Genomic DNA, 47,122 nt, shown 5'->3' with positions numbered 1-47,122 from the left:
GAAACAGTCCGCCCAGCCGAGTCTCGCGCTCCCGCCCGCTCCGGCCGCCGGGCCCGGCGGCCCGCCGGCCCGACCAACCGTTCGCGCGAGGCGACAGTTCACGGGGCTCCGGCCGCGTGAACTGTCGCCCAGCGCGTGAACACGCGACCACGGGCGGACGGGAGGCGCGGGGCGGCCCCGCTCCGCGCCTCCCGTCCGCCCCGACGACCCTCCAGGGCGCGCCGTAGCGCGCCCGCGACGCCCCGCGTGCAACGCCCCGCGCGCAGCGCGCCCGCGACGCCTACGCGTCGATGCGGTCGCGGTCGAGCCCCTCGCCGGCGAGGATGAACTCCTTGCGCGGCGCCACGTCGTTGCCCATGAGCAGCTCGAAGACCTTCGCAGCGCTCTCGGCATCGGGCACGTTCACCCGCCGGAGCGTCCGGTGCGTCCGGTCCATCGTGGTCTCCGCCAGCTGGTCGGCATCCATCTCGCCGAGGCCCTTGTACCGCTGGATCGGCTCCTGGTACTTCTTGCCCTGCTTCTCGAGCTTCTTCAGGACCGCCTGCAGCTCGGCCTCAGAGTACGTGTACAGCGTGTCGTTCGCCTTGCCGCGGTTCACCACGACGACCCGGTGCAGCGGCGGCACCGCGGCGTACACCCGACCCTGCTCGATCATCGGCCGCATGTACCGGAAGAAGAGCGTCAACAGGAGCGTCCGGATGTGTGCGCCGTCGACGTCGGCGTCGGACATGATGATGATCTTGCCGTAGCGGGCCTGGTCGATCTCGAACGTCCGACCGGAGCCGGCGCCGATGACCTGGATGATCGACGCGCACTCGGCGTTCGAGAGCATGTCGGACACCGAGGCCTTCTGGACGTTGAGGATCTTGCCCCGGATCGGCAGCAGCGCCTGGTACTCGCTGTTGCGGGCGAGCTTGGCGGTGCCGAGCGCCGAGTCACCCTCGACGATGAAGAGCTCGGTGCCTTCGGCGTCCTGCTTGCGGCAGTCGGCGAGCTTCGTCGGCAGCGAGGAGTTCTCGAGCGCGTTCTTCCGGCGCTGGGTCTCCTTGTGCGCCCGGGCCGAGATGCGGGTCTTCATCTCGGCGACGACCTTCTCGAGCAGGGTCGCCGCCTGGGTCTTCTCGGTGCGCTGGGTCGACGTGAGGATCTCGGTCAGCCGCTTCGACACGACCTGGTCGACGATCTTGCGCACCGCGGGGGTGCCCAGGACCTCCTTCGTCTGCCCCTCGAACTGCGGTTCCGGCAGCCGGACGGTCAGCACGGCGGTGAGACCGGCGAGCACGTCGTCCTTCTCGAGCTTGTCCTGGCCGACCTTGAGCTTGCGGGCGTTCGCCTCGACCTGGGTGCGCACGGCCTTGACGACACCGGACTCGAACCCGGCCTGGTGCGTCCCGCCCTTGGGCGTCGCGATGATGTTGACGAAGCTGCGGAACACCGTCTCGTAGCCGCTGCCCCAGCGCAAGGCGAGGTCGACCTCGCATTCACGCGACACGGACGTCGACACCATGTGTCCCTTGTCGTCGAGCATGGGGACGGTCTCGGTGAAGGTCCCGGTGCCCTGGATCCGCCAGACGTCGGTCACCGCGGAGTCGACAGCGAGGTGCTCGACGAACTCGCCGATCCCGCCCTCGTACCGGAAGCGCTCGATGACCGGACCCGCTTCGACCTCGGCGCCGGTCGCGACGGCGCGGGCTGCCGCGGCCTCGATCGAGGCGGGCCGTGCGTCGGTGATGGTGATGCCGAGCCCCGGCACGAGGAACGCGGTCTGGCGGGCCCGGCTGACCAGGTCGCTCGTGCTGAACTTGGCGTCCGGGGTGAAGATCTGCCGGTCGGCCCAGTACCGGATGCGCGACCCGGTGACGCCCTTCTTGACCTTCCCGACGACCCGGAGCTCGCTGCCCGAGGTGAACGGGGAGAACGGTGCGTCCGGACCGATGCCCGCCGCGTCGTCGAACGTGCCGGGCTCGCCGCGGTGGAACGACATCGCGTAGGTCTTGCCGCCGCGGTCGACCTCGACGTCGAGCCGCTCCGACAGCGCGTTCACGACCGAGGCACCGACACCGTGCAGCCCACCCGACGCGGCGTACGAGCCGGAGCCGAACTTGCCGCCGGCGTGGAGCTTCGTGAACACGACCTCGACCCCGGTCAGCCCGGTCTTCGGTTCGACGTCGACCGGGATGCCACGAGCGGTGTCGCGGACCTCGACCGAGCCGTCGGGGTGCAGCAGCACGCCGATCTCGTCACCGTGGCCGGCGAGGGCCTCGTCGACCGAGTTGTCGATGATCTCCCAGAGGCAGTGCATGAGGCCGCGGGAGTCGGTCGACCCGATGTACATGCCCGGACGCTTGCGGACCGCCTCGAGCCCTTCGAGGACGGAGAGATGGCGGGCAGAGTAGTCGGAGCTCACCGTCCGATGCTAGCGATCCGCACCGACACCACCGTGCGGACACTCGGACTGGGGACAAGCGATCCGCGCTGAGCGAAATGGGCCCGCGACAATGCACGACTCTCAGGCATCACGTGTTGAAATGGGTGGACCAACCCGCACCCCCTGCGATCCGTGAGGAGCACAGCAATGACCCAGACCGTGCAGGACCTCTCCATCGACGAACTCGGCAGCAACCAGCTCACTGCTGCTGACCGCTGCGACAGCTGCGGCGCGCAGGCGTACATCCGGGCCACCATGGCCAGCGGTGAGCTGTACTTCTGCGCCCACCACGGCGCCGAGTTCAAGGACAAGCTCGCTGCCACCGCCATCGAGTGGCACGACGAGAGCAGCCGACTCTACGAGTCGAAGTAGCGCACGCTGACGCGAGCGCTGAACGGACAGGAGGCGCGGTGCCAGCTGGCACCGCGCCTCCTGTCTGTCTGCGGGTCGCGTCAGGCGATCCGCTTGAACGCCTTGTCGACGTACCGGTCGACCGTCGCTCGCGCTTCGCGCGCGTAGCGGTCGATCGTCGCGGTGCGCTCCGGGTCCGGTGCGTACTCGCGGCCGAGCCGCGCGGTGGCCGCGGCGAGGACGCCGTCGGTCAGCTGCGGGTTCAGCGGCAGGATCGGTCCCTGGGTGTGCGTGCCGAACGAGGTCCCGGCGATGGCACCCTCGACGGGCGAGCCCGCCTGGTTGCCACCCCCGGACACGACCTCGGCGAAGGGCCGGACGCCGGTGCCGAGCTCGATCCGCGTCGCGTGGTCCTCGAAGCCGGCGAGCCGGGTCGAGGCGCCCGACAGCAGCGGGTAGGCCGTGTCGAGCACGAAGTAGTTCACCCGGCGCTCGGCACCGCGGACGGCCCGGGCGTCGAACACGCCGAAGCCGGTCACGCCGGCACCGTCGGTCGGCACGACCTCGTTCGTGGCGAGGTCGAAGCCACCACCGACCGCCACGACGGGCACACCGGCGGTGGCGAACGCACGGAGCGGGGCACCGATCCGGGCGACGTCGTCGCCGAGGGAGCGCATCGCGCTGAGGGGGCCGTTGCCGATCACGACGACGTCCGCCTCGGTCGGGAGGGCGTCGCCGGGGGCGTACTCGAGCACCTCGGTGGCGATGTCGGCGGTCTCGGCACGACGGACGAGGGCCGCGACGTTGCCGCGGTCGCCCGACACACCCATCTGGCGCGGGTAGACGTGCAGGATGGTCAACCGGTCGGCCGTCATGCGGTCTTCTCCATGTCCGGGTGGCCGAGGGCCTTGCGGGCGATCATCATGATCTCGTAGTTGACGATGAAGTTCTTCGTCCCCGAGGTGGTCGCGCCGAGCTGCTCCATGTGGCGGATCGCAGCCTCGACGTCGGGCTCGACGCGACCGATGCGGACACCGGCGTGCTCGAGCGCGATCGCGATCTGCCACGCCTTGTCACCGGACACGACGTCGACGTGGTCGAGCTTCGAGAAGTCGATGTCGTAGATCCACGAGATGTCCGGCGTGCCCTCGTCGATCGCCATGAGCACCTGTTCCGGGTGGTTCGGCAGGGCGTCGAGGTTCAGCTGGAGGCTCGCCGCGTTCTTGAACATCGTGAACTCGGCGGACTCGCCCGCGATCGGGAGTCGCTCGCCACGGCCGTACGCGGGCTTCATCGTGCCGAAGGCCTTCGTGACGGCGTCGGCGCGGAACTGCGTGCCGAGCGCGGCACTCGCCGTCGCGGTGGCCGCAGCGGCGTCGACCGCGTAGTGCAGGCCACGTGCTGGCAGGCGCACCGGGATGTCGGCGCCGTCGAAGCGGATCGTCGCACCGTCACCGGTGTTCACGACGACCTCGGACTCGGCCGGGTTCGGCTCGGCGTCCTGCCGGTCGAAGTCGTCCGCGTTCTGCAGGCCGTTCGGCGCCGCGGCCACGACCTCGGAGCTCGCGCCGAAGCGCAGCACCCGCTGGCCGGTCCGTGCGACGTAGGCGTCGAGGAACTGGTCGTCGCGGTTGGTGATGACGTTCGCGGTGGACAGCGCCGCGGTGTCGAGCATCATGTCGGCGACCCGCTCGGTCTCGAAGAACCGGTAGAGCTGGTCGACCTGGACGTTCAGCATCGTCACGGTGGACGGCGACAGGATCCCGGCGAGCTCGACCGCGAAGGCCTCGTCCACCTCGAGGATGCCGATGTCCGCCTTGAGCTTGCCGGTCAGCGACACCTCGGAGAGGAGCGCCGAGGCGATGCCCTGCGGCAGGTTCGCACCGGACGGGTTCGTGAAGACCCGCAGCCCGTGCGCCCGCACGATGTCGGAGATCATGTGCGTCGTCGTCGACTTGCCGTTCGACCCGAGCACGAAGACGACGCCGTTCGGGAACTGCTTCGTGACGTGCTGGAGGAAGTCCGGCACCAGCTTGAGCACGATGAACCCGGGGTAGGCGGACCCTCCGCCCCGCGCACGGGCGAGGGCGCGGAGGATCCGCCCGACGAGGATCGGGATGACGAAGCGCATCGGCCTACTCGAGGTAGTCGCGCAGCGACTGCGACCGCGACGGGTGGCGGAGCTTCGCCATCGTCTTGGACTCGATCTGGCGGATGCGCTCACGCGTCACGCCGAACGTGTCACCGATCTGGTCGAGGGTCTTCGGCTGCCCGTCACCGAGGCCGAAGCGCATGCGGATGACACCGGCCTCGCGCTCGGACAGGGAGTCGAGCAAGCTCTCGAGCTGCTTCTGCAGCATCGTGAAGCCCACTGCATCGGCCGGCACGACCGCTTCGGTGTCCTCGATCAGGTCGCCGAACTCCGAGTCGCCGTCCTCACCCAGCGGGGTGTGGAGCGAGATCGGCTCGCGGCCGTACTTCTGCACCTCGACGACCTTCTCCGGGGTCATGTCGAGCTCGCGGGCGAGCTCTTCCGGAGTGGGTTCGCGACCGAGGTCCTGCAGCATCTGCCGCTGGACGCGAGCCAGCTTGTTGATGACCTCGACCATGTGGACCGGGATGCGGATCGTGCGGGCCTGGTCCGCCATGGCGCGGGTGATCGCCTGACGGATCCACCAGGTGGCGTACGTCGAGAACTTGAAGCCCTTGGTGTAGTCGAACTTCTCGACCGCACGGATCAGGCCCAGGTTGCCTTCCTGGATGAGGTCGAGGAACTGCATGCCGCGACCGGTGTAGCGCTTGGCGAGCGAGACGACCAGACGGAGGTTCGCGCCGAGCAGGTGCGACTTCGCACGCTGACCGTCACGGGCCACCCAGCGCAGCTCGCGCTCTTCCGGCTTCGACAGCCCGGTCGAGTGCTGCAGCTTGTCCTCGGCGAACAGGCCGGCCTCGATGCGCATCGCGAGCTCGACCTCCTGCTCGGCGTTGAGCAGCGCGACCTTGCCGATCTGCTTGAGGTAGTCCTTCACCGGGTCCGCGGTGGCACCGGTGATGGTCGTGGAGTAGACCGGTGCCTCGTCGTCGTCGGACTGCGAGATCACCAGGGCTCCGGCGGCGACCGCTGCTGCGGCGTCCGGCTTGGTGTCCTTGTCGTCCGTCTCGGTGTCGGCCTCGTCCGTCGCTTCGGCATCGGCCTCGGCGACCGGGGTCTCCTCGTCGATGTCCTCGTCGTCGTCGGACTTCTTCTTCGCCTTGGTGGCGGCCTTCTTCGGTGCGGCCTTCTTGGCGGTGGTCTTGGTGGCGCGCTTCTTCGGCGCGGCCGTCCCCTCGGTCTCGGCGGCGTCCGCCGTCGCACCCTCGGGCGCAGTGTCTTCCGAAGGGGTGTCCTTCGTGGGATCGATCGTCGTGCTCCGGGCAGCCATGCGATCACCTCTCTCGTCGTGCCACGTTCGTGGGGTCGTGGCCTCCCTCGCCGCCCAGGGCTCGCGCCGCGCTCTCACGCGTCATCGGGTCCTACCGTTCCGGGCAGCACTAGGACCCATGTCAAGTCCCCCGGTCTCTGCGGCGCACTTGAGTGCTCCGAGACACAGGAGGCCCGAACGGGTCCGACCTCATTATTGCACGCTCCGCTTCCGCAGGCGTGCAACCAGTGCAACCCAGAGCGGCCCCACCCGTATTCCGTCCTGGGCGTGCAGGACCCGACGCGTGCGACGACGGGCGTGCAGGAGCATCACGACGCCGATCCCGACCACGACGTACTGCACGGTGAGCGCGAGCCGGAAGTTCGTCCAGGCGAAGACGGTCTGCCCCGACGCGGACGACGCCAGGTCGAGGACGGTGCCGATGAGGAACATCATCACGAACGCGGCGAGGAAGCCGCCGACGTTCACCACGCCGTTCGCCGACCCGAGCGACCCGACCGGGTTGAAGGACCGAGCGAAGTCGAACCCGATGAGCGACCCCGGGCCGCCGATCCCCATCACGACGACGAGCACGACCAGCAACCACGTCGGCGGTTGGCCGGGCCACACCAGCACGGCGGTCCACACCACCGCGAGGGACACGACGATGCCGAGCACCAGGTTCGACCGCCGGAGCGGGAACCGGGCGCACAGCACGCCGAGGACCGGACCGACGACGAAGCCGGTGACGACGATGACGGTGAGGAAGCCGGCCGCCTCGGACGGCGAGTACCCGAGCCCGCGCAGCATCGGGACACCCCAGAGCAGCGAGAACACCGTGCCGGAGGACTGGGTCACGTAGTGCGACCAGAACCCGAGCTGCGTGCCCGGGCGACGGAGCGCGTGCCCGAAGGTGTGGAACGCGCCCCGCCAGGTGTGCGGCAGCGGGATCGTGTCCGTGCGGACCGGGACCGGACCGTTCCGCACGAAGACGAAGGCGAGGACGAGCCCGACGGCGCTCGCGGCCGCGGCGACGCCGAACGCCGGGGACCACCCCGCGGTGTGCAGGAGCACGGCGAACGGGAACGCCGACAGGACCTGCCCGACCTGCCCGAGGTTGCCCGTCCACTGCGAGATCTGCGGCAGGATCCGCCCGCTGAACCACATCGGGACCAGGCGGATCACCGAGATGAAGGTCATCGCGTCGCCGGCGCCGACGAGCACCCGCCCCGCGATGGCCGGTCCGATCGTCGGCGACACCGCCACGACGGCCTGGCCGACGACGAGGAGTGCGGCACCCAGCAGCACGAGTCGACGGGGGCCGACCCGGTCGAGGGCGATACCGACCGGGATCTGGAGCCCGGCGTAGACGGCGATCTGCACGACCGCGAGGGTCGACAGCACGGCCGCCGACACCGCGAAGCGGTCCTGCGCGTCGACACCGGACACGCCGAGCGAGGACCGCTGCACGACCGCGAGGACGTACGCGAGCACCGCGACGCCCCACACGAGGAAGGCGCGGCGGGAGTTCACCCGACCAGGCTACCGGGGGCGGCACCGCCGCCAGGACGGGCTGTGGAGAACGTGCCGAGCGGGGCGGACGCGGGTCGCGCCTCCCGTCAGGACGGCCTGGAGGCGCGGGTCGTCCCCGTCGGGCCGGTGCGGCTCAGTCGGTCCCCGCGTCGCCCTCCGGGCGGCGGTCGGCCAGGAAACGCTCGAGTTCCGCGGCGATCGCGTCGGCCGTCGGGACCTGTCCGTCGACGCCGGTGAGCGGCGAGGCGATCGGGTTGCCCTCCATGTACGTGTCGTGCCGTTCCTCGAGCACGCCGACCAGGCGCTGGAGCTCCTCGTTGCCGGCGACCTGCTCGTCGACCCGGGTGCGGAACTCGCGGCCCTCCTCGCGGAGCTCGTCGGACGGGAAGATGAGGCCGGTCGCGGCCGAGATGCCGGAGAACGCCGCGACGGCGGCGTCCGGGAACTCGGTGTCCGACAGGTAGTGCGGCACGAGCAGGACGAGCCCCGTGACCTGCTCCCCGAGCTCGGACAGCCGGTGCTCGACGAGGTGCAGGACGTTCGCCGGCGCCTGGGTCTCGGGCTTCCACACGCTCATCTGCTCGACGAGGTCGGCGCGCGTGCCGGAGACGGTGAGGCTGATCGGGCGGGTGTGCGGGACGGGCATCGGGATCGACTGCACCCACGTCGTGTCCGCGACCTGCAGCCGGGCGGCGAGGTCGGTGACCGCGCGGACGAACCGGTTCCACTGGAAGTCCGGCTCGTAGCCGGAGAGGAACAGGAAGGGCTGGCCGATCTCGTCGCGGACCAGGTGCAGCCGGAGCCGCGGCGGCTCGACGGCGGCGATGTGGTCGTGCTCGAACGTGATCACCGGGCGACGAGCGCGCCAGTCGAGCAGGACGTCCGGGTCGAACTCGGCGACGAGCTCCGTCTCGAGGTCGTCCAGGACCGCGGACGTCACCTGCGCCACGGCCGAACCGGCGTCGGCGAACCCGGTGAGTCCGGCGACCAGGTGCAGCCCCTCGGGGACGGTCGGTGCGTCCTCGGCGAAGGTGTAGAGCTCCTCGGGGTGGTTCACCGTCCCCATGCTAGGCGGGGCGCGGCACTCCCCCGGTGCGGCTCGACCACGCCGACAGCGAACACCTGCTGGATAGGGTTGTCGCATGGTCCGACCGACGCTCTCCACCGACTCCTCCGCTCCCGCCTCGATCTCCGCCGACGTCCTCGTGGTCGGTGTCCGACCGGGCACCGACGGCGCACCCGCGACCATCGCGCCGCCCGCCACGACGCCGTTCTCGGCGCTCGACGACATCGACCTCGCGGCCATCGGCGCCACCGGCGCGAAGGACCAGCTCGTCCGCATCCCGGCCGTCGGCGTCGACGCGCAGGGCATCGCGCTCATCGGCCTCGGCGCTGCGACCGACGCCGCCGCCGTCCGTGCGGCGGCCGGCAGCGCCGTCCGCCAGCTCCCGCTCGTCTCCTCGATCGCCCTCGCGCTGCCGACCGACACGGCCGAGCTCGTCGACGCCGCGCTCGAGGGCGCCGCGCTCGGCGCCTACTCCTTCACGCGCCACAAGGGCACCGGGACGACCGGCCCGACCCGCGGCGACCAGCAGGTGACCGTGCTCGCGCCGTCCGCCGCGGCCGACGCGACCGTCCGCCCGGCGATCGTCGCCGACGCCGCCACCCTGGTGCGCGACCTCGTGAACACCGCCGCCGGCGACCTCGGCCCCGCCGACGTCGCCGACGTCGCCCGCGCCCAGGCGGACGGTCTCCCGCTCACCGTCGAGGTGCTCGACGAGAGCGCGCTCGAGGAGCAGGGCTTCGGCGGCATCCTCGGCGTCGGACGCGGCTCGGAGCGCCCGCCGCGCCTCGTCGTCGTCCGCTACGCGCCGGAGTCCGCCACCAAGCACCTCGCCCTCGTGGGCAAGGGCATCACGTTCGACTCGGGCGGCCTCTCGCTGAAGCCCGCCGCCTCGATGCTCGGCATGAAGACCGACATGACCGGCGCCGCCACCGTCCTGGCCGCGACCGTCGCGGCCGCGCGGCTCGGACTCGACGTCCGCGTGACCGCGTGGCTGTGCCTCGCCGAGAACATGCCCTCGGGCTCCGCGACCCGGCCGGGCGACGTCCTCACGCTGAAGAACGGCAAGACCGTCGAGGTCACGAACACCGACGCCGAGGGCCGCCTGGTCCTCGGTGACGGCATGGCCGCGGCGTCGCTCGAGCACCCGGACGCCATCGTCGACGTCGCGACGCTGACCGGCGCGCAGGTCGTCGCGCTCGGCGACCGCACGACCGGGCTCATGGGCAGCGACGACCTCGTCGCGCAGGTCCGCGCCGTCGCCGGAGCCGTGGGCGAGCCGATCTGGCCGATGCCGCTGCCCGAGGAGCTCGACGCCCGACTCGCCAGCGACGTCGCCGACATGGTGAACGCCACGGTCGGCAACCCGGCGGGCGGCATGCTGCTCGCGGGCAAGTTCCTCGAGCGCTTCGTCGGCGAGGGCATCCCGTGGGCGCACCTCGACATCGCCGGTCCGTCCGAGCACAAGGGCGGCGGCTACGGGTGGCTCGGCAAGGGTGCGACGGGGGTCATGGTCCGGACGCTCATCTCGCTCGCAGAAGAGCTCCAGGCCAAGTAGTAGGTTTGACTCCGGCGGGGCAGTGCGCTCGGCGTGCCCCCGCCGGAACCAACGGGACGGGACCGGAACCATGCGGTCCGACCGTCGGACGCCGCCGCCGCGGTGTCCAGTGGGGTCCGATCGGCCCCGACACGCACGAGGGAGTTGCACCAGGTGACGGAACAGACTTACGACGTCGTGGTCCTCGGTGGCGGCAGTGGTGGGTACGCCGCTGCGCTCCGGGCCGCCGAGCTCGGGATGAGCGTCGCGCTCATCGAGGGAGACAAGCTCGGAGGGACGTGTCTGCACCGCGGCTGCATCCCGACGAAGGCGCTGCTGCACGCGGCCGAGGTCGCCGACGCGACGCGTGACGCCGAGAAGTACGGCGTCGTCGCCGAGTTCGCCGGCGTCGAGGTCCCGAAGGTCATCGAGTACCAGCAGGGCATCATCACCTCCAAGTACAAGGGTCTGCAGGGCCTCATCAAGGCGCGCGGGATCACCGTCGTCGAGGGTTGGGGCCGCCTCACCTCGCAGAACACCGTGCAGGTCGGCGACCAGACGGTCACCGGCAAGAACGTCGTGCTCGCGACCGGGTCGTACTCGAAGTCGCTTCCCGGCCTCGAGATCGGTGGTCGCGTGATCACCTCCGAGACCGCCCTGCGCATGGACTACGTGCCGAACAAGGTCGTCATCCTCGGTGGTGGCGTCATCGGCGTCGAGTTCGCCAGCGTCTGGAAGTCCTTCGGTGCCGAGGTGACCATCGTCGAGGGTCTCCCCCACCTCGTCCCCGCCGAGGACGAGTCGATGTCGAAGCAGCTCGAGCGCGCGTTCCGCAAGCGCGGCATCGAGTTCTCGCTGGGTGTCCGGTTCCAGGGCGTCGAGCAGCACGAGAACGGCGTCGTCGTGACGCTCGAGGACGGCAAGACGTTCGACGGCGACATCCTGCTCGTCGCGGTCGGCCGTGGCCCCGTCACGCAGAACGTCGGCTACGACGAGGTCGGCGTCGCGATGGACCGCGGGTTCGTCACCACGAACGAGCGCCTCGCCACGAACCTCCCGAACGTGTACGCCGTCGGCGACATCGTGCCGGGCCTGCAGCTGGCCCACCGTGGCTTCCAGCAGGGCATCTTCGTCGCCGAGGAGATCGCCGGGCTCAACCCGGTCGTCATCGAGGACAAGAACATCCCGAAGATCACCTACTCCGACCCCGAGGTCGCGTCGGTCGGTCTCTCGCAGGCCAAGGCCGAGGAACAGTACGGTTCCGACAAGGTCGACTCCTACGAGTACAACCTCGCCGGCAACGGCAAGAGCCACATCATCGGCACGTCCGGTTCGGTCAAGGTCGTCCGCGTGGTCGACGGTCCGGTCGTCGGCGTCAGCATGATCGGTGCGCGGGTCGGCGAGCTCATCGGCGAGGCACAGCTCGCCGTCAACTGGGAGGCCTACCCGGAGGACGTCGCGCCGCTCGTCCACGCGCACCCGACCCAGAACGAAGCGCTCGGCGAGGCGTTCCTGCACCTCGCGGGCAAGCCGCTGCACGCCCTGTGAACACCATGACCACCACCACGAACCACCCCTGCGAAGAGGAGTCCACCCGATGAGCGAATCCGTCAACCTCCCGGCGCTCGGCGAGAGCGTCACCGAGGGCACGGTGACCCGATGGCTGAAGAACGTCGGTGACCGGGTCGAGGTCGACGAGCCGCTGCTCGAGGTCTCGACCGACAAGGTCGACACCGAGATCCCGTCGCCGATCGCCGGCGTCGTGGAGGAGATCCTCGTGCAGGAGGACGAGACCGTCGAGGTCGGCACCGCGCTCGTGAAGATCGGTGACGGCTCCTCCGACGGTGGTTCCTCCGACGGTGGCTCCACGGAGTCGGACGAGTCCTCGAACGAGGCCGCCGCCGCCGAGGAGCCCGAGGTCGCGCCGAGCACCGAGCAGGAGTCCGAGACCCCCGCCCCGGAGCCGACCGAGCCCGAGCCCACCCCCGCCGGCCAGACGCAGCCCGCCGCGCCCCAGGCGCCGTCGGCTCCGCCCGCCGCCGCCCCGGTCCCCCAGGCCGCTCCGGTGCCGCCGCCCGCCGCCGCCCCGCCGGCAGCGGTCCCGGCTCCGGCTGCCGCCCCCGCACCGGCCGCTGCGCCGGCCGCGTCCGGTGGCTCGACCGCCAGCGCCTCGGTGCCGAACCCGAGCCAGGACGCCTCGGCCTCCGGCTACGTCACGCCGCTCGTGCGCAAGCTCGCGAACGAGCAGGGCGTCGACCTCTCGACGGTGACCGGCTCCGGTGTCGGTGGCCGCATCCGCAAGGAAGACGTGCTCGCCGCCGCTGAGGCCGCCACCAAGGCCCCGGCCGCCGGTGGTTCCGCCGCTGCTGCCCCCGCCGGTCCCTTCGTCGCCGAGGTGTCGCCGCTGCGCGGCACCCGCGAGAAGATGACCCGCCTCCGCAAGGTCGTCGCCGAGCGTGCCGTGCAGTCGATGACCTCGACCGCGCAGCTCACCAGCGTCGTCGAGGTGGACGTCACGAAGGTCGCGCAGTTCCGTGACGCGCACAAGGCCGAGTTCCTCGAGAAGACCGGTTCGAAGCTCTCCTTCATGCCGTTCTTCGCCCTCGCTGCGTCCGAGGCGCTGAAGGCCCACCCGAAGATCAACTCGACGGTGGAGGGCGAGGAGATCGTCTACCCCGAGACCGAGAACGTCTCCATCGCCGTCGACACCGAGCGCGGCCTGCTCACGCCGGTGATCAAGGACGCTGCGTCGCTGAACCTGGCGCAGTTCTCCCAGTCGATCGCCGACCTCGCCGAGCGCACCCGCAACAACCAGCTCAAGCCGGACGAGCTCGCGGGTGGCACGTTCACGCTGACCAACACCGGTTCGCGTGGCGCGCTGTTCGACACCCCCGTGGTGTTCCTGCCGCAGTCGGCGATCCTCGGCACGGGCATCGTGACGAAGCGTCCGGCGGTCGTGAAGGTCGACGGCCAGGAGGCGATCGCGATCCGTTCGTTCGTCTACCTCGCGCTGTCGTACGACCACCGGATCATCGACGGTGCGGACGCCTCGCGCTACCTCGTCGCGGTGAAGAACCGCCTCGAGGAGGGCAACTTCGGCCCGAACCTCGGGTACTGAGCCCGGCGCTCGTCGAAGCCAGGACGGCCCCGATCCCTCGTGGATCGGGGCCGTTCCCCGTTCCGGGCACGGCGTGCTCGTGGTGGTGTATCTGGGTGACGGTGCCCCGCTGGGGGTGCCGGTCGGTCGGACGCACGGTCGGTCGGACGCCCGGGTCAGCCGATGGTGAACACCGCCGCGGCCGTCAGGCCCGCCGCGACCACGACCCCCACGAGCGCGCGGCGGAGCGGGAGTCGTCGCCCACGTCCGATCGGCACCCCGCGTTCGACGAGCTCACCGAGCACCGCCCAGGGCGACGCCTCGGTTCTGGACACCGCGCGTTCGGGCAGGCCCACGAGCAGGTCGTGGACCGGCGGGTCCCAGCGGACCGGCCGCGGCGCCGCTGCGGCACGGACCACGGCCAGTGCCTCGATCACCGCCGCCGAGTCGCCGTCGAGCGCCGCGGCCAGGGCCTCGTCGATGCGAGGACGCTCGTCCGAACGTGCGTCGGTCCGTTCCCACACCAGCCGAGCCGCGAGCACCAGGAGCCGCGCACCGTGCTCGTCGGATCGCCGGACTCCGTCCGACCCAGGAGGTCGATCGCACAGCACGACGGCGCCGGCATCGTCGACGAGGACGTCGTCGAGTCCCGCCGAACCGATGCGCACCGCGCCGGTCCGCTCGGCCACCGCGAGTTCGAGGAGCGGCACCGTCAGCGTGACGGCGACGCCGGTCGTCGGGGTACCGACGATGTCGAGCGCAGCGGCGAGGACCGTCCCTGGCGGCCGGAGCACATCCACCGCGAGGCGTCCGTCCGGCAGCCGCCCGACTTCGACGACCGGCGCAAGGTGGCGGGCCGCGCGGTCCCGGGAGACAGCCGCACGGTCCGCGAGCCACGCCAGGAACGCTCGCTCGTCGGCCACGGCGCACCACCGGTCGTGATCGGTCTTCGTCTGCATGTCGAACAGCCTCGTCGGGACCGGTCGCCCGCGGTCGGGCGGGACACCGTTCTGTGGAGAACCCCGTTCGCCCACAGCCGGACCGACGACGGTCCTCGGAACTCGACGCAGGCCGTATCCTGGTCGCATGGCACGCAGCAGTTCACAAGGTACGGCGGCGAAGGAGCCGGGTCGTCTCAAGCAGATGTACCAGGTCTTCACGATGACCCGTCGGGCGGACCCGAGCTCCGTCTGGTGGTTCGCACTGGCATTCGTCGTCCCGGTGGTCCTGGGCGTCCTGCTCGCACTGCTCCTGCCCGGACAGAACTGGCTCGCGATCACCCTCTGGATCGTCGCGGGCGTCCTGCTCGGCGTGCTGCTCTTCCTGATCGTCCTCGGCCGGCTCGCCGAGCGCGCTGCCTACTCGCAGATCGAGGGGCAGCCCGGCGCCGTCGGTGCCGTCCTGTCGAACTCGCTCCGTCGCCAGTGGCGCTCGAGCGAGATGCCCGTCGCGGTGCACGGTCGTTCGCAGGCCGCGGTCTACCGGGCGGTGGGCACCCCGGGGGTCGTCCTCATCACCGAGGGCCAGCGCGGCAACCTCAACCGCCAGGTCGACGAGGAGCGCCGCAAGGTCCAGCGCATCGTCCCGAACGTGCCCGTGCACGTCGTGCACGTGGCGAGTGGCGCGGACGACAAGGCTGACGACGCCGTCACGCTGCACAAGCTCCCCCGTGCGATGAACAAGTTCAAGAAGGCACTCAACCGCAACGAGGTCCTGGCGGTCGCGAACCGGCTCGACTCGCTCACGCAGAGCCCCGCCGCGTCGATCCCGAAGGGCATGGACCCGATGCGTGCCCGCGCCGGCCGTCCGCGCTGAGCGACTCCCCCGTCCACCGAGAACGCCCCCGACCGTGCCAGGTCGGGGGCGTTCCGCGTGCGGGCTGCGTGGTGGAGTCGGCTCTGGACGCGGCGAGGCCCGGCTCGGCTCGGCTCGGCTCGGCTCGGTCCGACTGACGGCGCACGGTGCCGGCCTCGCCAGCCCGTGCGAGGTTGGCGGCACCGTGCGAGCCTGCAGCGCCGCACCGAGCGGGCAACCTCGTACCGGCCGAACAACCACGCACCGTGCGGCACCGGCCGACGGGCCCCGTCGGACGCGGCGCACGGTGCCGGTCACACCAATCCGTGCGAGGTTGGCGGCACCGTGCGAGCCTGCAGCGCCGCACGGAGCGGGCAACCTCGCACCAGCCGAACTACCACGCACCGTGCGGCACCGGCCGACGGGCTTCGTCGCACGCGGCGCACGGTGCCGGTCACGCCAATCCGTGCGAGGTTGGCGGCACCGTGCGAGCCTGCAGCGCCGCACGCAGCGGGCAGCCTCGCACCGGCCGAACAACCACGCACCGTGCGGCACCGGCCGGACAACCTCTCACCGTGCGGACAGACCGCCCCGCGCCCCCGCGCGTCAGCGCCGGACGAGCACCGTGCCCGCGATCCGGTCGTGCGCCCCGCGACTGTCGCGGTCGATGATCAACGCCGGCACGACCAGGCAGAGCAGCAGCGTCCGCACCACGGGCCGCCAGACCCCGACGTACCCGCCGCGCAACGGCACCACCCGGAGCCCGACGCAAATGTGCCCGAACGACCCGGACAGCAGGCAGATGAACAGGATCTGCAGCGCCGCGAAGATCGCGATCTGGATCCACGAGTGCGCGATGTCGCCGGAGCCGTTCACCGGCGACCACACCCCGGTCACGTACGCCACGAGGTCCGCGAGTGCGCCGTCGATGAGCAGGGCCACGACGCGACGGCCGATCCGCCCCACGCTGCGCGGCCCCTCCTCGGGCAGACCGAGGTCCTTCCCCGGCCAGCCGTCCGGGTGCCCCGATCCCCCGGAAGACGACGCGGACGACGAACTGGTGCTGCGGGCCATGCCCCAAGCGTAGGCGAACCGGTCGACGTAACACGCACGAAACAATCCAGTCATGTCCGGGAAACCCTGTGTCAATAGCCTCGTCGGAGGGTGCACCCGCGGCACCTCCACATCACCCAAACCCCCAGGAGATCGACACACATGTTCAGCGATTCCTCCGAGGTCCTGGCCTTCATCAAGGACACGGACGTCAAGTTCCTCGACATCCGCTTCACCGACCTGCCCGGCGTGCAGCAGCACTTCAACATCCCGGCATCCACGGTCGACGAGGACTTCTTCTCGGTCGGTCAGCTCTTCGACGGCTCCTCGATCCGCGGCTTCGCGTCGATCCACGAGTCGGACATGCAGCTCATCCCTGACGTGACCACGGCGTACATCGACCAGTTCCGTGCCGAGCGCACGCTGATCATGATCTTCGACATCTACAACCCGCGGAACGGCGAGATCTACGGTCGCGACCCGCGCCAGGTCGCCAAGAAGGCGGAGAAGTACCTCGCGTCGACGGGCATCGCGGACACCGCGTTCTTCGCCCCCGAGGCCGAGTTCTACATCTTCGACGACGTCCGCTACTCGGTCACCCAGAACAAGTCGTTCTACTCGGTCGACTCCGAAGAGGGCGCGTGGAACACCGGCCGCGAGGAAGAGGGCGGCAACCTCGCCAACAAGACCCCGTACAAGGGCGGCTACTTCCCCGTCTCGCCGGTCGACAAGACGGCGGACCTGCGCGACGACATCACCCTCAAGCTGATCGAGGCGGGCTTCGAGCTCGAGCGCTCGCACCACGAGGTGGGCACCGGCGGCCAGCAGGAGATCAACTACAAGTTCGACACGATGGTCCACGCCGCGGACGACATCCTGAAGTTCAAGTACATCGTCAAGAACACGGCCGACCAGTGGGGCAAGGTCGCCACGTTCATGCCGAAGCCGCTCTTCGGTGACAACGGCTCGGGCATGCACACCCACCAGTCGCTCTGGAGCGACGGCAAGCCGCTGTTCTACGACGAGAACGGCTACGGCGGCCTCTCGGACGTCGCCCGCTGGTACATCGGCGGCATCCTCAAGCACGCTCCGGCACTGCTCGCCTTCACCAACCCGTCGATCAACTCCTACCACCGTCTGGTGAAGGGCTTCGAGGCCCCGGTCAACCTGGTCTACTCGGCCGGCAACCGCTCCGCCGCGATCCGCATCCCGATCACGGGCACGAACCCCAAGGCCAAGCGCATCGAGTTCCGCGCGCCGGACGCCTCGGGCAACCCGTACCTCGCGTTCGCCGCGCAGCTCATGGCGGGCCTCGACGGCATCCAGAACCGCATCGAGCCGCACGAGCCGGTCGACAAGGACCTCTACGAGCTCCCCCCGGAGGAGGCCAAGGGCATCCCCCAGGTCCCGGGCTCGCTCGACGAGGCGCTCGACGCGCTCGAGGCCGACCACGAGTTCCTCGTGAAGGGCAACGTCTTCACCGAGGACCTCATCCAGACCTGGATCGACTACAAGCGTGAGAACGAGATCCTCCCGCTCGCCCAGCGCCCGCACCCGTTCGAGTACGAGCTCTACTTCGGCGTCTGACACGCACCGCACCACGAACGCCCCCGCACCGGTCTCCGGCGCGGGGGCGTTCCGCTGTGCCGAGACTCGACAGGGCGGACGTCACACGGGGCGCAGCACCGCGCAGGTGTCCGCATGGCCGAGTCTCGTCCGCGGGCCCGGCCGTGCGGATGGAGACGTGACCGCCTGGAGGCGCGGTGCCGGCCCGCCGGACCGGCACCGCGCCTCCAGGCGGCTCGCCCGGTACGTTCCTTCCCACAGCACCCGCGATGCCGGACGGGATCGGGCGTACCTGGTCGGAAAGAACCGCCAGGTACGCCCGATTCCACCAGGTGTGCCCGATCCGACCGGGTACGCCCGACCCCGCCAGGTACGCCAGGGCACGTCGGCCCCCGGGACACCGGCGCCGGGCGCACGGGAGCGGGGCCCGTGCCGCCCCGGCACGGACCCCGCTTCGCGTCCGACGACTACCGCGCGGTGGCCACCGCGTCGTTCGTCCCCGCGGCGACGCTCACGGGTGCACCCGTGACCGGAGTGGGCCGTCCCAGGGAACGGACGGTCCAACCCGCCTTGACCCAGTCGGCGACCGGGAGGCAGTTGCGGGCGTCGATCACCGTGCGACGCCCGACGATCGAGCCGAGCTCGGCCGGGTCGGCGGCGATGACCTCGTCCCACTCGGTGAGGACGAGCACGACGTCCGCGTCCTCGATCGCACCGGTCATCGACGACGAGTACGTGAGCGTCGGGAAGGAGCGGCGGGCGGTCTCCATCGCCTCCGGGTCCCAGAGCGTCACCTGGGCGCCGCGGAGGTGCAGCGCGGCGGCGACGTTGAGCGCCGGCGAGTCCCGGACGTCGTCGGTGAGGGGCTTGAAGGCGGCCCCGACGACGGCGACCCGGCGGTTCAGCACGGAGCCGCCGAGGGCGTCGATCGTCATGTCGATGACCCGTTCGCGCTGGCCCATGTTGATCTCGTCGACCTGCTGCATGAGGCCCACGACACGGCCGGCACCGAGCTCGTTCGCGCGGTGCATGAGCGCGCGGATGTCCTTCGGCAGGCAGCCGCCACCGAAGCCGAGGCCGGCGTTCAGGAACTTCCGGCCGATGCGGGCGTCGTGCCCGAGGGCGTCCGCCAGGGTCGACACGTCCGCGCCGGTGATCGCGCACATCTCCGAGATCGCGTTGATGAACGAGATCTTCGTGGCGAGGAAGGCGTTGGCGCTGACCTTGACGAGCTCCGCCGTGGCGAGGTCGGTCGTGATGACCGGGGTGCCCTCGGCGATGGGTGCCGCGTAGACCTCGCGGATGACCGCGTCGGCCGCGGCCGAGGCGCCACCCCAGACCAGCCGGTCCGGGTGCAGGGTGTCGTCGACGGCCTTGCCCTCGCGGAGGAACTCGGGGTTCCAGATGAGCTCGGCGTCGATCCCGGACGGCGTGAACTCGCGGACGATCCCGCGGAGCCGCTCGGCGGTGCCGACGGGGACCGTGGACTTGCCGACGATCAGGCCGGGGTGCGTCAGGTGCTCGGCGACGCCGCGCGTTGCGTTCTCGACGTAGGTCAGGTTGGCGGCGTGCGACCCGGCGCGCTGCGGGGTCCCGACGCAGACGAAGTGGACGTCGGCCGCGGCCACCGCCTCGGGCAGGGAGGCCGTGAAGCGGAGCTTGCCGCTGGCGACGTGCTTCGTGATGAGCTCCGGCAGGCCGGGCTCGTAGAAGGGGACCTCGCCGGCCGACAGGGCCGCGAGCTTCGCCGGGTCGACGTCCACGCCGATGGTCTCGAAGCCCATCTCGGCCATGGCGGCCGCGTGGGTGGCGCCGAGGTAGCCGGTGCCGATGACGCTGATGACGGGGGCGGGACGGGAGTCCGCGGTCTTCTTCTGAGCGGTCATTGCTTGACCTCCTGCAGGTCGTAGTCGATGTCGGTGCGCTTGATGCCGTCGGCGAAGGCCTGGAGGCTGTCCGATCGGGAGTCGAGGCGCCAGTCGTTGGTCGTGCGGGTGCCGTCGACGATGGTCGTCGCGGTCTCGCTGAAGTACGCGAAGCCGATGACGTCGTCGTTCGCGGGGTCCGCGAGGGCGTCGAAGAGCGAGGTGATCCAGCGCGACTTCTGCGAGTCGGACACGCTGCCACCGGTCTCGGTCGCGCCGATCTCGTTGAGCACGATGTTCTTGTCGGGTGCGACCTGCCGGATCTGGGCGAGCGTGGCCCCGAACGTGTTCTCGAACGTCGGCTGCTCGGAGGCGTCACGGTAGTAGCCGCTCATGCCGACCCAGTCCACGTACTCGGCACCCGGGTAGTAGTTCTGCAGGTACTCGAGCGTCTGGTACTTCGTGTTGCCGAGCTTGTCGATGCGGGACGGCGACCAGTCCCAGATCGCGTACTGGTTCGCGCCGTTGTCCTGGAACACCTGCCAGACGTGCTTCCACATCGCGGTGTACGAGCCGGCGGCGTTCTGCTGCTTCGACGATTCGGACCAGTTGTACCACTGACCGTTCATCTCGTGGTCGAAGCGGATGACGAGCGGCATGCCGTTCGCCTTGAGCGCCTGCGCGTACTGCGTGAGGTAGGCGTCGAACTTGCCCGAGATGATGTCCTCGTTCGTGTACCCGGGGACGTACGGCTGGTCGTTGCCCGTCTTGGCCGGCACGGACTCCCACGTCATCATCGGCAGGCGTCCGTTCGCCCACGAGCGCTGGACCGCGTTGGCGTTGAAGTTCTGGTCGAAGCCCTGGAAGAAGCCGACCATGTTCGTGGCCTTGCCGACCTCCTTCGAGACCTGGTCGTACTCGGACCAGTTGAAGGGTGACTGCGCCGTGTAGAGGCCGTACCAGCGGGACTGCTGGCCGAGGATCTCCGCCTTGGTGGGCGTGCTGATCGGCGTCGTCGTCGGGTCGGTCGAGGGGCCGGGGTTCGGGTTCGTCACCCCGCCCGAGCCGGAGCCGGAGCCGGAGCCCGACCCGCCGGATCCGGAGCCGCCGGACCCGGACCCACCCGAGCCGCCGGACCCGGACCCGCCGGAACCGGAGCCCGACCCGGAGCCACCGGAACCGGTGGACCCCGAACCGGACCCGCCGGAGGCGGAGTCCGACCCGGACCCGGAGCCCGCGGCCTTCGCCGAACCGAGGTCGGACTGGAGCGACGCGATCTGCGCCTTGAGCGAGGCGATCTGGTCGGCACGCGACCCGGCCTGCGCCGTCGAGGAGTCGAGCTTGCCCTCGAGCGCCCAGATCTTCTCCTGCGCTGCCGTGAGCTGCTGCTGGAGCTCCGCGGCCGAGATCTTCTTCTTCGGCGGCGTCACCCCGAGCGCCTGGTGGACCGCGGTCGACACCGAGCCGGCCGGGGAGACCCAGACGTTCCAGGTGATGAGGCCGAGGACGAGGACGATGGCGGTGGTGCCGACCGCGGTGAGCCGTGCGTGCTTGCTGGACTGGGCCCACCAGGCACCTGAGGAGCGGATGAGGTCAGACAATGAGGAAGGCCTCCAGGGCGAAGATCGCGAAGCCGATCAGGTACGGGATCGCGGCGTACGGGTTGTACCGGCGGACCTTCGTCGGCCGGGCGGCGCGCGCGGCAGCCGGTGCGGCGACACCCTCGCGGTCCCGGCGGGTGGCGAGGACCGTCGCGGTGGAGTTGGTCGTCGCGTCGGCACCCGGGTCGAACCCGGTCCGACGGGCGCTGGCCCCGGCGCCGAAGATCTCGTCGAACGCCCGGTCGGCCGCTGCCTGGTCGTCGGGGTACCGCGCCGCGTCGACCGGGCTGACCGGCGTCTGCGTGGCGACGGCCTGCGGCTGCACGGCGTCAGCCGGGTCCTCCTCCATCGGGCCACCGGCGTAGGCGCCGGCGCGGGTCCCCCAGCCGGACGCGTGCGCCAGGCGGAAGAAGCCGATGAGCCGGATCGGCATGAGGAAGAACGTCGAGACGATGATGAACATCGGCAGCCGGAAGAAGTCGCTCGGCTTCTCGGCGAGGTGCCGCATCTGCCGGATCGCCATGCTGAGCACCGACGAGACGACCATGAGCGCGGCCACGTAGACGAAGCCGGTCGAGAAGCCGTACTGCTGCAGGATCCCCTGGTACAGGTTCTCGCCCTGCCCGGTGAACGCGCGGTAGATCCAGCCGGCGATCACGCCGAAGAGCATGAACGGCAGGATGATGTCGGTCAGGAAGAACACCGCGAGGATCGGCGCGTGGCCGAGCATCCACGGGAGCATCCGGAGCGTGTTGTACTGCGATCCACGGGCCCAGCGGAGCTGCTGCTTGAAGAGCTTCTTCACCTGGAGCGGGGCGTCCGTGTAGACCAGCGACGTGTACTGGTAGACGGTCCGGTACCCCTCCTTGAGCGTGAGGTTCGTCAGGGTCCGGTCGTCCGACACCTCGAGGAAGACGCCCATGAACTTCTCGTGCATGAAGCGGTCCATGACCCGCACGAGGATGTCCCGGCGGAAGGCGATCGTGCGCCCGGGCAGGCAGCCGATCTGGCCGAGCACGCTCTGCGCGGGCATCGAGTAGAGCGCGCGGGAGTTCTCCAGCCAGTCCGCCCAGCGGGTGATCCAGCTGCGGGTCGGCTCGAGGATGCGCTGCCGGGTCGTGACGCCGCCGACGGACGCGTCCGCGAACGGCTTGAGCAGCTCGGGGAGCGTGCCCGGCGTCCAGACGGTGTCGGAGTCGACGAGGATCGTGATGTCGCCGTTCGACATCTCGGTCCCGACCTTGACGGCGTTGCGCTTGCCCGGGATGGGCGTGTGGGTCCAGCGGACGAGCGGGGCGAACTCGTCGCAGACCATCTCGAGGGCCTCGTTCTTCGCGCCGTTGATGACGACGATGATCTCGCCGGGACCCTGCTCGACCATGCGGCCGATGACGTCCCGGAAGAGGTCGAGCGGTTCGTCCACGACGGGGACGACGACGCTGGTGGTACCGGTGTAGGTGCCGGTGAAGGGGCGGTAGCGGGCGGACAGGACGACCTTGAGCAACCAGAGCAACCAGATCACCGCGGAGTACACGGCGAACAGGTAGAACTCGGGATGCCCTTCGACCATCTGCCTGATCTGCAGAATGAAGGTGAACATCGATCCCTGCTTCAACGTTCGAGGTGGAGATTCCGCTTCATCGGGGAATCAGGGTCGGTTCGGGTGACCCCATTGATGCAGAACTGTGACCGCACGCGCAACGCGGCCCCCGTCCGGGGGCGTTACGAGCGTGTTACGGGGTACACGTCGGTCCCCCTCGCGGTGGGAAGATCCTGTCCGCACTGGTGCTGACAGCACTCCGGTGGACCGGAAGCGGTGCCGGATGGCCAACACGAGCACGAGCAGGTTCCGGGAGGCGCGGCGTACCACCGCAGGAAAGCCCCGTTCAGAGCATGGTGGCCGGGCGCGTCGCCGCGTGGCTCCGGCACGCCTCCCCGACACCCGACGGCGAACGATCACGACGAGGTAACGACGGGCGGCCACCTGTGCCCCGGGGTACACGGAGATGTCGAACGGGGGACGCTGCTCGTTACGGGGAATTCACTTCCGAGGACGTGTCAACTCGCTGCGAAACGCGTCACCTCGGGCGTGTCGCGACCGGGGTCAGGCGCCGTAGAACTCGCGCTCGAAGACCTGACGGGCCCGGCGGGTGATCCCGAGGTAGTCGTCCTCGAGCTCCGACGCCGACCCCGGCGGGTACTCCATGAGCCGGGCAATGCCCTCGAGCTGCACACGGTCGACGGGCAGCACGTCGGTCGTCTTGCCCGACCAGAGGACGAGCGCGCTCCGGGTCCGCGACGCGAACCGCCACGCTGCCCCGAGCCGCTCGGCGTCCTCGGGTGCCACGAGCCCGGCGTCGCGTGCGGCGTCGAGGGCCTCGAGCGTCGAGGTCGTCCGGAGGCCGGGGATCGTCAGCGCGTGCTGGAGCTGCAGGAGCTGGACGAACCACTCCACGTCGCTCAGTGAACCGCGTCCGAGCTTGAGGTGGCGTGCCGGGTCCGCACCGCGCGGGAGCCGCTCGGACTCGACGCGGGCCTTGATGCGCCGGACCTCGCGGACCTGCTGGTCGTCGATGCGGTCCGGGTACCGCGTCCGGTCGGCCAGGTGCTCGAAGTCACGGAGGAGCTGCGCGTCCCCCACCGCACCCCGGGCTCTGAGCAGCGCCTGCGCCTCCCACGTGAGCGACCAGCGGGCGTAGTAGGCGCCGTAGGAGTCGAGCGTGCGGACCACGGGACCGTTCTTGCCCTCTGGACGCAGGTCGATGTCGAGGTCGAGCGGGTGGATGGCGTCGTCGGTGAGCCGCCCGAGTTCCCGCACGATGGTCTGCGCCGCCCGCGAGGCCTGCTCCGAGGGGACGTCCTCGGGCGCGCGGTAGACGTAGAGCACGTCGGCGTCGGAACCGAACCCGAGCTCGCGCCCGCCGTACCGTCCCATCGCGATGACGCCGAACTCGAGCCCGGCCGGGGCGTCCCGCCGTGCCAGCACGAGGGCACCGGCGAGGGTGGACTCGGTGACGTCGCTGAGCGCGGGCCCGAGGGCGTCCACGTCGAGGTGCCCGAGCACCGCCGCCATGCCGAGGCGGAGGGTCTCACGACGGCGGGCGGACCGCACCAGTGCCGCGGCGCCGTCGACGTCGTCGCCGTGCCGGGCGGTCGTCGCGCTGACCTCGGCGAGCAGCGACTCGACCGGGCGGGGCCGCAGCAGCGTCTCGGGTTCGTCGAGCCAGGCGACGGCCTCGGGGAAGCGCTCGAGCAGACCGGACAGGAAGGCCGACTCGGACAGCACCGTCGTGAGCGAGTGCGCCGCACCGGACGAGTCGCGGAGCATGCGGAGGAACCAGCTGGACTCCCCCAGGGTGTCGCTCAGCCGGCGGAAGGCCAGGAGCGCCCGGTCGGGTGCCGGCCCCTCGGCCATCCACCGCAGGAGCACGGGCAGGAGGTTGCGCTGGATCGCGGCGCGACGGCTCGTCCCCTGGGTCAGCGCGCGGATGTGGCTGAGCGCGCCCGCCGGGTCCGCGAAGCCGATCGCGCCGAGGCGGTCGACGGCCTGGTCGCTCGTCAGCACGATGTCGCCGTCGCTCGCCGCCACCGCCGACAGCAGCGGTCGGTAGAACAGGCGCTCGTGGAGTCCGCGGACCTCGAGCTTCACGGCCCGCCACCGGGTCTCCAGCGCCGATGCCGACCGGGCGAGGCCGCTCGAGCGTGCCAGGACGCGGAGCTCCTCCTCGTCGGAGGGCATCAGGTGGGTGCGCTGCAGGCGGCGCAGCTGGATCCGGTGCTCCAGCAGGCGGAGCAGGGCGTAGTCCGGGCCGAACCGCGCGGCCTCGGGGCGACCGACGTAGCCCGCGGCGGTGAGGGCGTCCATCGCCTCGAGCGTGGACCGGACCCGCACGGTCTCGTCGTCGCGGCCGTGCACGAGCTGGAGGAGCTGCACGGTGAACTCGACGTCGCGGAGCCCGCCGGGGCCGAGCTTGAGCTGCCGGTCGACCTCGTCGTCGGGGATGTTGTCCGTCACCCGCTGTCGCATGCGCTGCACGGACTCGACGAACCCCGGGCGCTGCGCGGACGTCCACACGAACCCGGCGACCGCCTGGGCGTAGCGCTCCCCCAGGTCGACGGAGCCGGCGATCGGCCGCGCCTTCAACAGCGCCTGGAACTCCCACTCCTTCGCCCACCGCTCGTAGTACGCCACGTGCGAGTCGAGGGTCCGGACGAGCGCGCCGTCCTTGCCCTCCGGACGGAGGTTCGCGTCGACCTCCCAGAGCGCCGGCTCGGCCGCGAGGTCGGTGATCGCATGGGTCGCCGCGATGGCCAGCCGGGTCGCGATGAGCACGGCCCGGTCGGTGCCGACGCCGGTGTCTGCCTCGTCGTCACGGGTCGGCTCGGTCACGAAGATGACGTCGACGTCGCTGACGTAGTTGAGCTCGCGCGCCCCGGCCTTGCCCATCGCGATGACGGCGAGCGGCGTCGCGGCGACGTCGGCCGCCGGGAACGGGACCTCGCGCCGGGCGACGTCCACCGCGGCCTCGAGCGCGGCACCCGCGAGGTCGGCGAGCCCGGCCGCTACGGCGGGGAACGCCTCGGTCGGCGCGGCGTTCAGGACGTCGAAGAGGGCGATCTGGGCGAGGTGCCGGCGGTAGCGCACGCGCAGCCGGAGCCGCGCGTCCTCACCGGTGGCGCCGTCGATCGCCGCGAGCAGCGACGCGGTGTAGGCCTCCTGCGACCACGGCGCCGTCACCGGGGCGAGCAGCAGGTCGATCTCGGCCGGACGCCGGTGCAGGAACTCGCCGAGCCCGACCGACGCGCCGAGCAGCCTGACGAGGCGCTCGGCCGCGGCCTCGTCCGCGAGGACGGGGCGCAGTTCGTCCGGCGCGCGCTCGAGCAGCCGCTCGAGCGCGCGGAGCGCGCCGTCGGGATCGGCGGTGGACTCCCAGAGGGCCGGGGCGGCGCTCACCGGCACCGGCAGGTCGGGGCCGAACCGCGCCTCCAGGTCGGCGATGCGTTCGAGGCTCTCCGACAGCTCCGCGAAGCCCAACCGGGCCAACTCGGAACGCGACGTCGTCGTCCGACCGGTCATCTGGTGCGCGCTCCCGGTGCCGTCAGAGCGCGCCGAGGTTGGTGTCGAGCTCGAACGGCGTGACCTGGTCGCGGTAGGCCTTCCACTCCTGCCGCTTGTTCAGCAGCACGAAGTTGAAGACCTGCTCGCCGAGCGTCTCGGCCACGAGCTCCGAGTCCTCCATGAGGCTGAGGGCGTGGTCGAGGCTCGCCGGGAGCTGGCTGTACCCGAGGGCGCGCCGCTCGGAGTCGGACAGGCTCCAGACGTTGTCCTCGGCCTCGGGCGGGAGCTCGTAGCCCTCGTCGATGCCCTTGAGCCCGGCGGCGAGCAGCAGCGAGTACGCCAGGTACGGGTTCGCCGCCGAGTCGATGCCGCGGTACTCGATGCGGGCGGACTGGCCCTTGTTCGGCTTGTACAGCGGGACGCGCACGAGCGCCGAGCGGTTGTTGTGGCCCCAGGTCACGAACGACGGGGCCTCGTCACCACCCCAGAGGCGCTTGTACGAGTTCACGAACTGGTTCGTGACCGCGGTGATCTCGGGAGCGTGCTTGAGGACACCGGCGATGAAGTGCTTCGCCGTGTCGGACAGCTGGTACTGGCCGCCCGCCTCGTAGAACGCGTTCTGGTCGCCCTCGAACAGTGACACGTGCGTGTGCATGCCCGAGCCCGGCTGCCCGGAGAGCGGCTTCGGCATGAAGGTGGCGTAGACGCCCTGCTCGATCGCGACCTCCTTCACGACCGTGCGGAAGGTCATGATGTTGTCGGCCATCGTCAGCGCGTCGGCGTAGCGGAGGTCGATCTCGTTCTGCCCGGGGCCGGCCTCGTGGTGGGAGAACTCCACCGAGATGCCGAGGTCCTCGAGCATCCGGACCGACCGGCGACGGAAGTCGTGCGCGCTGCCCCCGGGGACGTTGTCGAAGTAGCCGGCGCGGTCGACGGGCTGGGGGCCGCCGTCCTTCCAGTCACGGCTCTTCAGCAGGTAGAACTCGATCTCGGGGTGCGTGTAGAACGTGAAGCCACGCTCGCTCGCCTTCGCCAGTGTGCGCTTCAGCACGTTGCGCGGGTCGGCGACGGCGGGCTGCCCGTCCGGCGTCGTGATGTCGCAGAACATCCGCGCGGTCGGGTCGATCTCGCCGCGCCACGGGAGGATCTGGAACGTCGACGGGTCCGGGTGCGCCAGGACGTCCGCCTCGTAGGAGCGGGTGAGGCCCTCGATCGCGGACCCGTCGAACCCGATGCCCTCGGCGAAGGCGCCCTCGACCTCGGCCGGGGCGATCGCGACCGACTTGAGGGTCCCGATGACGTCCGTGAACCAGAGTCGGATGAACTTGATGCCCCGCTCCTCGATGGTGCGGAGCACGAAGTCCGTCTGCTTGTCCATTGACGCCCTTTCCGTGGTGCAGCTGGTCCAGCTGGGAGTCTCAGCCTATTGGTCTTCGTCGTCCCAACGCTCGTTGTTCGCCTTGATGCGGTCCAGGGCGTGTTGCGCCTCCTCACGCGTGTCGAACGGGCCGATGCGGTCGCGCTGCGGCGACTGCGGGCCCTGCTCGACGGCGTGCGTCTTCTCGTTGAACCACCACTGGGACTCGATGCGTTCGTCACTCATGCCGCCACCGTACCCACGGGGCGCGTGCGTGGCCCGGGCGCGCCGGGCGCGCCGCGCGCGCCGGGTGCGCCGCCCGCCGCAGGCGGGGTGCCGAGTCTCGGCTCGGCGGACAGTTTCGCGGCGCCGGAGCGCGAGTTCTGTCCGCAGGCCCGAGTCTCGGGGCGCGCCCCGCGCGCAGGGTGAGGGCCTGGAGGCGCGGTGCCGGTTCGTCGGGCCGGCACCGCGCCTCCAGGCCGTCACGTCGGCACCCCGCCTCACGCGTCCGCGCGGTGCGCGGCCCCGACTAGAGTGGTCGGCATGCCCCGGGACGAACACGGACACCTGGCCGCCGGCCGCATCTCCCCGCAGCGGTCCGTCCCGAAGGACATCGAGCGCCCGGAGTACGTCGGGAAGGCCGAGCCGCACGAGCACGGCCTCGGCGACACGTACACCCCCGACGAGGTGGAGCGGATCCGGGTCGCCGGACGCATCGCTTCGCAGGCCATCGACGCCGTCGGCCGAGCGATCCGTCCCGGTGTCACGACCGACGAGCTCGACCGGATCGGCCACGAGTTCGTCGTCGCACACGGCGCCTACCCGTCGACGCTCGGCTACCGCGGCTACCCGAAGTCGCTCTGCTCCAGCCTCAACGAGGTCATCTGCCACGGCATCCCCGACGACACCGTCCTGCAGGAGGGCGATCTCGTCAACATCGACATCACCGCCTACAAGGACGGGATGCACGGGGACACGAACCGCACCTTCATCGTCGGTCAGGCATCACAGGAGGTCGAGGACCTCGTCACCCGCACGCGGCTCGCGCTCGAGCGCGGCATCAAGGCCGTCGCCCCGGGGCGGCAGGTGAACGTGATCGGCCGCGCGATCGAGGCGTACGCGAAGCGCTTCGGCTACGGCGTCGTCCGCGACTACACCGGCCACGGCGTCGGCCGCGCGTTCCACTCCGGGCTGATCATCCCCCACTACGACGCCCCGCGCTTCGACGACGTCATGGAGCCCGGCATGGTGTTCACGATCGAGCCCATGCTCACGCTCGGCGGCATCGACGCGGACATCTGGGCCGATGACTGGACCGTCTCCACCCGCGACAAGTCGTGGACCGCACAGTTCGAACACACCCTCGTCGTCACCGAGCGCGGCGCGGAACTCCTCACCGTCTCCTGACATCCACACCGAAAGGCTCCTCATGACCTCCCTCGCAGTCGGCGTCGACATCGGCGGTACGGGCATCAAGGGCGCGATCGTCGACGTCTCCACCGGCGAACTCACCACCGACCGGATCAAGAAGGCCACGCCGGAGGGCGGCAAGCCGCACGACATCGTCGCCGTCGCCGCGTCCATCCTCGAGGAGCTCGCCCCGGCCTCGGACGTCCCCGTCGGGGTCTGCTTCCCCGCGATCGTCCGCGACGGCAAGACCATGTCGGCCGCGAATGTGTCGAAGAAGTGGATCGGCTTCGAGGCCGAGGCGCTCTTCGAGAAGGAACTCGGCCGCTCCATCCACTTCGTCAACGACGCCGACGCCGCCGGGTTCGCCGAGCAGCAGTTCGGTGCGGCGAAGGGCAAGGACGGCCTCGTCGTCGTCACCACCCTCGGCACGGGCATCGGCACCGCGCTCATCAACGATGGTGTGCTCATCGTGAACTCGGAGCTCGGGCACCTCGAGATCGACGGGCACGACGCCGAGTCGCGGGCCTCGTTCGCCGCCAAGGAGCGCGACGACCTGTCCTGGAAGCACTGGGCGAAGCGGCTGCAGAAGTACTACTCGACGCTCGAGGCCCTGCTCTCCCCGGAACTCTTCGTCGTCGGCGGCGGAGTGTCGAAGCAGTACGAGGAGTTCCTGCCGCTGCTCGACCTGCAGGCGGACATCATCCCGGCGACGCTCCGGAACAACGCGGGCATCATCGGCGCGGCGACCCTCGCCGCGAAGAGCGCCTGACACGTCTGCGCTGGCGCGCCCGGACGTCGACGGCGCACGACACGCCGCGTGCTTCGTGTCGAGGTCGCACGAGGTGCCGTTCGCGTCTCGGCCGGACAGCAATTCGGGCGACCTCGGCGTCCGTGCCCGCTAGACTCGTCATCGCGAACGGGTCGGTGAGACGGTCGCGTCACTCCCCCGGGAGTGCCGAGGAACGTCCGGGCTCCACAGAGCAGGGCGGTGGGTAACACCCACCCGGAGCAATCCGCGAGACAGTGCCACAGAAAGCAGACCGCCGGCGGCGACGTCGGTAAGGGTGAAACGGTGGTGTAAGAGACCACCAGGGGTCCGGGTGACCGGATCCGCTCGGTAAACCTCGCCCGGAGCAAGGTCAGACAGAGGACGCAGAGGCTGCTCGCCGAGTCCTCGGGTAGACCGCTGGAGGCCGACGGCAACGTCGGTCCGAGAGAGATGGCCGTCACCGCCGCTTGCGGCGGGACAGAACCCGGCGTACGGCCGGCCCGTTCGCACCCCGTACTTGCCGGTGGGCGGCGCGCGCGGGCGCTTGGGCGCTCGCGCGGGCTCCTGCGCGCGCGCTCACGCGGTGCGGCGCTCCCTCGCACCGTGTGCGGCGCTCCCTCGCACCGTGTGCGGTGCGCCAACCCGTGCCGGGTTGCCCGATGGGTGCGCCGCTTCCTCCTGCCACCTAGATGGCAGCGCCGCACCGGACGACGAAGCGCGCACCGTGCGGTCGCCACGACGTGCGTCGCTGCGGACGGGAGGGACGGTGCGCACCCGCACCGCGCCTCCCGTCCACCGCGGCGACAGCCCGAGCGCCCGCGGAGCGCAGCGCACCGTGCGCGGTGCGCCAACCCGTGCCGGGTTGATCGCTCCGTGCGCCGCTTCAACCTGCCACGGAGCTGGCAGCGGCGCACCAGCTGACAAAGCGCGCACCTTGCGCTCTCGACGTGTGTCGCGGCGGACGGAAGGGTAGGGACGGTGTGCGCCCGCATCGCGCCTCACTGCCGCCGCGGCGACAGCCCGCGTGCCGCGGAGCGCAGCGCACCGTGCGCGGTACGCCAACCCGTGCCGGGTTGACCGCTCCGTGCGCCTCTTCAACCTGCCACGGAGCTGGCAGCGGCGCACCGGCTGACGAAGCGCGCACCGTGCGGGCAGCGGCCGTGCACGACCCCGCGCCGATCCCGCCCGCGCCAGCCCGCGCCGCCCGCCCGCGCCGCCCGCGCCGCCCGCGCCAATCCCGCCCGCACCCACCCCGGACGCACGGGAGGCGCGGTGCCCGTTGGCACCGCGCCTCCCGTGTCCGCACCGCGGCCAGCGACTACAGCCCGGATTCTGCCGTCCGCACCAGGATCGCGTCGCTGTCCGGGCACAGCACCACGTCGTCGGGCGCCGCGCGCCGGATCGTCTGCAGGTCGGAGTTCGTCAGCGTGACGCCGGAGGCCGTCGACACGCCACCCTGCAGCAACGACGCACCGAAGCCGTAGCGCGCCCGCTGCCGGTCGTAGAGCGCGAGGAGCTCCGCCGGCACCTTCGCGGCGACGGCGGCGCGGCTCTGCGTGGCGGACTCGCGATCGGCCTCGAGCCGCGCGATCTCGGCGTCGCGCTCGGCCACGAGCCCGGTGCGCTGGGCCTCGACGTCGGCGAGCTGCGCCTCGACGTCGCCGACCCGGGCGCGGAAGCCGTCGAGGTGCTCCATCACCTCGAGCTCGGCCGTCTCGAGGTCGCCGATGCGACGCTGCAGCGACTCGAGCTCGCTCTGCAGACCCGCGGCGTCCTTCGCGCTCGACACGTTCTGGAGCATCGTCGTGTCGCGCTCGACCCGGGCCTGTGCCGTGGCGGTGTCGGACTCGAGGCGTGCGAGCTCGCGCTCGGCGTCCTCGACCTCGCCCGTGGCCGCCGCGAGCTGGGCACGGAGACCCGCCGCCGCCGTGCTGAGCTCGGTGAGTCGGTCGCCCTTCTGCAGCGACGTGATGCGGTGCGCAATGCGGGTGACGTCGTTGTCGAGGCGCTGGACGTCGAGGAGGATGACCTGGTCCTCGGGTGCTGCCTTCATGGTCAGACTCCTTGTGTGTCGTTGGTGGGTTCGGCCGCCGGCAGGACGGCGAAGTCCCACGGGTCGGTGCGGAGGTCGCTCACGGTGACGCGGACGCCCGCCGCACGGCGGAGCTGCTCGGCGGCGACGTCGAGCCAGAGCCACTCGGTGGCCCAGTGCGAGGTGTCGATGAGGGCCGGCCCGCCGCCGAGCAGCGCCTGCTCGCGGAACTCGGACGCCGGGTGGTGACGGAGGTCGCTCGTGACGTACACGTCGGCCCCGAGCACGGCGGGGTGCCCGAGGTAGGCGTCACCGGCACCGGCGCAGAGGGCGACGGACCGGATCGGCTGCTCGAAGTCCCCCGCGACGCGGACACCGGTCGCGGTGCCGGGCAGGAGGTCCACGAGTGCACGGGCGAGCGCCCCCAGGGTGGTCGGTTCGGCGAGCTCGCCGACACGACCGATGCCCGTCGACGGGTCCGTGCCGGGTTCGAGGGGTCGTTGGTCGGTCAGCCCGAGCCGGTCGGCGAGCACGGCCGATGTGCCCGTCGTGACGACGTCGGCGTTGGTGTGGGCCGCGACGAGTGCCGCGCCGCCGCGCACGAGGGTGGCGAGCACGCTGCCCTTGTAGGTCGACTCGGCGATGGTCGTGACCCCGCGGAGCAGCAGCGGGTGGTGCGTGAGCAGGAGGTCGGCACCGAGCTCGACCGTCTCACGCGCGGTGGCCGGGACGGCGTCGACCGCGAGGTGCACGTGGTCGACGGTCTGGTCGGGGTCGCCCGCGACGAGCCCGACGGAGTCCCAGGACTCCGCGCCGGTGGCGGGCCACAGGTCCTCGATCACGGCCTGGAGTTGGCGGAGCGTCGGCATCCCGTCAGTCTACCGAGCCGACCGGGTGGCCCCGGGCGTCCTGTGGACGACGGCGGTGCTGATCGCCCCTGTGGACGACCTCCGACACCGACCGGGGATCAGCGACGACCGAACGCGCGGAGGACGCGGGCCACGAGCCGGGTCCACCAGCCGGCGGACGCGTGGTCGGCCGACGCGTGGTCGGCGGTCGCGACGTGGGCGGCGGCACCGTCGACGGTCGGCGGCACCACGGCGTCCGGCAGCACGACCGGCGTGCTCGCCGTCGCGCCGGCGTGCGCCGTGAGCGCGGCGGCGAACGCGGCGCGGTCGATGACCGTCGGTCCGGTCGCCGGCTGGACGAGCGGCGTCGGTCGCGTGTTCGCGGACACCGGCGAGACGACCGGGAGGGACAGCACGGGTCGGACGGCGCCCTCGCGTTCCGACGTGGTCGCGTCCGGGGCGTCGATCACCTCGTCGACGTCGGTCGCCTCGACGAGCGCAGGGGCGGCCGCGCCCGGCTCGCCGGCCGGGCGGACGGGAGCGGGGGTGGCGGCCCGGACGGCGGCGACGGACACACTCCCGGTGGCGGCGCGACGCGCCGCGGCACGGTCGAGACGATCGGCCTCGAGTGCGGCGTCGGCCAGCAGGTCCGCGAAGACGCTGTGGGCGAAGGCGCGTGCGGCCTCGACCTCGGGGTCGCGCTGTCCGGCGACGGTGGCCTCCCACGCGGCGAGACGCGCGAGGTCCTCGTCGCGACGGCGGACCTCGTCCTCGAGGATCACGATGCGCTCGATGGTCGTGCGCCCGCTGGTCGAGGACACCTCGACGGCGAGGTCCTCGATGCGGAGGGCGATGCGCTCCGGCGGCTCGGGGAAGGACGGGGCGCACGCAGCTGCGTGCCGGGCACGGTCCCGGGGACGGCGGAATGCAGCGGCGTCCGACACAACCTCGTCGGTCGACACGGCGTCGACGACGGCGGCCGGCTCGACGGCGGCCGGCTCGACGGCGGCCGGCTCGACGGCGGCGGGCAGCGCCGCAGCGGTGTCGGCGGGGACGGGCGCAGCGGTGTCGGCCGCAGCGGGGACGGTCGTGGCGGACTCGACGGGGGCGTCCGACGCTGCGTCCGGACGCTGCACGGGACCGGTGACCGGCGGGACCACGAGGTCCGACAGGTACGGGGCGCGCGTCGCCGGGGCGTCACGGAGCCACTCCTCGAGCTCGCGACCGAACGGGTCGACGAGGGGGGTGCGTGCACCGGACTGCGTTTCCATGTCCGCAGCATAAATATCGCGACGCTCAACTCCGCGGACATCCGCGGTGTGTCGCCGGAGTCCGTGCCATATCGCCTCGAACGTGAACGGCGTGTCGAACGAAGACCAGGACGCCGCCGCGACGCGGCCACGGCGGAGTCGTCCGCGGGGCACGACACCGACGGCACACGGGACACCCGCACGGACGCGCACGGACCCGTACGGACCGATGCGGAAGCACCGGCGGAGGGCTCAGAGCGTGCGCTCGAAGTCCTCGACCAGGGCCCGGCCGGCCGGCCACGCTCCGATGCCGCTCGCGACGTTCACGTGGCCGAGCGCCCCCACCCGGACGACGTCGGCACCGAGGGCGTCGGCGAACACGAGCGCACGGTCGACGGTGCAGTACGGGTCGTCGTCGCTGACCACGAGCCGCGTCGGGACCACGGACCGCGCAGCGGGTCCGGTGAAGCCCGCGGCAGCCGCCGGGAACCCCGGGGCGAGCGGGTCCGGCGGCGCGACGAGGAAGGCACCGGCCACCGGGGCGTGTCCGGGCTGCCCGAGCCACGCGGCGACCGCGAGCACGCCCAGGCTGTGCGCGACGAGCAGCGGCGGCTCGTCGACACTCGCCACGGCCCGGCTGATCGCGGCGGACCAGTCGTCCGGGTCGGGTCCGCTCCACGACGTCGGTGCGATCCGCACGACGCCCCCGGCGTCCGGACCGGCGGCGGACCGTTCGTCCTGCCACCGCGACTGCCAGTGGTCCGGGTCGGAGTTCCAGATCCCGGGGACGATCACCCACGGTCGAGGTCACTGCACCCTCGAAGCGTATCGGGGAGCGGGTCAGGCGTGCAGGGTGTCGCGCGGGTACTCGCCGAAGCGTGCGGCGTAGGCCCCGGAGAAGCGTCCGAGGTGGGCGAACCCCCACCGGACGGCGATCGCAGCGACCGTGACCTCGCCCGGGGCGGCACGGCGGAGCTCCTCGTGGACGCGGTCGAGCCGGATCCCGCGCAGCATCGCGTTGGGGGCCGAACCGACCTGGCGCTGGAAGGCCTGCTGCAGCCCTCGCACGCTCAGTCCGACGTGCTCGGCGACGTCCGTCGTGGTGATCGGCGTGTGCGCGAACGCGTGCATGTACTCGACCGCCTCACGCACCCGCCCGGTGGCACCCTGGGGCAGGGCGACGTCGCGGGCGAGGACGGTGTGCGGGAACGTGCGGAGCAGGGCGAGGGCGGTCTCGCGGGCGGTCTCGGCGAGGACGAGCGGGGACACGGATGCCTCCCCGAGCACGGTCTCGGCAGCCCGACGCACCTGCGCGTTCCACCCCTGCAGGGCCTCGCGTCGCGGCGGCGTGGTGTGGTCGAAGACGAGCGGCGCCGGCTGCGTGCCGTGCTCCTCGGCCGCGACCCGCTCGAGGAACGTGCGGTCGAACTGGACGAGGCTCTGCCGGACGTCCTGCAGGTCGAACGCGAACGGCCTGCCGGTCGGGAACATCATCGGCGTGCCCGGCGTGAAGGCGACCTCGTCCCGGCCGACGTCCACGGTCCCGCCGCCGTCGGCGAGCCACATGACGACGTACTCGTCGCTGGCCTCGAGCTCCCCCTGCATCCGGGCGTCGAAGCGCGTGGACCGGAAGGACATCGTCTCGTCACCGGTGACCCGGAAGCGGTAGGCGAACGGCCGCTCGGTCCGCTGTGCCCGGAACCCCACGCTCGCGTAGGCGTCCTCGTACATGTGGATCGCCGCCTCGAGGTCGGCCCCGGACGTCTCGAAACTGATCCTGGGGTCGGGCTCGGCGTTCATCGACTGGATCGTGACACGACGCCACGCCAGTCAGCGGATCGATACGCACGCATTGCGGATACCGGCTCACCGGGTGCGCGATCCGGACGACGTTGCCGGAGCGAGACGAGCACCCCTTTCGATCCGGCCGCATCCGCGGGCGTCGGAACGGTCGCCGGCGCCGCCGCTGCACCGGCAGCAGCCGCGACCGCAACGGCGACGGCGCTCAGTGCCGCCCGCGCCGCACCGTCCATCGGTTCCGGTCCGCGACCCGCTCGTACCGCAGGTCGTCGACGACCATCTGCACGAGGGCGAGCCCGCGCCCGCTCTCGGCCAGGGCGTCGGGGAGCCGGGCGGCCGACGGATCGATCGGGACGGGGACGCCGTCGTCGGTCAGGTGCACCTCGACCGCGTCGGACCCGACGTCGAGCCGGAGCGAGCACGACACGCCACGACCGGCCGCGGCGTGCTCGATGACGTTCGAGGTGAGCTCGACGAGCGCGAGCTCGAGGGCCATCCGGTCCTCGGCCGAGAGGGTCGGCTCGGTGTCCCACACGCCCGCGAGGAACGTGTGCACCGCCGTGACGTCGTCCGGCGGACACGCCAGGTCGAGGCGGTGCCCGCCCACGGCGGCGTTCATGCCCAGTCGGTCACCGCGGCGTCCCCGTCCGGGTACGTGCGGAGGATCTTGTCCATGTTGGAGAGCTTGAGGACCATCTCGACCTGGTCGGACGGCGCCGCGATGCGGAGGTCGCCCCCGGCCTGTCGCGCGGCCTTCAGCGACCCGACGAGCGCGCCGAGCCCGGAGGAGTCCATGAACTCCACGCCGGACAGTTCGACGACCACGCGGTTCCGACCCTCGCCGACGACCTTGGCGACGGTCTCGCGGAAGGTCGGCGCCGACACCATGTTGAGCCGGCCGCTGCACTCGAGCACGGCGGAACCCGCGTTCGCTTCGTGTACGACGATGTCCATGTCGGTGCCTCCTGGTGTCGGTGCATGGGTGCACCAAGCAACCTACCGGGTCCGGGTCACGAACTCGTCGAGGCTCGTCCGTCCCGCCGCGTCGCCGCGAGCTGCACGACGACCGCGGCGGCCATGAGCACCGCCATCACCGCGCCCATCGCGACCGCCGTCCCGCCGAGCGCCCCCGCGAGCGGCGTGCCGAGCCCACCGAGGCCGAACGTCAACCCGCCCTGCAGCGCCGCGGCGGTCCCGGGGTGCGCGGCACCGACGTGCTGCGTCCGGGTCATCGCCGCCGGGAGCACGAACCCCCACGCGGCGGTCACGACCGCGAGGCAGACCCAGACCGCCACCGGCCCGGCCCCGACGAGGGCGGAGACGAGCACGCCGGTCGCGCCGAGGGTGCCGAGCGCCAGCCCGGACGAGAGCAGCGCGTCCTCGGAGAACCGGCCGACCACGCGCCGGAAGACGAGCGTCGTGACGATCATCATCGAGGCGTTCGTGGCGAACACGAGCGTGTACATCCCCTCGGAGAACCCGAACCCCGTCTGGAAGACGAACGAGCTGGTGGCGATGTACGCGAAGAACCCGATCGTCGACAGCACCCCGGTCAGGACGTACGCACGGAACCGCGGGATCGCCATCAGCTCACGGATGCGCGCCCAGTTCGCACCGAGCCCCACCCCACCGCGGAACGCCCGCGGCAGCGTCTCGTGGAAGCGGACGACGACCGCGACGAAGAAGACGGTGCCGAGCACCGCGAGCACGACGAACATGAGCCGCCAGGTACCGATCGTCAGCACCGCTCCCCCGGCCAGCGGCGCGACCACGGGCCCGATCGCGTTGATGGCCGCGAGCGTCCCGAACACCTTCGCCATGCGCGGACCGCCGACCACGTCGGAGACCATGGCCCGTCCGGCGACCGCGGCGGCCGCCCCCGCCAGCCCCTGGAACACCCGTGCCACGACGAGCGTGCCGACGTCGGGCGCCAGCGCACAGCCGACGGAGGCCACGGCGAAGACCGCCGTGCCGACGAGCATCAGCGGACGCCGGCCGATGCCGTCGCTCACGGGACCGGCGAGCAGCTGGCCGACCGCGAACGCGACGAGGAACGCCGTCAGGGACAGCTGGACGGCACCCGGGGTCGTCCCGAGGTCCCGCGCGATCGCCGGCAGGGCCGGGATGTACATGTCGGTCGCGAACGGCGAGACGCCGACGATCAGGGCGAGCGGCAGGATCGGCGGCAGGCTCGTGGTCGGCCTGGTCGATCCGGTGCGCTCCGTCGTCACGTCGGCAACGCTACGCGCCCCCGAATCGATTCGACAAGGGGCGCGGACCCGCATCGGCACGGACAGGAGGCACGGTGCCGGCTGGCACCGCGCCTCCTGGACCGACTCGGCCGCGTCGACGACCGTCGGCCGGTCCGCGCGGATCAGCCCGTGTTCTGCAGGCCGGCCGCGATCCCGTTCACGGTGAGGAGGAGCAGCCGGTGGTCACCGTCCGTCGGGTCCGTGCTGCCCGAGGTGCGGATCGCGCGGAGCGCCCGGAGCTGCAGGTGCGAGAGCGCGTCGACGTAGGGGCTGCGGAGCCGGACGGCGCGGGCGAGGACGGGACGGTCCTCGAGGACGTCGCTCCCGCCCGAGACCCGCAGGACCCACTCGCGCGTGCGGAGCATCTCGTCGAGCACCTTGGCGGCGAGGTCGTCACGGTCGGCGAGCTCGAGGTACCGACGGGCGATGTGCTCATCGGTCTTCGCGAGGGACATCTCGACGTTCTTGATCATGGCGCCGAACAGGGGCCACTCGGTGTACGCGGTGCGGAGGAGCTCCACGTCGCCCACGGCCTCGAGCGCGGAACCGAGGCCGTACCACCCCGCGAGGTTGATGCGGGCCTGCGTCCACGAGAACACCCACGGGATCGCGCGGAGGTCCTCGAGCGACTCGACGCTCAGCCCGCGGCGGGCCGGGCGGGAGCCGAGCGGCAGGAGACCGATCTCCTCCATCGGGGTCACGCGTGCGAACCACGGGGCGAACCCGTCGGCCTTCACCAGGCCGTAGAAGGCCTCGCGCGAGACGTCGTCGAGCTGCTGCGCCAGGTCCGCGAAGCGCGTGGCGGCGACGGCGGTGCGGTCCTCGTTCGACGGGGACGACGCGAACAGCGTGGCCGAGGCCATCTGCTCGAGGTGCCGGGCCGCGATGTCCTTGTCGCCGTACTGGGCGAAGATGACCTCACCCTGCTCGGTCAGCTTGAGGCGCCCGTCGATGGAGCCACGGGGCTGCGCGAGCACGGCCTCGTTCGCCGGGCCGCCGCCACGGCCGAGCGAGCCGCCGCGGCCGTGGAACAGCGTCAGCTCGACGTCGTGCTGCTTCGCCCAGTCGGCGATCCGGGCCTGGGCGTCGTAGAGCGCGAGGTTCGCCGAAACCGGGCCGACGTCCTTCGAGGAGTCGGAGTAGCCGAGCATGACCTCGAGTCGCCGACCGGTCGCGGCGAGACGACGCTGGAACGGCTCGGTGCGGACGGCCTCGTCGAGGATGTCGACGCTGGCGTGCAGGTCCGCGAAGGTCTCGAACAGCGGGATCACGTCGAGCACCGGTGCGGCCTCTGGGGACCCGAGCGCGGCGACGGCGAGCTCGTGGACGTTCGCGAGGTCCGCCGCCGACTGCGTGAACGACACGATGTAGCGGTTGGCGGCGCGGACGCCGTAGCGGGCCTGCAGCTCGGCGATCGTGCGGAAGACGGCGAGGACCTCTTCCGTGGTCTCGCTCAGCTCGCCACCGGCGCGGATCTCGGCGAGGGCGTTCCGGTGCACCTGCGAGTGCTGGCGGACCTCGAGCTCGGCGAGGTGGAACCCGAACGTCTCGACCTGCCAGACGAGGTTCTGCAGCTCGCCGTTCGCCGGGCGCGTGGCACCGGCCGCGACGAGCGAGGTCTGGATGGTGCGGAGGTCGGCGAGGAGTGCCTCCGGACCGGGGTAGGCCAGGTCCGCCTCGCCCCGGCGGGTGGCGTCGATGCGGGCGGCGACGAAGAGGAGCGCCCGTCGGTGCGTCTCGTGCGGTGCGCGGACGCCGATGCGCTCGGCGATCCCCGGGTCGAGGGACTCCTGCGCGGCGACGAGCGCGGTCAGGCCGGCGTCGGCCGGGGTCTCGCTCGCGTCGAGCGTGAGGGTGCTGCCGATGCGGGTCGCGGCACGGGACAGCCCGAGCAGGATGTGCTCGGCCGCGATCTCCGCCGCCTGGCGGGTGACGTCCGCGGTCACGTGCGGGTTGCCGTCGCGGTCGCCGCCGATCCAGGTGCCGAAGCGCACGAACGCCGGTGCGGTGACGGGCACCCGGCCGGCGTCGTCGCCGAGCAGTCGGTCGTCGAGCAGGCGGTACACCTGCGGGACGATCTCGAACAGCGTCTGGTCGAACACGCTCATCGCCGTGCGGACCTCGTCGAGCGGGGTCGGCCGGGTCGTGCGGAGCGGCGAGGTGCGCAGGAGCGTGGTGATCTCCTCGAGCAGGCGTCGCTCGTTCTCGGCGAGGGCCGTGGCGTTCGTCGTCCGGTCGCGCTCGTCGATGAGGTCGGTGATGCGCCGCACCGCCGTGGTCACCGCGCGCCGGCGGGCCTCGGTCGGGTGTGCGGTGAGGACCGGGTGGAACCGCAGCTCGCGGAGCCGGGCGGCAGCGGCCTCGTCGCCGAGCTGCTCGACGAGCGAGGCGTAGGTCGCCGGGAACGAGTCACCGGCGAGCCCGCCGTCGTCCCCGCGGTGCCGGAGCACGCGCACGCGGTGGTGCTCCTCGGCGAGGTTCGTCAGGTGGAAGTACGTGGTGAAGGCCTGGGCCACGGCTTCGGCACGCTCGGCGGACAGCTCCGCGACGATGGCCTCGGCCCGGGCGGCCCCGGTGGCCTCGCCACCCTCGTACGCGTCGATGACCGCCGCGCGGAGGCTCTCCACGTCGTGCAGCAGGTCCTCGCCGCCGGTCTCGCGGAGCACCCGTCCGAGCAGCTTGCCGAGGTACCGCACGTCGGAACGCAGGTCGCTGTCGACCGCGCCGCTGACGTCGTCCCGCGCGCGTCCGTGCCGCGTCTGACCGTCGATCGCCGTCATGTGGTCCTTTCCGGGTCGGCCGGGCGCATCGTCCCGGTATCCCAGCAGCGTATCGGCCCACCGGGGACGGTGACGACAACCGTCCGGACGGACCGCCTGCACGCCCGGGACCGGGCCGGGATCAGGTCGGAGCGCTCACGCGGTCGCGGCGACGTCGCCGCCCGCGTGCCCGGCCGCCGGGCGCCGGACGGCGGGGCCGCGCGTCGCGTCGAGCCCGGCGAGCAGACCGCTGTCGAGCCGGTGGGCGAGCTCGACCTCGGCGATCACCCGCTCGCGTTCTCCGGCCGACCACGGGGCGGCGTCGAGCTGCTCCCGGTACGTCCGTTCGAAGGCCCGCGGGTCCGCCACCTGGTCGAAGATGTAGAAGAGGACGCCGTTCGTCTCGAAGCCGAACTGCTCGGCGAGCAGCCCGCCGATCAGCCGTCCGCCGGACAGGTCGCCGAGGCACCGCGTGTAGTGGTGCGCGACGAAGCCGCCGGGCCAGGTGGCCGCGACCTCGTTCAGGCGTCGGACGTAGGCGGTGGTCTCCGGCAGCGGGCACACGAGCTCGGACCAGTCCGGACCGATCAGGTACTCGAGGTCGGCGCGGATGGCCGGCATGCGGGTGAGCTGCGAGGTGACGAACGGGGCCGCCACGGGGTGGTCCGCCATCCGTTCCGCGGCACGCTCGAGGGCGTCGTAGACGAACGCGTACTGTCCGAGCAGCGCCGCGTACTCGGCGACGTCGCAGCGTCCGGCGAGCAGGTCCGGCATGAACCCGACCCCGTCCGTCGAGCCCTGCGTCCGACGGGTGCGGCGGCGCAGCAGCTCGGAGAACGGGGTGACGGTGTCGTCCATGAGGTAAGGCTAACCTCAGTCACCTGCGCGTCAAGCACAGCGCACCCAGAAGTCGAGAGAGGAAGCTCGCACCGATGAGCTCGAAACCCGCACGTCCCCAGCACGTCTTCGTCGTCCAGCGCACCGAACGCCTCTCGCCGCACATGGTCCGCGTCCACCTCGGTGGTCCCGCCTTCGACGCGTTCGTCGGCGCCGCGGACCCGGAGCGGCTCCGCACGACGGACAAGTACGTGAAGCTCCTGCTCGCGAAGCCGTCGCTCGGGCTCACGCCGCCGTACGACCTCGAGTCCCTCCGCGAGAGCCTGCCGAAGCACGACCGCCCGGCACGGCGCACGTACACCGTCCGCGCGGTCGACCACGACGCGCGGACGATCGCCGTCGACTTCGTCGTGCACGGCGACGAGGGCCTCGCCGGACCGTGGGCCGCCTCGGCCGAGCCTGGCGACCTGCTCGCGCTCTCCGGCCCCGGCGGCGGCTACACGCCCTCGGACGACCCGGACGTCACGCACGTGCTGCTCGGCGACGACAGCGCCCTGCCCGCGATCTCCGCCGCGCTCGAGGCGATGGCCGACACCGCCACCGGCGTCGCCCTCGTCGAGGTCGCCGGTCCCGCCGACGAGCAGGCCGTCGCGCACCCGGCCGGGGTCGACCTGCGCTGGCTGCACCGCGACGCCACCGGCGCCCAGCCGGGCACGCTCCTGCTGGAGGCGGCCCGCTCGCTGGAACGCGCCTCCCGGCCGGTGCAGGTGTTCGCGCACGGTGAGCGGACCGCGATGAAGGCGATCCGACGGCTGCTGCAGGACGACTGGGGGCTCGAGAAGTCCGAGATGTCGCTGTCCGCGTACTGGGCGCTCGGCCGTGCCGAGGACCGGTTCCAGGAGGAGAAGCGCGAGCCGATCGGGGTCATCTTCACGGAGTGACCGCGCGTCGCGGTGGCCGGTCGGGAGGCGCGGCTGGCGTCGGTGGGTCGGGATAGCGTTCCGGGCATGGTCGCCCTCTCGTGCTGCGTGCCCGGCTGCGACGCCGGTGCCGACCCCGGGTGGACGGTGCCGGCGGTGCCGCTGTGCGGCACCCACGCCCTGCTCGTGGCCGACGCCGCCGCCGAGCACCCCGGCGTCGAGGACGTGCTCCCCGGCCCGTGTACGGTCTGCGGCGCACGGGTCGGCGTGCGCTTCCCGTCCGGCGCGGTGTGCGCGCGGTGCGAGTGGCGATGGGGTGAGGTACCGGACGGGGACCTCGCACCGCCCCGCGTCGACGTCGTCTACTACCTGCGGATGCGGGACGACTTCGGCGACCGGATCAAGATCGGGACGACCACGAACCCGCGCCAGCGGCTGGCGGCGATCCCGCACCAGGACCTGCTCGGCTTCGAGCGCGGCGACCGGACGCTCGAGCGACGGCGGCACGGGCAGTTCCGGGCGACGCGGTACCCGGGCACCGAGTGGTTCCGGGTGACGCCGGAGTTGCTCGAGCACGTCGCCGTCGTGTCCGCCGGGGTGAGCGACCCGTGGGAGCTGCACGCCCGGTGGACGAGCGAGGCGCTGGCACTGCGCGGCTGACGCCCGGCCGCCCGCGCGTCAGCGCGCGTACGCGTCGACGAACAGGGCGCCGCGGACCTCGCGCAGCGTGTCGACCAGGCGGGCGATCGTCCGGCCGGAGATCCCGGAGACCTCGAGGTCGTACGGCCCGATGGCCTGCAGCCGCCCGGTGCGGACGCGCACGACCTCCCAGCCGACGCCGCGCACCGCCCGGTCCTTCCGGCGGTCGGTCTCCTGCCGGGGCCCGACGTGCTCGAGGCCGTGCCGACCGGTGGAGTCGTACTCGATCGCGACACGGAGCTCCGGCAGGATGACGTCCGGCCACACCTCGACGTGGTCGAAGAAGGGCCGGTCGAGCCGGATCGCGGAGTGGTCGAACGTGAAGGCGAACCGCTCCGCCAGGGCCGCTCGCAGCTCGGCCTCGACCGCGGACGCCGTCGCCGGGGCGCAGACGCTCGTGAACGACTCCCCCGATGGCAGCCGCGGTGTCTTCGGGCAGATCGACCGCGGGACCCCCGCGGCACGGGGCCTGCGGGGTGCTCCCGGGTCCGGGCGTCGAGGACCCGACCGCGAGGACGCGACCGCACCCGCGGGGACGCCCCTGGCCGGGGCCGCCGGCAGGGTCTGCCGACCGGTCACCCGCACCACCCGCTGCGGGGTCGGCACGGCACTCGGCCAGTCCGCGGGCAGCACCGGCCAGCGCTGCGGCTGCGCCTGCACGGCGCACTCGGGGCACCAGACCGACCGGCGCCGTTCACGGCCGGGGCGGGAGCGCTGCTCGGCCGGCGTCGCGACGAACACGTGTCCGACGTCGCACTCCCACGTCAGCAGGACCTCGGCAGCGGGCGGCACCTGACTGAGGACGACACCGTGGTTCCACTCCGGGTGGTACTGCCGGACGAGCACCGGGTACGAGGACCATTCAGCGCGGAACTCGCCCACGGCGTACGGCACCGGGACGCCGCGCGACCACTGTCGGCGGCGCCACCACGCGTCGACGGCTTCGGCCACGCCCTCACGCTAGGCAGCACCACCGACAACCGCCCGACCCGCCCGCGCCGACCACCACGGCGACGGCGACGGGCACGGCCGTCAGCCGGCGAGGGCGTTCCGCACGTACCCGACGATGGCGTTCGCGTGCCCGTGCCCCATGCCGTGCTCGGCCTTCAGCCAGCCGACGACCTCCATGTGCCGGTGGTCGTCCAGCCGGTCGGCGACGAGGTCGAGCCACTCCTGCACCGGGCGACCGTACGTCTTCTCGATGCTCGGGAAGTACGACGCCGGCCCCTTCGGCGTGCTGCCGTCGGCGGCGGGCTCCGGAGCGGTCACGCGGTGTGCGGTCATGGCGTCACGATAGCCCCCGGCGTGCGTCACGGAGCGTCATCCGGGCGGCACGTGTGACGCCGCGTTCCCTCCCGTGCCGGTGTGTTGCGACGGGCGTTGTCGGGGCACGCCGACAGCTCCTACCGTCGCGGCATGACCGACACAACCGAGGCCCCGCCACGGCACGCGACCGACGTCGACGGCGCGACCGGCGCGACCGACGCGAGCCGCGCCTCCCGGCCGGGGACCGACCCGACCATCGACGCGGCCGGACGCGCCGCGCTCGACCGGCCCGTCGTCCCGCTGCGCCACCCACTGCGGTGGATCGCCGCGGCGCTGGTGCTCGTCGTGCTGCTGAACTTCGTCGAGACGCTGTTCACGAACGAGCAGTGGGGCTGGCCCGCCGTCGGGAAGTGGCTGTTCAGCCCGGCCGTCCTGACGGGCCTGCAGCTGACGCTCGTGGCGACAGCCCTCAGCGCGCTGATCAGCTTCGCCGGCGGGATCGTCGTCGCGATCGCACGGCTGTCGCGGAACCCGGTGCTGTCCGGCCTGGCATGGGGGTACGTGTGGCTGTTCCGTTCGGTGCCGCTCATCCTCGTGCTCGTCTTCCTCTACAACCTCGGGTCGCTGTACCCGACGATCGGCATCGGCATCCCGTTCGGCCCGCAGTTCGAGGTCCCCACCGCGAACGTCCTCGGTGACCTGGCGATCGGTGTGATCGGCCTGAGCCTCAGCGAGATCGCGTACGCGTCCGAGATCGTCCGCGCCGGGGTGCTCGCCGTCGACCACGGCCAGCACGAGGCCGCCCAGGCGCTCGGCCTCCCCCGGCGGCGGCAGTTCGTCCGGGTGATCCTCCCGCAGGCGCTCCGCTCGATCGTGCCGGCGTTCGTGAACCAGATCGTCGGGCTGCTCAAGGCGTCGTCGCTGCTGTTCTACGTGTCACTGCTCGACCTGTTCGGCGTCGTGCAGAACCTGTCGAGCACCTACCCGACCGACATCATCCCGCTGCTCGTGGTGGCGACGATCTGGTACCTCGCCCTCACGAGCGCCGTGTCGGTCGCGCAGTACTACGTCGAGCGGTGGACGGCGCGCGGCTCGGTCCGCACGCTGCCGCCGACGCCCCTCCAGCGGCTGCGGTCCGCGGTGCGCCGTGGTTCCGGGCGCGGCCGGGGCGGCCGTCCCGGCGACGGGCCAGGAGGCGCGGGTCGCCGCGCCGACGCAGCCGCGGCCGCGCGTGCGGTCGCCTCCGGTACCTCCACCACGAACGACAGGGCGATCTGATGAGCGCGAGCATCGGCATCCACGGGGCCGTGAAGGCCTTCGGCGAGCACGTCGTCATCGACGGCGTCGACCTGACGCTGCCGTCCGGGAGCGTCACCGTGATCCTCGGCCCGTCCGGGTCCGGCAAGTCGACGCTGCTGCGGGCGATCAACCACCTCGAGCCCCTCGACCGCGGCGTCGTGACCGTCGGCGGCGAGACCATCGGTGTCCGGGTGCGGACCGGCCGCGACGGTGTCCCCCGCTACAAGGAGCTGCCCGAGCGACGCATCCTGCGGCAGCGCTCCCGGATCGGGTTCGTGTTCCAGCACTTCAACCTGTTCCCGCACCTGACGGCCCTCGAGAACGTCGCCGAGGGACCGATCGCCGCGGGCGTCCCCGCCGCCACCGCGAAGGCCCGTGCCCAGAACCTGCTCGAACGGGTCGGCCTTGGCGACCGCGGGGCGACCCGTCCGCGCCAGCTCTCCGGCGGGCAGCAGCAGCGCGTCGCGATCGCCCGCGCGCTGGCGCTCGAGCCCTCGGTCGTGCTCCTCGACGAGCCGACCTCGGCGCTCGACCCGGAGCTGGTCGGCGAGGTGCTCGGCGTGATCGCGGACCTCGCCGCGTCCGGCACGACGCTCGTGATCGTGACGCACGAGGTCGCCTTCGCCCGCGAGGTCGCCGACCACGTCGTGTTCCTCGACCACGGCCGCATCGTCGAGGAGGGCCCGCCCGCGCAGGTCATCGACGACCCGCAGCACCCCCGCACGCGCGACTTCCTGTCCCGCGTCCGCTGACCTCCCCGTTCCGTCCCACCCCACAGCACCCCGACCGATCGCGACCCGATCGCGACCCGATCACGACCCAGGAGAACCATGCCCACTACCACCCCGTCCCGCTGGCGTCACCGCGCCGGCGCCCTCGTCCTCGCCACCGGCGTCGTCGTCGCACTGGCCGGCTGCGCCGCGAACGCCTCGGCCGGCACCTCCACCGATGCCGACGGGACCGTCACGATCGGTGCCCACGCCAACGGCGCGGCGACCGAGACGACGCTCACCGTCGAGGAGGACACGAAGCTCCACGACGAACTCCCGGCCGAGGTCAAGCAGTCCGGCACGCTCACCATCGGCATCGGCGCACTGCCGTCCGGGTTCCCGCCCCTGGCGTTCACCGGCGACGACCAGAAGACGCTGACGGGCTCGGAGCCGGACCTCGGACGGCTCGTCGCCGCGAAGCTCGGGCTGGAGGCCGACGTGCAGAACGCGACCTGGGACAACCTCTTCGTGGGGATCGACAGCGGCAAGTACGACGCGGGCTTCTC

At 71.8% G+C, this 47,122-nt stretch carries 39 protein-coding genes and 1 other RNA gene (1 of these 40 cut by a window edge); 14 read left to right on the top strand and 26 right to left on the bottom strand.

Going from position 1 to position 47,122, the window contains the following annotated elements:
- Positions 1 to 280: 280 nt before the first annotated feature.
- Positions 281 to 2,407, bottom strand: a complete 2,127-nt coding sequence (locus tag ACQXVK_RS16055) for a DNA gyrase/topoisomerase IV subunit B (RefSeq protein WP_430854238.1) — start codon at positions 2,405 to 2,407, stop codon at positions 281 to 283.
- Between the two features lie 168 nt (positions 2,408 to 2,575).
- Between ACQXVK_RS16055 and ACQXVK_RS16050 the strand changes: the two genes are divergently transcribed.
- Positions 2,576 to 2,800 (top strand): DUF7455 domain-containing protein, encoded by a 225-nt coding sequence (locus tag ACQXVK_RS16050; protein ID WP_144713499.1) that lies wholly within the window; start codon positions 2,576 to 2,578, stop codon positions 2,798 to 2,800.
- Between the two features lie 80 nt (positions 2,801 to 2,880).
- Here the strand turns inward: ACQXVK_RS16050 and ACQXVK_RS16045 are convergent, their stop codons facing one another.
- The 5 genes from ACQXVK_RS16045 to ACQXVK_RS16025 all read right to left on the bottom strand — a co-directional run bounded on the left by ACQXVK_RS16045 (position 2,881) and on the right by ACQXVK_RS16025 (position 8,779).
- Complete coding sequence (locus tag ACQXVK_RS16045) at positions 2,881 to 3,654, bottom strand: type 1 glutamine amidotransferase (RefSeq protein WP_430854237.1); 774 nt, start codon at positions 3,652 to 3,654, stop codon at positions 2,881 to 2,883.
- The gene (locus ACQXVK_RS16040; RefSeq protein ID WP_430854236.1) at positions 3,651 to 4,910 is read right to left on the bottom strand and encodes a MurT ligase domain-containing protein; all 1,260 of its coding nucleotides are present in this window, start codon (positions 4,908 to 4,910) and stop codon (positions 3,651 to 3,653) included. Before ACQXVK_RS16040 ends, ACQXVK_RS16045 begins: the two co-directional genes overlap by 4 nt.
- A gap of 4 nt (positions 4,911 to 4,914) precedes the next feature.
- Complete coding sequence (locus ACQXVK_RS16035) at positions 4,915 to 6,201, bottom strand: RNA polymerase sigma factor (RefSeq protein ID WP_430854235.1); 1,287 nt, start codon at positions 6,199 to 6,201, stop codon at positions 4,915 to 4,917.
- A 192-nt stretch (positions 6,202 to 6,393) separates the two neighbouring features.
- The gene (locus tag ACQXVK_RS16030) at positions 6,394 to 7,713 is read right to left on the bottom strand and encodes an MFS transporter (protein ID WP_416396211.1); all 1,320 of its coding nucleotides are present in this window, start codon (positions 7,711 to 7,713) and stop codon (positions 6,394 to 6,396) included.
- Between the two features lie 133 nt (positions 7,714 to 7,846).
- Entirely contained in the window at positions 7,847 to 8,779 is a 933-nt protein-coding gene (locus ACQXVK_RS16025) for a proteasome assembly chaperone family protein (RefSeq protein ID WP_402262488.1), read from the bottom strand.
- A 76-nt stretch (positions 8,780 to 8,855) separates the two neighbouring features.
- Between ACQXVK_RS16025 and ACQXVK_RS16020 the strand changes: the two genes are divergently transcribed.
- From ACQXVK_RS16020 to sucB, 3 genes are all read left to right on the top strand, one after another.
- Positions 8,856 to 10,334: a leucyl aminopeptidase gene (locus tag ACQXVK_RS16020; protein ID WP_430854234.1), complete on the top strand. Its 1,479-nt coding sequence runs from the start codon at positions 8,856 to 8,858 to the stop codon at positions 10,332 to 10,334.
- A gap of 153 nt (positions 10,335 to 10,487) precedes the next feature.
- Positions 10,488 to 11,861: a dihydrolipoyl dehydrogenase gene (lpdA, locus tag ACQXVK_RS16015; RefSeq protein WP_430854233.1), complete on the top strand. Its 1,374-nt coding sequence runs from the start codon at positions 10,488 to 10,490 to the stop codon at positions 11,859 to 11,861.
- Between the two features lie 49 nt (positions 11,862 to 11,910).
- A complete protein-coding gene (sucB, locus tag ACQXVK_RS16010; protein WP_430854232.1) occupies positions 11,911 to 13,431 on the top strand; it encodes a 2-oxoglutarate dehydrogenase, E2 component, dihydrolipoamide succinyltransferase in 1,521 nt (506 codons plus the stop codon).
- Between the two features lie 155 nt (positions 13,432 to 13,586).
- On the opposite strand, the gene ACQXVK_RS16005 is transcribed toward sucB, so the two are convergent.
- Positions 13,587 to 14,369, bottom strand: coding sequence for a hypothetical protein (locus tag ACQXVK_RS16005; protein WP_430854231.1), 783 nt, complete (start codon positions 14,367 to 14,369; stop codon positions 13,587 to 13,589).
- A gap of 127 nt (positions 14,370 to 14,496) precedes the next feature.
- Here ACQXVK_RS16005 and ACQXVK_RS16000 point away from each other — a divergent pair, with 127 nt between their 5' ends.
- Positions 14,497 to 15,225 carry a DUF4191 family protein gene (locus ACQXVK_RS16000; protein ID WP_430854230.1) on the top strand — a complete coding sequence of 243 codons (729 nt, stop codon included), beginning with the start codon at positions 14,497 to 14,499 and terminating at the stop codon, positions 15,223 to 15,225.
- A gap of 585 nt (positions 15,226 to 15,810) precedes the next feature.
- On the opposite strand, the gene ACQXVK_RS15995 is transcribed toward ACQXVK_RS16000, so the two are convergent.
- Positions 15,811 to 16,278 (bottom strand): RDD family protein, encoded by a 468-nt coding sequence (locus ACQXVK_RS15995; protein WP_430854229.1) that lies wholly within the window; start codon positions 16,276 to 16,278, stop codon positions 15,811 to 15,813.
- 141 nt (positions 16,279 to 16,419) lie between these two features.
- Here ACQXVK_RS15995 and glnA (ACQXVK_RS15990) point away from each other — a divergent pair, with 141 nt between their 5' ends.
- Positions 16,420 to 17,844, top strand: a complete 1,425-nt coding sequence (gene glnA / locus ACQXVK_RS15990; protein ID WP_022907114.1) for a type I glutamate--ammonia ligase — start codon at positions 16,420 to 16,422, stop codon at positions 17,842 to 17,844.
- Positions 17,845 to 18,290: 446 nt separating this feature from the next.
- On the opposite strand, the gene ACQXVK_RS15985 is transcribed toward glnA (ACQXVK_RS15990), so the two are convergent.
- The 6 genes from ACQXVK_RS15985 to ACQXVK_RS15960 all read right to left on the bottom strand — a co-directional run bounded on the left by ACQXVK_RS15985 (position 18,291) and on the right by ACQXVK_RS15960 (position 27,951).
- Positions 18,291 to 19,709: a UDP-glucose dehydrogenase family protein gene (locus tag ACQXVK_RS15985; RefSeq protein WP_402262468.1), complete on the bottom strand. Its 1,419-nt coding sequence runs from the start codon at positions 19,707 to 19,709 to the stop codon at positions 18,291 to 18,293.
- Positions 19,706 to 21,289, bottom strand: coding sequence for a glycosyl hydrolase (locus ACQXVK_RS15980; RefSeq protein ID WP_430854228.1), 1,584 nt, complete (start codon positions 21,287 to 21,289; stop codon positions 19,706 to 19,708). Before ACQXVK_RS15980 ends, ACQXVK_RS15985 begins: the two co-directional genes overlap by 4 nt.
- Positions 21,282 to 22,889, bottom strand: coding sequence for a glycosyltransferase family 2 protein (locus ACQXVK_RS15975; RefSeq protein WP_430854227.1), 1,608 nt, complete (start codon positions 22,887 to 22,889; stop codon positions 21,282 to 21,284). Before ACQXVK_RS15975 ends, ACQXVK_RS15980 begins: the two co-directional genes overlap by 8 nt.
- A 504-nt stretch (positions 22,890 to 23,393) precedes the next feature.
- A complete protein-coding gene (locus ACQXVK_RS15970; protein WP_402262462.1) occupies positions 23,394 to 26,366 on the bottom strand; it encodes a bifunctional [glutamine synthetase] adenylyltransferase/[glutamine synthetase]-adenylyl-L-tyrosine phosphorylase in 2,973 nt (990 codons plus the stop codon).
- A gap of 22 nt (positions 26,367 to 26,388) precedes the next feature.
- The gene (glnA, locus tag ACQXVK_RS15965; RefSeq protein WP_402262460.1) at positions 26,389 to 27,726 is read right to left on the bottom strand and encodes a type I glutamate--ammonia ligase; all 1,338 of its coding nucleotides are present in this window, start codon (positions 27,724 to 27,726) and stop codon (positions 26,389 to 26,391) included.
- Between the two features lie 45 nt (positions 27,727 to 27,771).
- Entirely contained in the window at positions 27,772 to 27,951 is a 180-nt protein-coding gene (locus tag ACQXVK_RS15960; protein ID WP_022906735.1) for an SPOR domain-containing protein, read from the bottom strand.
- A gap of 297 nt (positions 27,952 to 28,248) precedes the next feature.
- On the opposite strand from ACQXVK_RS15960, the gene map reads away from it, so the two are divergent.
- The 3 genes from map to rnpB all read left to right on the top strand — a co-directional run bounded on the left by map (position 28,249) and on the right by rnpB (position 30,391).
- The gene (gene map / locus ACQXVK_RS15955) at positions 28,249 to 29,112 is read left to right on the top strand and encodes a type I methionyl aminopeptidase (protein WP_430854226.1); all 864 of its coding nucleotides are present in this window, start codon (positions 28,249 to 28,251) and stop codon (positions 29,110 to 29,112) included.
- Positions 29,113 to 29,134: 22 nt separating this feature from the next.
- The gene (gene ppgK, locus ACQXVK_RS15950) at positions 29,135 to 29,884 is read left to right on the top strand and encodes a polyphosphate--glucose phosphotransferase (RefSeq protein ID WP_022906369.1); all 750 of its coding nucleotides are present in this window, start codon (positions 29,135 to 29,137) and stop codon (positions 29,882 to 29,884) included.
- Between the two features lie 148 nt (positions 29,885 to 30,032).
- Positions 30,033 to 30,391: RNase P RNA component class A (gene rnpB, locus ACQXVK_RS15945), an RNA gene on the top strand.
- Between the two features lie 811 nt (positions 30,392 to 31,202).
- Here the strand turns inward: rnpB and ACQXVK_RS15940 are convergent.
- The 10 genes from ACQXVK_RS15940 to ACQXVK_RS15895 form a co-directional block, all read right to left on the bottom strand.
- Complete coding sequence (locus tag ACQXVK_RS15940; RefSeq protein WP_430854225.1) at positions 31,203 to 31,937, bottom strand: zinc ribbon domain-containing protein; 735 nt, start codon at positions 31,935 to 31,937, stop codon at positions 31,203 to 31,205.
- Between the two features lie 2 nt (positions 31,938 to 31,939).
- Positions 31,940 to 32,785 carry a Nif3-like dinuclear metal center hexameric protein gene (locus tag ACQXVK_RS15935; protein ID WP_430854224.1) on the bottom strand — a complete coding sequence of 282 codons (846 nt, stop codon included), beginning with the start codon at positions 32,783 to 32,785 and terminating at the stop codon, positions 31,940 to 31,942.
- Positions 32,786 to 32,883: 98 nt separating this feature from the next.
- Entirely contained in the window at positions 32,884 to 34,035 is a 1,152-nt protein-coding gene (locus tag ACQXVK_RS15930) for a hypothetical protein (protein WP_430854223.1), read from the bottom strand.
- 231 nt (positions 34,036 to 34,266) lie between these two features.
- A complete protein-coding gene (locus tag ACQXVK_RS15925) occupies positions 34,267 to 34,809 on the bottom strand; it encodes an RBBP9/YdeN family alpha/beta hydrolase (RefSeq protein WP_430854222.1) in 543 nt (180 codons plus the stop codon).
- A gap of 45 nt (positions 34,810 to 34,854) precedes the next feature.
- Positions 34,855 to 35,814: an AraC family transcriptional regulator gene (locus ACQXVK_RS15920; RefSeq protein WP_430854221.1), complete on the bottom strand. Its 960-nt coding sequence runs from the start codon at positions 35,812 to 35,814 to the stop codon at positions 34,855 to 34,857.
- Between the two features lie 205 nt (positions 35,815 to 36,019).
- Positions 36,020 to 36,433, bottom strand: a complete 414-nt coding sequence (locus ACQXVK_RS15915; RefSeq protein ID WP_402262441.1) for an ATP-binding protein — start codon at positions 36,431 to 36,433, stop codon at positions 36,020 to 36,022.
- Positions 36,430 to 36,768, bottom strand: coding sequence for an STAS domain-containing protein (locus tag ACQXVK_RS15910; protein WP_430854220.1), 339 nt, complete (start codon positions 36,766 to 36,768; stop codon positions 36,430 to 36,432). The genes ACQXVK_RS15915 and ACQXVK_RS15910 overlap by 4 nt, the downstream gene beginning before the upstream one ends.
- Positions 36,769 to 36,824: 56 nt before the next feature.
- Positions 36,825 to 38,045, bottom strand: a complete 1,221-nt coding sequence (locus tag ACQXVK_RS15905) for a multidrug effflux MFS transporter (RefSeq protein WP_402262438.1) — start codon at positions 38,043 to 38,045, stop codon at positions 36,825 to 36,827.
- 143 nt (positions 38,046 to 38,188) lie between these two features.
- On the bottom strand, positions 38,189 to 40,846 hold the full coding sequence (locus tag ACQXVK_RS15900; RefSeq protein ID WP_430854219.1) for a phosphoenolpyruvate carboxylase: 2,658 nt from the start codon (positions 40,844 to 40,846) through the stop codon (positions 38,189 to 38,191).
- A gap of 135 nt (positions 40,847 to 40,981) precedes the next feature.
- Positions 40,982 to 41,683: a heme oxygenase (biliverdin-producing) gene (locus ACQXVK_RS15895; RefSeq protein ID WP_022907238.1), complete on the bottom strand. Its 702-nt coding sequence runs from the start codon at positions 41,681 to 41,683 to the stop codon at positions 40,982 to 40,984.
- Between the two features lie 74 nt (positions 41,684 to 41,757).
- On the opposite strand from ACQXVK_RS15895, the gene ACQXVK_RS15890 reads away from it, so the two are divergent.
- Positions 41,758 to 42,603 (top strand): siderophore-interacting protein, encoded by an 846-nt coding sequence (locus ACQXVK_RS15890; protein ID WP_430854218.1) that lies wholly within the window; start codon positions 41,758 to 41,760, stop codon positions 42,601 to 42,603.
- Positions 42,604 to 42,669: 66 nt separating this feature from the next.
- The gene (locus tag ACQXVK_RS15885; RefSeq protein ID WP_430854217.1) at positions 42,670 to 43,242 is read left to right on the top strand and encodes a GIY-YIG nuclease family protein; all 573 of its coding nucleotides are present in this window, start codon (positions 42,670 to 42,672) and stop codon (positions 43,240 to 43,242) included.
- Between the two features lie 18 nt (positions 43,243 to 43,260).
- Here ACQXVK_RS15885 and ACQXVK_RS15880 read toward each other — a convergent pair whose 3' ends face one another.
- Together ACQXVK_RS15880 and ACQXVK_RS15875 are read right to left on the bottom strand one after the other, a co-directional pair.
- Positions 43,261 to 44,232 (bottom strand): hypothetical protein, encoded by a 972-nt coding sequence (locus tag ACQXVK_RS15880; RefSeq protein WP_430854216.1) that lies wholly within the window; start codon positions 44,230 to 44,232, stop codon positions 43,261 to 43,263.
- A gap of 81 nt (positions 44,233 to 44,313) precedes the next feature.
- Positions 44,314 to 44,565 carry a DUF4287 domain-containing protein gene (locus ACQXVK_RS15875; protein ID WP_430854215.1) on the bottom strand — a complete coding sequence of 84 codons (252 nt, stop codon included), beginning with the start codon at positions 44,563 to 44,565 and terminating at the stop codon, positions 44,314 to 44,316.
- 132 nt (positions 44,566 to 44,697) lie between these two features.
- On the opposite strand from ACQXVK_RS15875, the gene ACQXVK_RS15870 reads away from it, so the two are divergent.
- The 3 genes from ACQXVK_RS15870 to ACQXVK_RS15860 form a co-directional block, all read left to right on the top strand.
- Positions 44,698 to 45,825, top strand: a complete 1,128-nt coding sequence (locus ACQXVK_RS15870; protein ID WP_430854214.1) for an amino acid ABC transporter permease — start codon at positions 44,698 to 44,700, stop codon at positions 45,823 to 45,825.
- A complete protein-coding gene (locus ACQXVK_RS15865) occupies positions 45,825 to 46,598 on the top strand; it encodes an amino acid ABC transporter ATP-binding protein (protein ID WP_430854213.1) in 774 nt (257 codons plus the stop codon). The genes ACQXVK_RS15870 and ACQXVK_RS15865 overlap by 1 nt, the downstream gene beginning before the upstream one ends.
- A gap of 78 nt (positions 46,599 to 46,676) precedes the next feature.
- A protein-coding gene (locus ACQXVK_RS15860; RefSeq protein ID WP_430854212.1) for an ABC transporter substrate-binding protein crosses the window boundary here: on the top strand, positions 46,677 to 47,122 show its 5' end (the start). 571 nt of this gene lie beyond the right edge of the window; the window shows 446 of its 1,017 coding nt (coding positions 1-446); the start codon lies at positions 46,677 to 46,679; its stop codon lies beyond the right edge, outside the window.

This window comes from Curtobacterium sp. AB451 (assembly GCF_050585845.1).
Taxonomy (GTDB): domain Bacteria; phylum Actinomycetota; class Actinomycetes; order Actinomycetales; family Microbacteriaceae; genus Curtobacterium.
Note: the sequence above shows the minus strand (reverse complement) of the source record. Positions and strands in the feature narration are given on the sequence as shown.

Excerpts from the sequence above, each read along its gene's own strand:
- glnA (WP_022907114.1), top strand. The coding sequence starts at position 16,420 with ATGTTCAGCGATTCCTCCGAGGTCCTGGCCTTCATCAAGGACACGGAC.
- ACQXVK_RS15865 (WP_430854213.1), top strand. The coding sequence starts at position 45,825 with ATGAGCGCGAGCATCGGCATCCACGGGGCCGTGAAGGCCTTCGGCGAG.
- ACQXVK_RS16005 (WP_430854231.1), bottom strand. The coding sequence starts at position 14,369 with ATGCAGACGAAGACCGATCACGACCGGTGGTGCGCCGTGGCCGACGAG.
- sucB (WP_430854232.1), top strand. The coding sequence starts at position 11,911 with ATGAGCGAATCCGTCAACCTCCCGGCGCTCGGCGAGAGCGTCACCGAG.
- ACQXVK_RS16050 (WP_144713499.1), top strand. The coding sequence starts at position 2,576 with ATGACCCAGACCGTGCAGGACCTCTCCATCGACGAACTCGGCAGCAAC.
- ACQXVK_RS15895 (WP_022907238.1), bottom strand. The coding sequence starts at position 41,683 with ATGGACGACACCGTCACCCCGTTCTCCGAGCTGCTGCGCCGCCGCACC.
- ACQXVK_RS15960 (WP_022906735.1), bottom strand. The coding sequence starts at position 27,951 with ATGAGTGACGAACGCATCGAGTCCCAGTGGTGGTTCAACGAGAAGACG.
- ACQXVK_RS15970 (WP_402262462.1), bottom strand. The coding sequence starts at position 26,366 with ATGACCGGTCGGACGACGACGTCGCGTTCCGAGTTGGCCCGGTTGGGC.
- ACQXVK_RS15940 (WP_430854225.1), bottom strand. The coding sequence starts at position 31,937 with ATGAAGGCAGCACCCGAGGACCAGGTCATCCTCCTCGACGTCCAGCGC.
- ACQXVK_RS15975 (WP_430854227.1), bottom strand. The coding sequence starts at position 22,889 with ATGTTCACCTTCATTCTGCAGATCAGGCAGATGGTCGAAGGGCATCCC.
- ACQXVK_RS15915 (WP_402262441.1), bottom strand. The coding sequence starts at position 36,433 with ATGAACGCCGCCGTGGGCGGGCACCGCCTCGACCTGGCGTGTCCGCCG.
- glnA (WP_402262460.1), bottom strand. The coding sequence starts at position 27,726 with ATGGACAAGCAGACGGACTTCGTGCTCCGCACCATCGAGGAGCGGGGC.
- ACQXVK_RS15930 (WP_430854223.1), bottom strand. The coding sequence starts at position 34,035 with ATGGAAACGCAGTCCGGTGCACGCACCCCCCTCGTCGACCCGTTCGGT.
- ACQXVK_RS15920 (WP_430854221.1), bottom strand. The coding sequence starts at position 35,814 with ATGAACGCCGAGCCCGACCCCAGGATCAGTTTCGAGACGTCCGGGGCC.
- ACQXVK_RS15995 (WP_430854229.1), bottom strand. The coding sequence starts at position 16,278 with ATGGCCCGCAGCACCAGTTCGTCGTCCGCGTCGTCTTCCGGGGGATCG.
- ACQXVK_RS15885 (WP_430854217.1), top strand. The coding sequence starts at position 42,670 with ATGGTCGCCCTCTCGTGCTGCGTGCCCGGCTGCGACGCCGGTGCCGAC.
- ACQXVK_RS16025 (WP_402262488.1), bottom strand. The coding sequence starts at position 8,779 with ATGGGGACGGTGAACCACCCCGAGGAGCTCTACACCTTCGCCGAGGAC.
- ppgK (WP_022906369.1), top strand. The coding sequence starts at position 29,135 with ATGACCTCCCTCGCAGTCGGCGTCGACATCGGCGGTACGGGCATCAAG.
- ACQXVK_RS16020 (WP_430854234.1), top strand. The coding sequence starts at position 8,856 with ATGGTCCGACCGACGCTCTCCACCGACTCCTCCGCTCCCGCCTCGATC.
- ACQXVK_RS15875 (WP_430854215.1), bottom strand. The coding sequence starts at position 44,565 with ATGACCGCACACCGCGTGACCGCTCCGGAGCCCGCCGCCGACGGCAGC.
- ACQXVK_RS15985 (WP_402262468.1), bottom strand. The coding sequence starts at position 19,709 with ATGACCGCTCAGAAGAAGACCGCGGACTCCCGTCCCGCCCCCGTCATC.
- ACQXVK_RS16040 (WP_430854236.1), bottom strand. The coding sequence starts at position 4,910 with ATGCGCTTCGTCATCCCGATCCTCGTCGGGCGGATCCTCCGCGCCCTC.
- ACQXVK_RS15900 (WP_430854219.1), bottom strand. The coding sequence starts at position 40,846 with ATGACGGCGATCGACGGTCAGACGCGGCACGGACGCGCGCGGGACGAC.
- map (WP_430854226.1), top strand. The coding sequence starts at position 28,249 with ATGCCCCGGGACGAACACGGACACCTGGCCGCCGGCCGCATCTCCCCG.
- ACQXVK_RS15890 (WP_430854218.1), top strand. The coding sequence starts at position 41,758 with ATGAGCTCGAAACCCGCACGTCCCCAGCACGTCTTCGTCGTCCAGCGC.
- ACQXVK_RS16000 (WP_430854230.1), top strand. The coding sequence starts at position 14,497 with ATGGCACGCAGCAGTTCACAAGGTACGGCGGCGAAGGAGCCGGGTCGT.
- ACQXVK_RS16045 (WP_430854237.1), bottom strand. The coding sequence starts at position 3,654 with ATGACGGCCGACCGGTTGACCATCCTGCACGTCTACCCGCGCCAGATG.
- ACQXVK_RS16035 (WP_430854235.1), bottom strand. The coding sequence starts at position 6,201 with ATGGCTGCCCGGAGCACGACGATCGATCCCACGAAGGACACCCCTTCG.
- ACQXVK_RS15870 (WP_430854214.1), top strand. The coding sequence starts at position 44,698 with ATGACCGACACAACCGAGGCCCCGCCACGGCACGCGACCGACGTCGAC.
- ACQXVK_RS15935 (WP_430854224.1), bottom strand. The coding sequence starts at position 32,785 with ATGCCGACGCTCCGCCAACTCCAGGCCGTGATCGAGGACCTGTGGCCC.
- ACQXVK_RS15910 (WP_430854220.1), bottom strand. The coding sequence starts at position 36,768 with ATGGACATCGTCGTACACGAAGCGAACGCGGGTTCCGCCGTGCTCGAG.